The 57,671-nt window shown below is 40.0% G+C and carries 41 protein-coding genes and 1 tRNA gene (1 of these 42 running past the window's edge); 11 read left to right on the forward strand and 31 right to left on the reverse strand.

Annotated features, from left to right (window positions below):
- Nucleotides 1–340 precede the first annotated feature (340 nt).
- The gene (gene rfaH / locus PSH48_RS10105) at nucleotides 341–823 is read right to left on the reverse strand and encodes a transcription/translation regulatory transformer protein RfaH (RefSeq protein ID WP_273611492.1); all 483 of its coding nucleotides are present in this window, start codon (nucleotides 821–823) and stop codon (nucleotides 341–343) included.
- Nucleotides 824–1,348: 525 nt separating this feature from the next.
- Here rfaH and PSH48_RS10110 point away from each other — a divergent pair.
- On the forward strand, nucleotides 1,349–2,725 hold the full coding sequence (locus PSH48_RS10110) for an MBL fold metallo-hydrolase RNA specificity domain-containing protein (RefSeq protein WP_273611493.1): 1,377 nt from the start codon (nucleotides 1,349–1,351) through the stop codon (nucleotides 2,723–2,725).
- Nucleotides 2,726–2,873: 148 nt separating this feature from the next.
- Here the strand turns inward: PSH48_RS10110 and wecA are convergent, their stop codons facing one another.
- The 11 genes from wecA to PSH48_RS10165 form a co-directional block, all read right to left on the reverse strand.
- On the reverse strand, nucleotides 2,874–3,944 hold the full coding sequence (gene wecA / locus PSH48_RS10115; RefSeq protein ID WP_273586688.1) for a UDP-N-acetylglucosamine--undecaprenyl-phosphate N-acetylglucosaminephosphotransferase: 1,071 nt from the start codon (nucleotides 3,942–3,944) through the stop codon (nucleotides 2,874–2,876).
- 423 nt (nucleotides 3,945–4,367) lie between these two features.
- On the reverse strand, nucleotides 4,368–5,120 hold the full coding sequence (locus PSH48_RS10120) for a glycosyltransferase family 2 protein (RefSeq protein WP_273611494.1): 753 nt from the start codon (nucleotides 5,118–5,120) through the stop codon (nucleotides 4,368–4,370).
- A gap of 119 nt (nucleotides 5,121–5,239) precedes the next feature.
- Nucleotides 5,240–6,013 carry a glycosyltransferase gene (locus PSH48_RS10125; RefSeq protein WP_273586686.1) on the reverse strand — a complete coding sequence of 258 codons (774 nt, stop codon included), beginning with the start codon at nucleotides 6,011–6,013 and terminating at the stop codon, nucleotides 5,240–5,242.
- A gap of 14 nt (nucleotides 6,014–6,027) precedes the next feature.
- Entirely contained in the window at nucleotides 6,028–7,101 is a 1,074-nt protein-coding gene (locus tag PSH48_RS10130) for an EpsG family protein (RefSeq protein ID WP_273611495.1), read from the reverse strand.
- Between the two features lie 13 nt (nucleotides 7,102–7,114).
- Nucleotides 7,115–7,918, reverse strand: a complete 804-nt coding sequence (locus tag PSH48_RS10135; RefSeq protein WP_273586685.1) for a hypothetical protein — start codon at nucleotides 7,916–7,918, stop codon at nucleotides 7,115–7,117.
- A 306-nt stretch (nucleotides 7,919–8,224) separates the two neighbouring features.
- Nucleotides 8,225–9,124: a hypothetical protein gene (locus tag PSH48_RS10140; RefSeq protein WP_273586684.1), complete on the reverse strand. Its 900-nt coding sequence runs from the start codon at nucleotides 9,122–9,124 to the stop codon at nucleotides 8,225–8,227.
- On the reverse strand, nucleotides 9,121–10,551 hold the full coding sequence (locus PSH48_RS10145) for a lipopolysaccharide biosynthesis protein (RefSeq protein ID WP_128081070.1): 1,431 nt from the start codon (nucleotides 10,549–10,551) through the stop codon (nucleotides 9,121–9,123). The genes PSH48_RS10140 and PSH48_RS10145 overlap by 4 nt, the downstream gene beginning before the upstream one ends.
- Nucleotides 10,552–10,639: 88 nt before the next feature.
- Nucleotides 10,640–11,605, reverse strand: a complete 966-nt coding sequence (locus PSH48_RS10150) for a Wzz/FepE/Etk N-terminal domain-containing protein (protein ID WP_273586683.1) — start codon at nucleotides 11,603–11,605, stop codon at nucleotides 10,640–10,642.
- A 220-nt stretch (nucleotides 11,606–11,825) separates the two neighbouring features.
- Complete coding sequence (locus PSH48_RS10155; RefSeq protein WP_273611496.1) at nucleotides 11,826–14,504, reverse strand: SLBB domain-containing protein; 2,679 nt, start codon at nucleotides 14,502–14,504, stop codon at nucleotides 11,826–11,828.
- Nucleotides 14,505–14,625: 121 nt separating this feature from the next.
- A complete protein-coding gene (locus tag PSH48_RS10160; protein WP_273611497.1) occupies nucleotides 14,626–15,408 on the reverse strand; it encodes a DUF481 domain-containing protein in 783 nt (260 codons plus the stop codon).
- A 190-nt stretch (nucleotides 15,409–15,598) separates the two neighbouring features.
- The gene (locus PSH48_RS10165; protein ID WP_273611498.1) at nucleotides 15,599–16,417 is read right to left on the reverse strand and encodes a mechanosensitive ion channel family protein; all 819 of its coding nucleotides are present in this window, start codon (nucleotides 16,415–16,417) and stop codon (nucleotides 15,599–15,601) included.
- A gap of 263 nt (nucleotides 16,418–16,680) precedes the next feature.
- On the opposite strand from PSH48_RS10165, the gene PSH48_RS10170 reads away from it, so the two are divergent.
- From PSH48_RS10170 to PSH48_RS10200, 7 genes are all read left to right on the forward strand, one after another.
- Nucleotides 16,681–16,756: transfer RNA gene (locus PSH48_RS10170), tRNA-His, on the forward strand.
- Nucleotides 16,757–16,993: 237 nt separating this feature from the next.
- Nucleotides 16,994–18,322 (forward strand): hypothetical protein, encoded by a 1,329-nt coding sequence (locus PSH48_RS10175; protein ID WP_273611499.1) that lies wholly within the window; start codon nucleotides 16,994–16,996, stop codon nucleotides 18,320–18,322.
- Between the two features lie 11 nt (nucleotides 18,323–18,333).
- Nucleotides 18,334–19,464, forward strand: a complete 1,131-nt coding sequence (locus tag PSH48_RS10180; RefSeq protein WP_273611500.1) for a FecR family protein — start codon at nucleotides 18,334–18,336, stop codon at nucleotides 19,462–19,464.
- 86 nt (nucleotides 19,465–19,550) lie between these two features.
- Nucleotides 19,551–27,620, forward strand: coding sequence for an Ig-like domain-containing protein (locus tag PSH48_RS10185; protein WP_273611501.1), 8,070 nt, complete (start codon nucleotides 19,551–19,553; stop codon nucleotides 27,618–27,620).
- Between the two features lie 3 nt (nucleotides 27,621–27,623).
- Nucleotides 27,624–28,472, forward strand: coding sequence for an MBL fold metallo-hydrolase (locus PSH48_RS10190; protein ID WP_128581582.1), 849 nt, complete (start codon nucleotides 27,624–27,626; stop codon nucleotides 28,470–28,472).
- Nucleotides 28,473–28,477: 5 nt separating this feature from the next.
- On the forward strand, nucleotides 28,478–30,700 hold the full coding sequence (locus PSH48_RS10195) for a CHASE2 domain-containing protein (protein ID WP_443197870.1): 2,223 nt from the start codon (nucleotides 28,478–28,480) through the stop codon (nucleotides 30,698–30,700).
- The gene (locus PSH48_RS10200) at nucleotides 30,672–32,333 is read left to right on the forward strand and encodes an HD domain-containing phosphohydrolase (RefSeq protein ID WP_273611502.1); all 1,662 of its coding nucleotides are present in this window, start codon (nucleotides 30,672–30,674) and stop codon (nucleotides 32,331–32,333) included. The genes PSH48_RS10195 and PSH48_RS10200 overlap by 29 nt, the downstream gene beginning before the upstream one ends.
- 257 nt (nucleotides 32,334–32,590) lie before the next feature.
- Here the strand turns inward: PSH48_RS10200 and PSH48_RS10205 are convergent, their stop codons facing one another.
- The 12 genes from PSH48_RS10205 to prlC form a co-directional block, all read right to left on the reverse strand.
- A complete protein-coding gene (locus PSH48_RS10205) occupies nucleotides 32,591–34,018 on the reverse strand; it encodes an NAD-dependent succinate-semialdehyde dehydrogenase (RefSeq protein WP_273611503.1) in 1,428 nt (475 codons plus the stop codon).
- 396 nt (nucleotides 34,019–34,414) lie between these two features.
- Complete coding sequence (gene fdx, locus PSH48_RS10210) at nucleotides 34,415–34,753, reverse strand: ISC system 2Fe-2S type ferredoxin (protein WP_004585776.1); 339 nt, start codon at nucleotides 34,751–34,753, stop codon at nucleotides 34,415–34,417.
- A 10-nt stretch (nucleotides 34,754–34,763) separates the two neighbouring features.
- Complete coding sequence (hscA, locus tag PSH48_RS10215) at nucleotides 34,764–36,626, reverse strand: Fe-S protein assembly chaperone HscA (RefSeq protein ID WP_273611504.1); 1,863 nt, start codon at nucleotides 36,624–36,626, stop codon at nucleotides 34,764–34,766.
- A 41-nt stretch (nucleotides 36,627–36,667) separates the two neighbouring features.
- On the reverse strand, nucleotides 36,668–37,195 hold the full coding sequence (hscB, locus tag PSH48_RS10220) for a co-chaperone HscB (protein ID WP_004585774.1): 528 nt from the start codon (nucleotides 37,193–37,195) through the stop codon (nucleotides 36,668–36,670).
- A 96-nt stretch (nucleotides 37,196–37,291) separates the two neighbouring features.
- Entirely contained in the window at nucleotides 37,292–37,615 is a 324-nt protein-coding gene (gene iscA, locus PSH48_RS10225; protein WP_004585773.1) for an iron-sulfur cluster assembly protein IscA, read from the reverse strand.
- A 9-nt stretch (nucleotides 37,616–37,624) separates the two neighbouring features.
- Nucleotides 37,625–38,008, reverse strand: coding sequence for a Fe-S cluster assembly scaffold IscU (gene iscU / locus PSH48_RS10230; RefSeq protein WP_004585772.1), 384 nt, complete (start codon nucleotides 38,006–38,008; stop codon nucleotides 37,625–37,627).
- A 42-nt stretch (nucleotides 38,009–38,050) separates the two neighbouring features.
- Nucleotides 38,051–39,268 carry an IscS subfamily cysteine desulfurase gene (locus tag PSH48_RS10235; RefSeq protein WP_004585771.1) on the reverse strand — a complete coding sequence of 406 codons (1,218 nt, stop codon included), beginning with the start codon at nucleotides 39,266–39,268 and terminating at the stop codon, nucleotides 38,051–38,053.
- Nucleotides 39,269–39,293: 25 nt separating this feature from the next.
- On the reverse strand, nucleotides 39,294–39,785 hold the full coding sequence (gene iscR / locus PSH48_RS10240; RefSeq protein ID WP_004585770.1) for a Fe-S cluster assembly transcriptional regulator IscR: 492 nt from the start codon (nucleotides 39,783–39,785) through the stop codon (nucleotides 39,294–39,296).
- 220 nt (nucleotides 39,786–40,005) lie between these two features.
- The gene (gene trmJ, locus PSH48_RS10245) at nucleotides 40,006–40,734 is read right to left on the reverse strand and encodes a tRNA (cytosine(32)/uridine(32)-2'-O)-methyltransferase TrmJ (protein ID WP_054982876.1); all 729 of its coding nucleotides are present in this window, start codon (nucleotides 40,732–40,734) and stop codon (nucleotides 40,006–40,008) included.
- Between the two features lie 137 nt (nucleotides 40,735–40,871).
- Nucleotides 40,872–41,627 (reverse strand): class I SAM-dependent methyltransferase, encoded by a 756-nt coding sequence (locus tag PSH48_RS10250; RefSeq protein WP_004585768.1) that lies wholly within the window; start codon nucleotides 41,625–41,627, stop codon nucleotides 40,872–40,874.
- Nucleotides 41,628–41,677: 50 nt separating this feature from the next.
- On the reverse strand, nucleotides 41,678–42,859 hold the full coding sequence (locus PSH48_RS10255; protein WP_055254574.1) for a response regulator: 1,182 nt from the start codon (nucleotides 42,857–42,859) through the stop codon (nucleotides 41,678–41,680).
- Nucleotides 42,860–42,990: 131 nt separating this feature from the next.
- Nucleotides 42,991–45,042 carry an oligopeptidase A gene (gene prlC / locus PSH48_RS10260; protein WP_273611505.1) on the reverse strand — a complete coding sequence of 684 codons (2,052 nt, stop codon included), beginning with the start codon at nucleotides 45,040–45,042 and terminating at the stop codon, nucleotides 42,991–42,993.
- A 226-nt stretch (nucleotides 45,043–45,268) separates the two neighbouring features.
- On the opposite strand from prlC, the gene gorA reads away from it, so the two are divergent.
- The 3 genes from gorA to PSH48_RS10275 all read left to right on the forward strand — a co-directional run bounded on the left by gorA (nucleotide 45,269) and on the right by PSH48_RS10275 (nucleotide 48,574).
- Entirely contained in the window at nucleotides 45,269–46,630 is a 1,362-nt protein-coding gene (gene gorA, locus PSH48_RS10265; protein WP_055254577.1) for a glutathione-disulfide reductase, read from the forward strand.
- Between the two features lie 313 nt (nucleotides 46,631–46,943).
- On the forward strand, nucleotides 46,944–47,528 hold the full coding sequence (locus PSH48_RS10270; protein WP_273611506.1) for a hypothetical protein: 585 nt from the start codon (nucleotides 46,944–46,946) through the stop codon (nucleotides 47,526–47,528).
- Between the two features lie 209 nt (nucleotides 47,529–47,737).
- Nucleotides 47,738–48,574 carry a mechanosensitive ion channel family protein gene (locus tag PSH48_RS10275; RefSeq protein WP_273611507.1) on the forward strand — a complete coding sequence of 279 codons (837 nt, stop codon included), beginning with the start codon at nucleotides 47,738–47,740 and terminating at the stop codon, nucleotides 48,572–48,574.
- A gap of 50 nt (nucleotides 48,575–48,624) precedes the next feature.
- Here PSH48_RS10275 and tldD read toward each other — a convergent pair whose 3' ends face one another.
- The 7 genes in view from tldD to mreC are tightly spaced (at most 1 nt apart) and all read right to left on the reverse strand, a layout consistent with a single transcriptional unit that may run on beyond the window.
- Nucleotides 48,625–50,064 (reverse strand): metalloprotease TldD, encoded by a 1,440-nt coding sequence (gene tldD / locus PSH48_RS10280; RefSeq protein WP_024032486.1) that lies wholly within the window; start codon nucleotides 50,062–50,064, stop codon nucleotides 48,625–48,627.
- Nucleotides 50,061–50,888, reverse strand: coding sequence for a carbon-nitrogen hydrolase family protein (locus PSH48_RS10285; RefSeq protein ID WP_264390152.1), 828 nt, complete (start codon nucleotides 50,886–50,888; stop codon nucleotides 50,061–50,063). The genes tldD and PSH48_RS10285 overlap by 4 nt, the downstream gene beginning before the upstream one ends.
- Nucleotides 50,885–54,742 (reverse strand): YhdP family protein, encoded by a 3,858-nt coding sequence (locus PSH48_RS10290; protein ID WP_273611508.1) that lies wholly within the window; start codon nucleotides 54,740–54,742, stop codon nucleotides 50,885–50,887. Before PSH48_RS10290 ends, PSH48_RS10285 begins: the two co-directional genes overlap by 4 nt.
- On the reverse strand, nucleotides 54,742–56,214 hold the full coding sequence (rng, locus tag PSH48_RS10295; protein ID WP_273611509.1) for a ribonuclease G: 1,473 nt from the start codon (nucleotides 56,212–56,214) through the stop codon (nucleotides 54,742–54,744). Before rng ends, PSH48_RS10290 begins: the two co-directional genes overlap by 1 nt.
- A gap of 1 nt (nucleotide 56,215) precedes the next feature.
- On the reverse strand, nucleotides 56,216–56,785 hold the full coding sequence (locus PSH48_RS10300; RefSeq protein WP_024032489.1) for a Maf family protein: 570 nt from the start codon (nucleotides 56,783–56,785) through the stop codon (nucleotides 56,216–56,218).
- Nucleotides 56,785–57,264 (reverse strand): rod shape-determining protein MreD, encoded by a 480-nt coding sequence (gene mreD / locus PSH48_RS10305; RefSeq protein ID WP_004585757.1) that lies wholly within the window; start codon nucleotides 57,262–57,264, stop codon nucleotides 56,785–56,787. Before mreD ends, PSH48_RS10300 begins: the two co-directional genes overlap by 1 nt.
- Nucleotides 57,257–57,671, reverse strand: partial view of a rod shape-determining protein MreC gene (mreC, locus tag PSH48_RS10310; protein ID WP_024032490.1) — the end only. It continues 428 nt past the right edge of the window; only the last 415 of its 843 coding nucleotides appear in the window; the start codon falls outside the window, past its right edge; it ends in the stop codon at nucleotides 57,257–57,259. Before mreC ends, mreD begins: the two co-directional genes overlap by 8 nt.

The following is a 57,671-nucleotide window of genomic DNA, read 5'->3' on the forward strand; positions in this document are numbered from 1 at the left end:
GCACAGAGGCGCTGCGCGCTACACTGAGAAGTTATTAGCTTTACTAGCTCTTCTCCTTCACTTCTCCTTGGCTTCTCTGTGGTGATAATAATGTTCTCTTTATTTATCAATTAGGTAAAAATTCAACTTACAAATTTTTTGCTTGTCTAGCCCTTCGGGCACGCTTCACGTTCCAGTTCGTCGCAGAGCTCCTCTCGCTCCAGCTTGACAGCAAAACTTTTTGCTTGTCTAGCCCTTCGGGCACGCTTCCGCCCCTAGGTTGCAGTTCCTACGTACTGATATTTACTTAATTTTTGCGGTATAAAGGCACAACTACGCTTTAACCTTCAGCCTTTAACCTTTACTGCTTAATATCTTTATTATCGACACTTACTTCGATTTTTTGATTAAGTAAGTTAATTAGTAAAATGCTACGCATGTCGCCATCAGGCTCTTTATATATTGCTGTAATATTATTGAATGCGTTGTTGTGAACGCTCACAGTATCGCCTGGTTTTGGTATTGTTGATTCGGCAAATTCTGTGCGCTCACATTTAAGTTGTTCTATAAGGCCTTTTGGCACAACCTGGTAATGAGCCCCATAAGTTACAAACCCGCTAATTCCGCGCGTATTTTTTACAGCAGAAAAGTTACCGTTTTGAGACTCTAAGCAAATAAATAAGTAGCTTGGGAATAGAGCAGACTGTTTAACAGTTCGCCTGCCTTTAATGAGTTTTTCTGTGGTTAATTTTGGATAAAAAACTTCAATGCCTTGATTAAGTAAGTTGGTGGCTGCTCGCTCTTCTTGGCGAGGTTTACATGTAACTAAATACCAACTTTTCATAGCAATCCTTACTACATACACAATTGCAACAAACACAACATTATTTTTAACAGCGCGCAATTATAAACAGTTTAGGTTTATTAAGTAAATAGCCTTTAAGGTAAATGCGCACTTACTTTGTTAACAGCAGCAAATGAATTTATTGTTCCCGTTGGTGTTTATATAGACTAAGTCTAGCTTAATAAATATGAGTAGCAGTGAATTTGGCTCGCGTTTGACATACTGCTTTAACGCGGCATAAAGCCGCTGTTACGGTGCTCCTCTCTAAACGCCGCGCCCTCCTAACCTCTTTGTATATTAATGTTTTTATTTTTTGCACATAGAGGAATAAAAGAGAAATATAAAAGGTAACTTACTAGTAGCAGCGAGTTTACCTCGCGTTTGGACTTATTGTTTTAACTGGGAATAAATCCTAAATGCGCCAGCAAGCAAGGCGACTACAATAGCAACTCAGTCAAATTTTGCTTTAATTGTTGTTTGACTCTACTGTTAACTTTACCCTTTAAAAACTAAATATAGATACCTATGCAAATACTTCACCACGGAGCGGTAAATGGCGTGACTGGCTCGTGCCACGAATTAGTTATTAATAATAAAACCAGCGTGCTAATAGATTGCGGGCTTTTTCAGGGAGAAGACGCAAAAGATGATTTATCAATAGAGTTTGATATTGCGCACATTACCGCGCTTATTGTTACCCATTGCCACATTGACCATGTGGGGCGCATTCCTTATTTATTAGCGGCCGGTTTTAAGGGGCCCATTTATACTACGCCTGCCTCGGCTAGCTTGCTGCCACTAGTGATTGAAGATGCGTTAAAGGTAGGTGTTACTCGCGATATAAAAATTATAAATGCCTGCCTAAGCTTGCTAAATAAGCAGATAGTAGCGGTTAATTTTAATACCTGCTTTGAGCTGCCTTGTGCCAACAAGCAAATAGCTAAAGCGCGGTTTCAGCGTGCTGGGCATATATTAGGTTCAGCCTATGTAGAAATAGATGTTGGCATTAATACAAAGAATAATAAAAGCCATAGAGTTGTGTTTTCGGGCGATTTAGGTGCCCCCTACACGCCGCTATTACCGGCTCCAAAACCTCCTTATAAGGCCGACACATTAGTTATAGAGTCAACCTACGGTAATAAAAATCATCAAGGCCGAAAAGAGCGCACTCAAACACTAAAAAATGTAATTGAACGCGCAGTAGCAGATAACGGCGTAGTGTTAGTGCCGGCATTTAGTATTGGCCGCACACAAGAGCTACTTTACGAGCTAGAGCAGCTAATACATCAATCAGCTAAAGGTTCGCCTTGGCGAAGTATTCATGTAATTTTAGACTCCCCCATGGCTGCCAATTTTACAGATCAATATATTAAGTTTAAACACTTATGGGATGCAGAGGCTAAGCGCAAAGTAGCCAAAGGCCGTCACCCGCTAGACTTTGAAAACCTAACCACGGTTGATACCCATAGCGAGCATATCGCTATTATTAATTATTTAGCGTCGCGCCAAACACCTGCCATTATTTTAGCTGCCAGCGGAATGTGCAGTGGCGGGCGAATAGTTAATTACCTTGAGCGCTTTTTACCTGACAAAACAACCGATGTATTGTTTGTTGGCTACCAAGGCCGCGGCACATTGGGGCGCGATATACAAAAATATGGCCCCCGCAATGGGTATGTTTTTATAAACGATACGCGTATTACAATTAACGCACAGGTGCATACCATTAGCGGTTACAGCGCGCATGCCGATCAAAACGGATTAGTTAAATTTGTAACCGGCATACGTAAAAAGCCAAGCCATATAAAAATTGTACACGGCGATGAAGATGCAAAGCGCGCTTTAGCAAGTAAGTATAAAGAGGTGCTGGGTAGTGATGTAAAAATTGAGGTTGGAAGATAGCTTAATACAAAACACTTTTACCACCGAAAACACAGAGGCGCTACGCGCTTCAGAGAAAAAACATAAATTCTTCTCCTTCAGTTCTCTATGTTCTCTGTGGTAATAAAAGTTACTTATAAGGCTATTACTCTACTGGACAAAAAAGAAGTTATTGTTGAATTGTAAGCTTAGGTAGACCTAACTTGCACCTTATAAAGTTAATTACTTTACAGTAGTTTGCAAGTGCGTATAAATAAAGGCTAAATACAGCAAGAAAGCTATAAAACATATAATACTCTGGAATATTATAGACTTCTCCGATCATCCCAACTCCAGCAAAGATTGAAGCGATCAAACAAATTAATGCCAATGTTTGCATTGGAGAGCAACCGATTCTCTGACAGATATGATGTAAATGTTCTCTATCTGGTTTAAATGGAGACTTTTTTTGCTTTACGCGTCGCACCATTATAGCGACCATATCCATTAATGGCACTGCTATTAACCAAAGAGCTGTTACGGGGCGAATCATTGGACTACCTGGGTTTTGGCTGGCACCAATCAACAGCCAAATTACAGTAAAGCCAATCATCATGCTTCCTGCATCACCCATAAATACTTTTCTAGCACGTCCGAATAGACCTAGATTCATTATAATGTAGGGGATCATAGTTACTACTAACAGCATGCAAAGATAACTTAACTTTTGTTCACCGGTAAAGAATAATAAAATAGCGATACTGCCAAATGTTACGATAGACAAGCCTCCTAAAAGCCCGTCTATACCATCAACCATATTAAACGCATTGATACAGCCAATAACAGCAAATACTGTAATTATTGGCCCAACCCAAGATAAATTAACTTCCCCAAGCCCAAACATATTGCCTAATGTCTGCATTTGCGCTTCAGCAAAGTAAATCATAATAATTGAAATACCCGTTTGAACGGCCATTCTAAACTTTACACTCAGATCGTACTTATCATCGAGCACACCTATTGCTGTTAATGCGGTTATACATAACATAAATAAGTTTTCGTGGTTGATCATTCCGGGGTGTGAATAAATATAATGTACAATAGTAATACATATCGCCACGCCACCCACTAAAGGGATATTACCGGTATGGGCCTTTCTACCAGAGGGTATGTCTACAAGGCCAATATTACGCGCCACTTTACGCATCAGAAATAGCATTGCGAATGCTATAACAAAAGTAAATAGAAGATCTAAAATCATATAAAGTTCCGTGTTAACTAGCTAAGTTAACCTAATCTGGTTATTTCAGTTGATTAAAACACTTTAAAAATGTGCTTTCTGAATTTTTAAATAATTACAGCTAAAGTAAGAATTTCCCTAAATACGCTCGTATGTACACTTTTTAACTTAATATAAAACATTGAATTAAAACAACTTTAAATTAACTACTAACGCATCTAAGTAATTTGGTTTATTTAGAACCTTTCTAAACAATAATGAGTAAAATTAAATAGTTGTGCCTTGATACGAACACATATTAGGTAGATTTTATTATTCATTTATAAGTTTAGCAATACAGTGCTTCACTATTCTAAAGCTGAACTCTGAACACGCATTGAATATAAGTGAGAACCGAAGGTCTATTCCACGAGTTAAAATTTAATCGCTGGGGCTTTACGGGAATCACGCTGTACGAAATACAGCTCTCCATGCATAAAATGTAAAGCAAATTACAGTTTTTATAAAAGGGAGCTTTTCAACTTCACGATAAATTTGCCACTGCCGCTTTGCCTTTTTTATTTTGTTCCTTGAAATTGAGTTAGGCATTATTCTGTAACACGTTAGTACCTCATTTAATAGGTAAGCGTGTTTCCCTGACTTTAATAACTTTAGCCATGTTGCATAATCTTGCCCTGTTCTCAGTGATGGCATACTAATATCAGAAAAAGCATTACGTCTTAACATCACAGTAGAACAACCTAAGGTTGCTTTTTTTCTTAGCATGTCTTCATATGTAAAAAAGCCAGTTTGCGTTGTATCTACTGTTTTACCTATTGAATCACCACAATGATCAATTAAGCTATAAGCAGTAAAAGAAAAATCGATGTTATTTCCCATAAAAGCCACCTGCTTTTCAAGCTTATTAGGAAGCCAACAGTCATCACTATCAATAAACGCTATAAAGTCACCTTTAGCATGGCTCAATGAACTATTACGAGCGACAGCAGCACCTGAATTAACCGCATTTTTAAAGACTTTTACTCTTTGGTCTTTTTCTGATATCTCTTGCAGCAATTGGTATGTTGAGTCAGATGAGCAATCATCAGTTACTAACCATTCCCAATTATCTAGCGTTTGTGAGGATATAGACTTATAGGTTTCGAGCAATTCTGAACTAGAATTATAAGTCGCTGTAATAATTGAGATAAGGTGCATATTTAACTCTTCGTTTGAAAAATACTTTAGTAGTAAATTTTGCTAAGATATATCTATTTAAAAAATCCTGCATAGTATATAGAGATAAACCTTAGATTAAAGCTTTAGAAATAAAATAATCATTTTCTAATGTAGTTTTTTAACATTAGCTTCATTTTTTCATAGAAAGATAACTCTGCAGGAATTTTTATTGCCCACCGTAGCATTAGCGCAAAGCGAATATAAAAGGGATAAAAGCGCAATAAGTACCCTCTAGCACAGAATCGACCAGCATGATCTATAGCTCGACTTTCTATATTAGTTGTGTGGTAGCAAGTGGCTAGATCTAAATAACTTACTTTTGCATTAGCCTTAAATACATCTAATATAAATTTATTTTCTTCACAGCAAGGAAGCTTTGTCCCTAACCCCAGGTTAGTATCGAACTTAATATTATTAGCATTAACGAACTCTCGCCTTATAATGATCTCAATAGATGATATCTTTAAAGAATTTGTTAGCTTATGCGAGCTATGAAAAGCATAATTTTTATAAAAATCATTGTGATTCTCTAATGACTTTACTTTAATAAAGTGAAGGTCATCATTGGAGTTTTGAAGAATATTTACTAGCTGCTGAAGAGCATCAAATTCTAACTCAATATCATCATCCTGTACCCACAGCCATTTGCTCTGGCTATTCGCAAGCAACATATTTCGGCTGCGACTTAACCCTGATTCAGTCGTTTTTATTACTTTAACCCTTTCTGATAGTTGGGCTACAGTATTAGTAGGTTCTCGTTGTGAACATATTAAAAAATTGACTCTCTGATCTATTTTATCAATATTTGTCTGAAGATATTCTGTCAACTTATTTAAAGAAGCAGCAACTGTTGATATGGCAATTGTTAACATGGAGGCCTTAACTATTAGAGATTAATTTGTCCTAAAATATTATAGGGTATGTATTGTTCTGAATTAGTCATTTTAAAAACAAAGAACATAATTATTAGGGATATGCTAAATAGGTAGGCTAACTTGCCCTCACCTTTGAACACCCGCATTAAATAGGTTAAAAGCACAATATTTGATATATTAAAAATAATCACAAACCTATCACTTAAGTCCTCAAACTGCATAAACAATATGCTTAAAATAAGCCCAACAAAACTTAGGTTAAAGAATAGCTCAAAGTACTCAAACCTTTTCGCTAACCTCTCATAATAATAAAGTAAAATAAAAAACATTAACGGCTTTTCTATAAATGAGAAAGAAAAAGGTTTTGGCTCACCGGCAGATACATAAGACTTAAACGCATAAAATATGACATTAGAATTAGGTAAAATATCCGCTATCAATTTTATTACATTAATGCCTTGCAAAAACAGCGCGCTAATTAAAATAGATATGAAAACATGCGGCTTGAATTTTTTATTAATGAAAAAGTACAAAGGAAAAACTAAAATCAAACTCACATGAAAGGTAATAGCTGTTAAATTTAATAAAAAGTAAGCATAAGCATTTCTAGATTTTATAAACTGTATTGAATATAGAAATATTGCAACTGCTAAACCTTGCCTTAGGAACATCATATTAAATTGAAAATAACCATAACGCATATAAATTAGTAAAGCGAAGATAGTCATAGGAGTGTAAATAGATACACTTTTGTAAGTTAGACCTATTGTGATTAGTGCTGTAACAACGAGAAAAAAATTAAAATCATCAAAGATAGAGTGAATGATAAAGTTATAAGTTAAGTAACCTTTTTCTAAGCGGTTATTATCAGAAAAATAGATAAATAAGTTAGAAATATACTCTGGAGCGTCGTAAAACACTTGATGGTACACTTCCCAATCTGGCTTAGCACCCACTTCATGCCTAAGCCCTGCAAACAAAGCAAGTATCAGTACTAAAAAATAACCTAAAAGGCTGTAGTCTTTTTTTGCTATAGACGAGTACGAGAAAAGTGTAAGTACGACAACAAGTATAAGATAAATCATTTATCAGAAAACACTATTCATCAAGTTTCAGATCTGAAATAAGTCTTTCATATAAGGACTCTTTATCAAATACTGTATTTTTATCTAAATTATCTCTTCGGAGTTGCTCGTTCCACAGATGGACTGCTTGTGCCCCTTCCAAATTAATATGCTCATCACTGGCAAAGAAAATTTTCTTCCAGTCCGCAGATGAAATTGGGTAATATTTTTGAACAGGAGCTGCATAGTTCAGTAGCTCACCTTTCTTTACAAAGCCAGTAAGTGCTTTGGGTCCTGTAATACCCCACGGCAAATATGAAAAATCTCCTCGCCCCCAAGTTCTACCAATTAGTTTTCTTATTAAAAATTTAAATGTATCCCAGCGTGTAAATTGAAAAGGGTTATCGCAATATTTGCTTAAGTTAGAGAAAAGCTTGTTACCTGCGCTTTTTGTACCAATTACAGCATTGTTGATATAGGTTTCGTTTTCAAAGCCAAAGTCTAATTCGTCATTAATATAAAAAGGCGCCAAACAGATAACATCCATATCCACCCAAAAAGTATTACTACACTTTAGAAGCATTTCGTACCTAAAGTGGTTAGCAAATCCAGCATAACTTCCTTTACCTTTACCTGTCACAGACCCATAAGTAAAAACTTTATTTTTTGGCAGTATGGCATTAGCATCTAAAACCTCTACACCTTCTGGTATGTTTAGTACTTCATCGTAGGTATATAGGTACACCTTATGCCCTGCACGTAAAAAAGAGGTTAAACAAACTCTTTCTAATCTAGATAAAGCTCCACCAATCCATAACGATCTTATTTCTGCCAACATTTAATACCCATTTGTTTTTTCTGTACTATTAATTTTAAATATAATAATAGTGAGTTTTGTTATATAAAGATTTAGAAGTTTTATTTTAACCATTAGAGCATATTACATATACAATCTAACTTTGCTTACAGTTTGTATAAAGGGCCAAGTTAACTTTTTCTTTATTTATTAATAAACTGATATTCAGTAATATATTGCAATACACTTAAGGTAGCTAATTCCATCATAGTTAAGACATAGAAAAGATAGACTTAACTTCCCTATTGAGAAAATAAATTGAACAATATAAAGTTAATACAGTAGACTTTATCGCCTTAGTGAATTTAAATTGTAAAAATTTAATAGAGCAGACAACTGTGTATCATTTCTAGCCTTTCCCACATTCATAGAGCTTAGTGATTGGTTGTAGCCAGTGCTTAATTGAAGGTATCTAGTGGGCCAATCTCGCTTATCATCAATTTTTTTACAGTCTACTCCACTAATGTGGGCTATTACTTTAAACCATATATCATCAGCGCTATCAGCCAACTCCATAAATACTTTTTCATTAAAAACTTCGTTGCTCAGCAGGCCAGGAGGGAAAAGCATGCCTGCACCGGAAGTCAAAAATACATCCTCCTTCAAAGAAAAGCTATTAGCTTCATACTCCCATTTGTTATATGGAAGTATTGTTCCTTTTTTATCGTACTTAACTCTATGCGCTCTAGTCCCAAGAATTACGTTAGGTAACACTAAATGCTCGCGCAGAAGACCTTCTACCATGTCCTGTGGGTAAATAAAGTCATCATCTATAGTTATAATAATGTCATTCGGGTATTTCTTTGCAGTCGGAATATACTTTTTATAAGATTTAATATTAGAAACAAACCCAATTTCCAGCCCGAATTCATATAAGCTCGATAGCGTTAAAGGTATATCACTCTCTGAAAATTCGGATTCGTCTAACCACAGAACAATTTTATTAGGTCTAATAGTTTGTGCCATAATTGACTTTATTACATAGTGAACTTCATGAATCTGTTCTCCATATGTAGTGAACGATACAATTACACTTTTATCCCTTATGTCTGCAAACCTTTTATACTCGTTAAAGTCAGCTAAATCTAGTTGCACCTTTTTGGCTTCGAGTTTAATAACATTTTCCATGTTACTAACTAAAAATGGCATTTTCAGCAATGCACGAAGGTGCTTAAAAAAAACACTCACACTTTTACCCTCTTATTTAATAATTTAGTTAGCTTAGAATATTGTAAGTATAAATAGCTGCGATAAAAAAAAGTATAAAAAGCTAATACTGTAAACCAAATTAGAGCTTTCGAAAGTGGTGGAAAGTCATGAAAAACCACCTGTAATGTACATAGTAAAATTACAATTAAAAATTCAAAATATTGTCTAAATCTAGGGAATGAAATCCAAATTCTTGAAGATATTTCGCACCTCAATACATAATAAATATAAAACGAGATCAACGTTGCTACAGCAGCCCCGCCCGAACCTAAAGAAGGTATTAAAAGATAGTTTAAAGCAAAATTAACACCTAAAGTAAGTATTGACACAAGCATAGAATAATACGTTTTTTTCTTTACATTAATACCCATAGATGTAGCTTCTGACATCGTATAAAAAAGCGGGTATCCAACACAGCAGATAATTATACTTGAAACCAGTTCGTAATTATCAGGAAGTATAATTGCTACTAATGGCGAGAAAATACCGACAATGCAAAATAGATAAAATATAACAAAACCCATTAAGCTAACAACCGACCTGATGTTTTTCTCTATATCTGGGTGGTCTTCATTTTTGTAAATAGCCGGTGCCCATATAGTACTAAAAACAGATCTTATTATAACTACAGCCGATGCAAAACTAACAGCAACACTATATAATGCCAGCTCATTTAAGGAAGATAAGTCTTTAATCATTAACTTATCAATACTTGTCAACCCCCAAAATGCTAAGCCACTTAAAATAAGGGGCAATCCGAAGCTAAAGCCATCTTTTAAATCTTTGAAACTAAATTTATTTTTTTCAAATAAATTTAGAAAATTATAAATTTTAAGATTTTCTATAAGTAAATAAACCAGTAATACAATATTAGATAAAAGATATACATATAAAAGGCCATCAAACATAACCCCTTTTAAGTAGAATATACTTATAAGAGCTAGTGAAATTACTAACTTTGGTATTATTTGAGAAAAAGAAAACTTTAGTGCCTTACCTTCCATTCTAAGGTTCAATGAAAGATACCGATTAATTAGGGTAACAATAAATGACGAAATAATAATAATTGCTATAGCATCATTATTAGTTTCAAAAAGGTACTGTAAAATACTTACTCTATACGCATAAAAAAGATAACTAAATATACAAAGAGAAATGATCCCCGGCATAATACAGGTTATCATCAAGCTGACCTTCTCAGCTTTGTAATACTCCCTCATGTAATACTGATCTAATCCAAGAGTAAAAACCATTACAACTAAATTACAAATCAAGTGATATATAGATACCCGACCTACATCCTCCATAGCAAAGGTCCATGCTAATAAAGGAGTAATTAGTAAGCCTAAAAATGCACTCATCACTGGACCAGTTGTATAATGTAATAGATCTTTAATTTTAACCAATATTATTTTCTCTAATATATCGTTTTAAATTTATAGAGTAATACTCAAAATAACCTTTAATAAAGAGATTCAGTAACATTTAACCTATTTACTTACTTTTAGGGAAATAAAGCCTAATAAGTACGATTGTTACCCCTATAAAACACCCTAATAAAGTACCGAATATACAAATAAGTGCACGTTTAGGCTTAAACTTTTCCTCTGAAACTAATGCTGGATCTATTGTTTTAAATACATACTCATCCCGAACATTTGCGAACATAATGGTTTTTGTTTGCTCTTCTACTAATTTGTATAGCACGGCACGTATATCAGCAATTTTTGTTTTCTCTAATTGCTGAGTTAAAAATTCAGTGCTTTTATTAGCCTCTAACACATCACGTGCTTTCATGGTTTTATTTATATCTTGTATTAACCACTTTACCCATTGCTCTGCTATATAAGGTGATACATGCTCAACTGCAAGTGTTATCATTCCACTTTCTTTGTCTAAGTTTGCATTAACAATCTTTCTGAATTCTTTATAAGCCTCTTGCATTGATGGCTCAGCTTTAAAAGGTGCTTTAACTTCACGTATCCACTTATTTTGCTCTGAAATATAAAGCTCTTCATCATAAACAATGCTATTCGTTTCACGATTCCAAGCTTTAGCAGCCATTAAATTGGGTAGAATATTATACTTTTGAATAAATTCGCTGCTAAACTTGCGTGACTTAAGTACTTCAAGCGCCAATTGCGTTTTATCAACCCCACCACCGGCACCCAAGTTAACACCTGCTAAACTAGCAAGCCCACCAAATTGGCCAGCTAATGCGCCTAAACCACCTTGCTGCTGAGCTTCTGCTGGTGCCAATAACGCTTCAGATTTATAAACATTCGGAAGACTAATAGCGTAAAAAACTGATGCCACAGCAAATAAAATAGTTAAAGCAATAACTATCAATTTGCCTTGCCAAATAACGGTAAATAGCTCACGAAGGTCTATTTCATCATTGGCAATATTATCAGTTACTGAACCATTTGCTTGCTTTAGGTTATTTGAGTTGTTTTCCATCTAAATCTCATAAGTTTAGCTATCAAAATTGTACAAAATGAATATTACGTCTAGTTAGTGTTTTAGAGCTAGGAGCTTTTCGTGCTACCCGACACCAATAACAACAAATAGACCGCCTACCGTTGCATTTAAGCGGTTTAATACTACGTCTACAGATGCGCTTTAAACACGAGAGTATACCGAAGCGTTAGGAAGAATATTCCAGACGCCTCTATCAATATTAGATACCGCTTATAGCCGCTACTGCCACACCTAATTGATATACAATTTGCGTTGCAGTACTCCAAAGCGTTAGTTTGTCCATATGGCTTGCATCCATTGGTATTACTATTGTATCGCCAGGTTCTAACTGCTCTGAGTTATTAGCAGCAAACCAGCCGCCTGTGTTTGGTATTTTTACTGAGCCATTTGCTTTAATTATGTAAATACTGTCTTCATCAGCGCGATCTTTAAGGCCACCACTTAAATCAATGTATTCATCTACACTTATACCGGCTTTGTATAAATGAGAGGTAGAGTAATTAACTTCACCTATTACGCTAATCGAGTCACGCTTGCTGGGTACATATAAAACATCTCCGTCTTGAAGCACTAAGTTTTGTTTGTTTTCAACAATAAGTGGTAAGTCGATAACTAAACGCCCTACCGCTTCAACACTCGCTAAGTCATTTAATAACTTATTCATTTCATCATAAGAAAGTGAATTACTACTTACTGAGTTTTGAAAGCTCTTTGATGCAATGTCACGGCGTAACTCGGTTGATAAGCGAGCTAGCTGTTGTTGTTCTTGTTCTTTAATTGAGGCACGGGTGAATACAGCTGCTTTTTGTTCAGCAAACTCAGAGAAGCCACCTGCACGCTCTAAAAGCTCTGTTAGTGTTTCGCCGCGGCGAATTGTGTATGTACCAGGGAACCTTAGCTCACCTTTAAGCTCTACTTTTACGTTTTCTTGCCAATTTGGGATAGCGAATACGTTAATGCTGTCTTTACTTTGCAATGTAATGTTGCTTTGTAAATCACCACGCATTGCACTTTCAAGGTCTAAACGTAAGTGTTCTATTTTAGACGCGTCGCTTGCAACAATACGCGTAATTTCGGCTTGTTTTACGTAGGCTGATTCTAGCAAGCCACCTGCAGCGGTTACTAAATCACGAACATCACCACCTACCATTAATGGGTAAACACCTGGGAATGTAACGTTGCCGCTAATTTCTACTAGCTGCATAGCTTGCTCAACAGAAGCTTGTTGCTTAAATTTGGCAATAATTGGTGCTAAAAGGTTATGACGGCTAAATAAAGCGTAATCTTCAGGCTTTAACTCAAGCTCGGCTTCTTCTTTTGCTTTACGTTTTGAAATTTCGGCGATAGTAAGGGCTTTATTTTCTTCAAAAATAAACTCTTCTACTTCTTGGTTTATACCGATGTATTTTTCAAACTCTTTTTGCTGATATGTATGCCATTGCTCAGCTTTAAGCTGTTGTTCTTGCTGCTCTTGGCTTAGTGCCATATTAGCAAGTGCTGATTTTTCAGCTTCTTTTTCTTCAAAGCGGCTAAATACTATGATTTTGTCATTAGCTTTTAATGCTAAATTGTTTTCAGGGTTTTTAATAATGGCTTGTGCTACATCAAATTGATGCGCTTCTATATCACCATTTATGTTAATTTCGCGAATAACTAAGCCATAGCTTAAATCTGCTTGTGGCAGTAAGTCACCACGTACTGATTTTAAAACATCAGAAATACGCTTACCTTGATACCATTGATAATTCCCTGGGCGCGCTACAGCACCAATTAAGCTAATAGAGTTTTGGTATTGTGAGCTTACAGAATTAAAGCGTACACGGTCGCCATCTTGCGGGATGTAGTTAATTTGTGGCTTAGTAAAATCTACTGATAGCACTTCTTTACGATCAAAATTGAAACGCTCTACCACGGCGTTTTTAGCATAAGCACCCGGTTTTAGGCCCCCTGCCATAGTGAGTAACTGCTTAGCTGTTTCGCCTTTTTTAAGTTCAAATATTGCAGGGCGTTTAACTAAGCCATCTACAGTAACTTGGGCACCTACTGGTGGTACAAAAACGACATCGCCAGGCTTTAGTACTATATCGTTGCTGCTATCGCCATTGATTAGTAAATCGTAAAGGTCGAAATTAGCTACTGTTTTACCAGCGCGTTTTACTTGTATGTTACGCAGTGAAGCAATTTCAGACACACCACCACTTACAAACAAAGCATGTGATACGGTTGTTAAAGACGATACGCTGTAGCTGCCTGGTTTGTAGGCCTCACCTAATACAAGTATGCGCATACTTCGCAGTTGACCCAGTGAAACAAAGGCTTTTACACCGATTACTTCTTGCTCAACTTTTACTTTTATTAGCTCTTTAATTTCGGCAAATGTTAAGCCTGCTACTTCTACAGGGCTTAAATCGGGAATGCTAATACGCCCTTCACGGTCAACAGTTACATCAAAACTATCGCTTTCTTTCCCGTAAAAGTTAATTTTTAGTTGATCCCCTGGACCTACTATATAAGTGTCAGGTACGGCTGCATTTTCACTAGGCATAAAAGTGGTGGGTTCACCGGCAAAAAGCTCGTAGCCATAAGGCTTTAATTCTTCTGTTTTTGGCTTAAAACGCTCTTCGTCAGTTAAGTCTTCTTGTTCTTTTTCTGGGCGTTCGCCGATAGTTGACTGCTGCTCATTTGAGTTTTCGTCATTTGATTGATTAGCGCCGGTGATCGTAGAAATATCTACACCGTATTGTTTTGCTAGGGCTTCTTGCTGGGCTTTTGGCAACTTTTTAAATTGCTCAATTTGTGAGGCCGTTGGCGTAAAAGCCATGGTACTAAAACTACAAAGTAGAATAAAAGCACTAAAAAATTGTGTAAAAACTTTCACGAGTAGGTATATCCCTAGGTCTACAACCAAAATTGGTGGCTATAATACATTAAATCTAAACAAATAAAAAAGGGACTTTCGTCCCTTTTGTCACTTAAATGTCATTAAATACGGTTTTTGGTTAAAAACTGTAAACTAACGTTAATGATGTCTCTGTATCTGTGCTTTCTTCGTCATCAGCAACTTCTGAGTTGTTGGTAACATTAAAAGCGACTTTCATTTGCAGCGAGCCATTTATTTTTGCTAGCAATGCAGTTTCCGAACGCGTTTTGGTGTTTGAGTCACCGTACTCAACTGATACAAGTTGAGTAAAACGTGCACTGTCTGAAATCTGCCAGTTGTAATCAAGTTTACCCAAAGCAATTATTTCACTGTCGCTTTCGCCTGCAAGTAGGTTACCGTCGTCATCAACTTGCGTGCTGTCGTCTGAGTATTCAAAAAATTTGTAACCCGGACCAAACTCTGCATTTAACCACATATCTGGTTGGTCAATTAAACGTAAGCCGTAACCAGCAGAAATTACAGATTCAGTTCTATACGCGCCAAAGTAGTCTGAAACGTGTGAACCATAAATGAATAAATGAGAATTCTTTTCATTTAATTTGTAATTACCTTGCGCAGATGCAGAGTACTTTTCGTTCGTACGCTGTTTGTCTTTATCGCCGTTGTCATCTTCTACTTCATCTTCTTTATAGATGCCGTCGATTTTGTACTCGTTATTCCAGTTTTCTAGGTGATGTAATACCTTTAAACCGCCTTTTAACGTTGTAGTTTCAGTGTTACCACTAGTGACAATAGCACCTAGCTCGCTTGTTACTTCCCACGTTTTTTTCTCTGCGTCTTCAGCGAATGCGTTAGTTGCAGCAGATGCTGCAACTAACAGTGTTAAAAGCTTTAATTTCATTAAAAATAACCTATTTAATCCTAAAAATTATACTAATTCGCTTAATTAAGTAATCTATTTTGAGGCTGGAAAAACGTGTTGATAGCCAGGCAAAAAATTCGCTATTTAGTTGTTCTAAATGAGAATTTTTTAACGCAGATAGCGACACGTTTAACCCCGCAAAATGATTAAGTATTATTGCGGATTTGTATTAGTCTTGCTTGTGTAAATGTACATCCATTTGTGGAAATGGGATTGTAATGTCTGCATCATCTAATGCAATTTTAATGTTCTCTAATAGTGCCCAGTACGTTGGCCAGTAATCACCAGAGTTTACCCAAGGACGCACAATAAAGTTTACGCTTGAGTCTGCAAGTTCAGAAACTGCAACAGTGTATGCTGGATCTTTAAGTAAACGAGTCTCTGCGTCAAGTACTGACTGTAATACTTCTTTTGCTTTACGTAAGTCAGCATCGTAGCCTACACCAATTACTAAGTCGATACGGCGAGTAGACTCACGCGAGAAGTTAGTAATTGCACCAGACATAATTTGTGAATTTGGTACGATAATTACTTTGTTATCTGGAGTGCGAAGCTCTGTAGAGAATATTTCAATTTTTTTAACTGTGCCCATTTTACCGCCAGCTTCAACAAACTCACCTGATTTAAATGGACGAAGTAATATAATAAGTACGCCAGATGCAAAGTTAGACAGCGAACCTTGCAGCGCTAAACCAACAGCTAGGCCAGCCGCACCTAAAATAGCAATAAACGAGGTTGTTTCTATACCGATTTGCGAAAGTGCCATTAAAATAGTGGCAGCAAATACGATGGCATAAACTATACTCGATACAAATGAGCCTACAGCTTTATCAACTTTCTTTTTATCGAATGTTTTTTCTGTTAAACCTGCACAAAACTTGGCAATACGGCTACCAAGTAAAAAGATAACAAGCGCAATGACTGCTTGAATACCGTAGTGTAAAATTAGGCCTGAATTTTCGTTTAGCCAAGTAAGTATTGAATCCATAGTAACTCCAAATAGTTTTTATTAAGCAATTTCCCGCAAGTGAGTATACATTAATTTACATTTTATTCTCATTAAATAGTAAATTATCACTACAAAATAGTTTTTATTGTCAGCGCTATTACGCTACACACTCTTTATGAACCTTTACTGATAGTAGGCAATTTTATGAAATATTTATTTTTTTTGATTTTTTTTAATTTTAGGCTTCACAACATTTATAATATTATGTATTATGCGCGCCACACCAAACGAGGTGTGTAGTGGCGGTTGTAGCTCAGTTGGTAGAGCCCCGGATTGTGATTCCGGTTGTCGCGGGTTCAAGCCCCGTCAATCGCCCCATTCTTTTCCTTTTGTTCCTGTTTTATCCCTCATTCGTTTTTTAAATTTAAATTTGCTCATCTATCCTACTTTACCTAATACCTTACTTGTTCAGATACTAACATTAGTTTGCTGTTTACAATCGCACAATAATGCACCAATATACTTTACATATAAACAGAAAGTGCTACCTTATTAACGTTTAATAGCATTTAGTATTAGCAAACCACCACTTCTTCTTGGGATATTCTAACGAGCATGATCAAACACGCTATTTTTATTTTATTACTTGGTTACCTTTCTTTTGCTAGCTTGAATGCAAAAGCCCAAAATAATATTTCCTATGTAAAGCTACTTGGTGAACTGCAATATTTAATTTCGCAAAAGCAATTTGATGAAGCATACAAAAGCAGTCAAAAACACTATAAATATTTGGGCGAACCTGATTTTGACTACTTACTTGGGGTTTCAGCACTAAATTCTGGTCTTTCTGCTCCGGCGGTATTTGCTTTTGAGCGAGTAATAGAAGCAAAACCACAGTGGTATGAAGCACGTTTATATTTGGTAAAATCTTATATTGCTGCCAATAATTTACCTGCAGCTAACGCTCAAGCGACTTTATTAATTAATACTGATACTTCACCAGAGGGTGTAAAAAAATCGGCTCGTTCTTTATTAGCAACATCACAGCACAAGCAGCGCTTAACAGAGCGTACATATGATCAGAGCATTGAACTTGCATATGGTGTAGATGGTAACGTTAATGCAGGCACCTCTGAGGATACAATTTTAATCCCTAATTTGGGTGAGTTTTTACTATCACCAGAAAGTAAAAGCACTGACGATAATTATATAAAGCTAAATTATAAAGGGCGGTACTTTCACCCCATTGATCAGCGAAGCTCTTTTGTTTTAGGTGTAAATACCGATTGGTACAAATTTAATGAGCTATCTGAATATGACCGCATTAATACTAATATATCAGGTCGATACCAACAAAAGTTAAATGATAATACCCTGTGGTATTTGCAAGCTGGTATTACGCCTTTACTGTTAGATGGCGAGCTATACAGAACCGAGACATCATTAACAAGTGGAGCTAGTTACCAGTTTGATAAACAGTTAAGTGTATTTGGAGCGCTATCAATTGGCCTTATGAATAATACATTTGACGAGAAACTAGATAACTCCTTTTACACTCTTAATATAGGTGCAAGTTATTTATCTCAAAAATGGTACCAAAGCGTTAGCGCAAACTTTAAAAATGAAAGCGCTAACATTGACGAAGGTGAGTTTAATGCAAGAAGCATTAGCGGAATTTATTACCAAATAAATGCATTACTTAGCCAACAATGGCAAGTCTCTGCACAAACAGGGTATCAATGGATTGAATATCAGGATGAGCACCCGCTATTTCTTCAAGAGCGAAGCGATAACCTATTGATACTTTCTAGCTCGTTACGCTACTTAGTTAATAAAAGTTTAGCGTTGCAATTAGCATTGAACTACCAAGACAAAACCAGTGATATTTCTTTGTTCGAATACGATCGCTTTGATACCAATATAAGCGCAAGTTACTCATTCTAATTAAGGTACTTATGAAACATTTAATTCCGGTATTAACCACCTTACTTTGTGTGAGTTTTTATTCTCAAGCGAGCACAACTGTTGCAGGAAAAACTATTTTAGCCCGAGGCGCTGTACTTGCTACAGATGCCGAATCCGCCCAACAACGAACACTTAAGCGACGCGACACGGTATATGGCGTTGATAAAATAACGACTGGCGAAAAAAGCAAAGCGCAATTTTCAATGTCTGATGGCGGCTTAATAGCATTAAAAGAAAACTCTGAGCTAAATATTGCTAACTATGAATTTAATACAACGACACAGCAAGGCTCTGCCTCTATTGAGCTAATAAAAGGCGGGCTGCGCTCTATTTCGGGTGTTATTAAAAAAAATGGGGGCGCGTACAGTGTTAAAACACCGGTTGGATCAATTGGTATTCGCGGTACCCATTTTGAACTACAGCTTATAGATGGTGATATGTATGTAGCTGTTTGGGATGGCGCAATAGATTTAACACTAGAAGATCAAAGCGTTGTATCCCTTGGTAGTAATGAGCCTTTTTCTTTTGCGCAGGTTACTTCATTAGGGCGCGTGATTAAAACAACTCAGGCACCTGCTGTTTTTACCCAAACCATAGCGACTATTAGTGATGGCACAAGTGTTGAGCAACCAACAGAGCAGCAATCAATAGTACAAAACAATACTTCAGAAAAAACGACAGATGCCGATATATCAATAACTGATGTTTATGCTCAACAGCAATTTCAGGCGGTAAATGATGCAACCTTAATTGACCAAATCGCGCAGCGCCAAGGTGTTTTTAATTACCAAGCAACCAGCTTTGATGTGTCGTCGAGCCTAGGAGAAGTCAGTGATTTTTCTATGTCTATGTCGGTAGATTTTGATAACGGCACAGTTCCCGATGGTGAAATTAGCTTTAATGATGCTGGCGGCAACTGGTACGCAGCTTACAGCGGCTTAATTGATTTAACCAAACTAGATTTAGCCGTTACATTTGCTTCTCATAACAACAATAAAGCAACTGGCCAAATTGATGCTGTGTTTTTAAATGACATAGATACCATCACGGGTGATTTTAGCCTTAGTGAAATTAATAACCCTGCTGTAAATGCCGGTGGCGACTTTAGATTAGAACCTTAAGTAAACTGCACTGTGGGCAATAATTTTATTAACTAGTATTCAGGTTAAGTAACTTGAATATAAAGCTTTTTATTGGAGTATGTAGAATGACAGCAAAAAACCTTTTTTTGCTCGGTTCAATGGTTTTTTTGCTTAGTGCATGTGGAGGCTCCGATGAGACAGCTCAACAAGACTCAGAACAGCTACCTATAGAACAAGTTACACCCACCCCTTCTGCTACACCGATAAACCTTACAGGTATAACGGGTGACTCTGTTGTTACTAAAACACAGGTGTCGGGTGCTGTCGCCTCTAGCAGAGGGATTGTAGGCACAACGGTTGCAAACTCTCAAGCTACAATAACTCTTTCGCAAACTAATGAAGTTATACAAGGCAATATCACTTTTTTACTTAGCCTATCTGATCCCGATGGCATTAGCGCAGTAAATTTAGTACTACCAAGTGTAAATAAAAGCCTAGCACTTTGCACACAAGCATGTGGAACAGATTTTGAGCAGTCGGTTATAGGGTTGAGCCCTTACTTTTATGGCGTTGTTCCTGGTGATCTACGTTTAGAGATATGGATCACCGATAGCCTTAACAATCAGGTGCTTGCAGACGCAGTGACGGCTAATTGGCAACCCTACCAAATAGAAGGCACAACAGCACAGCGAGACGGACAAACGATTAATTTAGAGTGGCAAGAAAACGAAAACTTAAACCGCTACAATATTTACTTAGCAACCGAAGCAGGCATTACCACCAGCAATATAAATACGCTAGAAAATGGCCAGCAGTTTTTAAGTGTATCTGGCTCTAGCTTTAGTGTAGACAACCTATTAGCTGATAAAAGCTATCAAGTTTTAATAACTGGTGTAGATGGCAGTGGTGAAAGTGGCTTTGCTGAGTTAATTAACGTAGCACCGCAAGGAGGAGAGCTAAACTTTGCGCCAAAAGCGGTAAACGATCAATTTTTAGTTAACGAAGATCAACCCTTACAAGGCAACGTTTTAACTAACGACACTGATGAGTACCAAGGGGAGCTATATATAAACACAACCCCTTTGGTTACCCCTCAGCATGGCAGTATTTCACTCAGCGAAAGCGGTGATTTTACTTATACGCCACGAGCTAACTTTAACGGCATTTATGCATTTAGTTATCAAGTAATTAATGAACTTGGGATGACAGATACCGGTATTGTAGAAATAACGATTAACGCTGTAAACGATGCCCCCATAGCCCTTAATAACACATACAATATAAGTGCTGACGGAATGTTATTAGTTGGCGCCCCCGGCTTATTAAATAACGACAGCGATATAGACCAAGATCTACTCACTCTAGATACAACGCCTGTTAGCCTACCGAGTAAGGGTACTCTCACACTTGTTGCTGATGGCAGCTTTGAATATGTAGGTAGTGTAAATATGCAAGGCACTGATAGTTTTCAGTACCGTATTTTTGATGCTCAAGGTGCTGAGGCTATTGCAAGTGTTACAATTAATGCTCTGGATCAAAATAGCCCGCCTACTGCTGCAAACGATAGCTATAGTGTAGATGAAGATACCACACTTGTAGTTGATGCAAGCCAGGGTTTACTTGCTAACGACACAGACCCTAATAATGATACTTTCATCATTGATGATACTTATATTGTTTCACCTGCCCATGGGCAATTGCAATTAGCTACCGATGGTAGTTTTTCATATATTCCTGATGCTAACTACTACGGTATCGATGAATTTCAATACCAAGTAATCGACACTTTCGGTGCCACGGCCACTGCAACGGCAACACTCACAATAAATAGTACGCCTGATACCCCTAATGCTCAAAATGATGAATACCAATTTCAGTATAATCAAACACTGGTTATTTCAGCTGAAAATGGCTTACTTAAAAACGATGTAAACATAGAGCCAGGTAATCTCACCGTTAACACCACTCCCGTAGTTAACGTACAAAGCGGTACTTTGGCACTTAACGTTGATGGGTCATTTTCCTATCAACCCGATTCAGATGCATTAGATGTTGATAGTTTTACTTATTCAGTTTCAAATGAACAAGGACTAACATCCACAGCACAAGTTGTATTAAGTAAAACAGGGTCTAACTCCCCTGCTGAAGCTAATGACGATGAATATACGATATTAGAAGACAGCCCAGCTACTTCGCTAAACGTATTAGAAAACGATACCGATGCCAACGGTGATACACTTACCCTTACTAATGTTACAAATACAATCGGCAGTGCACGCATTGTAAACAATAGAATTGAGTATACACCTGAGCCCAATTACTTTGGTGAAGTAACACTAAACTATACGATTTCTGATGGCATTGCAGATGGCACGCCGGCTCAAAGTAGCGCAATAGCCACCCTAATTATTATACCGGTTAACGATGCCCCCATTGCGGTGGCTGATAGCGCCTCAATGCAAGAAGATGCATCGCCAATTTTAGTTGATGTGCTTGCCAACGACACTGATATAGACAGTGATAATTTAACTATAACAAGTGTTGGCACCGAATTTGGCTCAGCCAGCATTGTTGATAATAAAATTCAGTATAGCTCTGCACCTAATACCCATGGCGTGGCAATTGTATCGTACAGTGTATCCGATAATAACGGCGCAGAAGCAACTGCTAATTTACAAGTAACCATTTCGCCAGTTAATGATGCACCAATAGCAAATGCCGATAGCATTACCATTACAGAAGACGCTACTGCTGCCTTAATAAATGTATTAAGTAACGACACAGACATAGATGGTGATACCTTAACTCTTAGCTCTGCTAGCAGTGATATTGGCAGTGTCTCAATTGTAAATTCTCAAATTCAATATACCCCTGCAGAAAACGATAATGGCACTGCAACAGTCAGCTATACAATAACCGATGGTACGCAAAGTGCTTCGGGGATACTTACAGTAACAATCATCTCTGTTAATGATACGCCGGTAGCAAACCCTGATACCGCAACCATTTTAGAAGATGCTGCGCCAACGAGTATTAACGTAATAGCTAACGACACAGATGTAGACAACGACCCCCTTGCTATTAGCACTGCAAGTGCAAGCATCGGCTCAGTATCGGTGTCTGGCAGTAACCTAGTTTACACACCTGAGGCAAACTTTAACGGCCAAGCCGTTGTAAATTACACACTTACTGACGGCACGACTACCGCCGCAGGTGTGCTTACGGTAGCGGTAACAGCAGTTAACGATGCACCTGTTGCTAATCCCGACTCAGCGACTATTTTAGAAGATGCTGCAGCAACAAATATTAACGTACTTGGCAACGATACCGATGAAGAAAACGACGCTCTTTCTATTAGTGCGCTAACGACCACATCAGGTGCAGTTACAAGTACAGGTAATGATGTAATCTTCACGTCTGAGGCCAACTTTAATGGCCAAGTAACGGTAAATTATACCCTAAGTGATGGTACTGATACGGCTATGGGCGTACTAACAATAACAGTAACGCCCGTTAACGATGCCCCAATTGCAAACCCTGATTCTGCCACCATTTTAGAAGATGCCGTAACAACAAACATTAATGTATTAAGTAACGACACAGACCCTGAGAATGACTCGCTCACGATAAGCGAGGCAAGTACCAATACTGGTAGCGTATCGGTAGCCGGTAGCAACCTTGCTTATACTCCAGAGGCCGATTTTAACGGCCAAGCAGTTATAAATTACACCCTAAGTGATGGCACCGATACAGCCTCTGGGGTACTTAATATTACGGTTACACCTGTGAACGATTCACCAGTTGCCAACCCTGATACAGCCACAATAAATGAAGACAGCTCGACTACTGTAAATGTAGTGGCTAATGATACTGACACTGAGGGCGACTCACTCACTATTACCACGGTTTCGGCTGACTCAGGAAGCGCAACCATTGTGGCTAATCAAATACAATATACACCGCAAACTGATTATAACGGCACTGCAGTTGTTACCTATACAATTAGTGATGGCGAGGCGGCTACATCAGCTACACTTAATATCACAATTAATTCAGTAAACGATGCACCGGTAGCAAACCCTGATACAACCACTATTTTAGAAGATGCCGCAGCAACAAATATTAATGTGTTGGGCAACGACTCTGATGTAGAAAACGATGCTCTCTCTATTAGTGCTGTAACCGCCACATCGGGCACGGTAACAAGCTCTGCAAGTGATGTAATTTATACCCCAGATGCAAACTTTAATGGTCAAGCCACTATAAATTACACCCTAACTGATGGCACTGATACAGCCAATGGCGTGTTAACTATTACGGTTACCCCAGTGAACGATGCGCCAGTTGCCAACTCAGATACTGCCACTATTTTAGAAGATGCCGCAGCAACAAATATTAATGTGTTGGGCAACGACACCGATGTAGAAAACGATACACTTTCTATTAGTACTGTAACTGCCACATCGGGCACAGTAACAAGCTCCGCAGGTGATGTAATTTATACCCCTGACGCAAACTTTAGCGGTCAGGCTAGTGTAACTTACACCCTAAGTGATGGCACAGATACAGCCAATGGCGTGTTAACTATTACGGTTACCCCAGTGAATGATGCGCCAGTTGCCAACCCAGATACTGCAACTATTTTAGAAGATGCCTCAGCAACTAGTATAAATGTATTGAGCAACGATACGGATGTAGAAAACGATACACTTTCTATTAGTGCTGTAACTGCCTCATCGGGCACAGTGACAAGCTCTGCAGGTGATGTAATTTATACCCCAGATGCAAACTTTAGCGGTCAGGCTAGTGTAACTTACACCCTAAGTGATGGCACCGATACAACCAATGGCGTGTTAACTATTACGGTTACCCCAGTGAACGATGCACCTGTTGCAAACCCTGATACTGCCACTATTTTAGAAGATGCCGCAGCAACAAATATAAATGTGCTGAGCAACGATACAGATATAGAAAACGATACTCTTTCTATTACTTCTGTAAATGCTGATGTTGGCGCCATTTCTAGCTCTGGTGCTAACGTTGTTTACACGCCAGAAGCTAACTTTAATGGCCAAGTAATCGTAAATTATATCCTAAGCGATGGTACAGACACTGCTGCGGGAACATTAACCATTAATGTAACCCCGGTAAATGATGCGCCTGTAGCGCAACCTGATACAGCAACAATCAATGAAGATGCTCCCGAAACAACAATTGACGTTATAAGCAACGACACCGATGCAGATGTAACCGATACCCTAGCTATAACAGCCGTTACAGCAGATATTGGTACAGCGAGCGTTGAAAATAATGAAATTAAATATACCCCCGCCTTAAACAACGAAAGCACAGCAACACTCACCTACACGTTAAGTGATGGTACTGATGAGGTGCAAGGTAATTTAACCATTACAATTGTAGCAATTAACGATGCTCCAACGGCAGTAAACCAAACTTTTGCTATTGGTGAAAATGCCACTGATGGAGAAACAATTGGTACTATAACAGCGTCTGATATTGAAAATGATACCCTCACATTTAGCCTAAGCGGTGGCGAAACCTCATTATTTAATATTGATAGCAATAGCGGGTTGTTAACCGTAAATGGCAACAGTGCCTTTAATTTTGAAACAGCTACACAGCACACAGTTAGTATAGATATTACCGATAATGGCTCTCCAAATGAAACCACTACAATAACCATTAATGTGAATATTACGGATGAAGAAGACCCATTAATTCCTGTAGAAGATGATACATTTGGACGAGCGATTAGCGAACAGTTAGATCTTTCGAGCGTTTTTTCAAACGGTGAATTTAACGATAGCATTGAGCTTAACACTAACCTTTATTTTGTAGGTTACAATAACAACACAGATACAGATATCGTTGTTGTTTCTTATACCAATACGGGCGATTTAAACACTGCATTTAATAGCAGCGGCTTTAAAACGATAGATTTTGGTGAAGATGAAACAGGCACGGCTATTATCTCTGGTAATGGCGAGTTATTTATAGGTTATTCAAGCTTTAATGGCTCAGAAACTGAAGCATGTTTATTAAAAATGAGTGCTGCAGGCGTTATAAGCACTAACTCTGGCGACGCTAACAGCGGTACTAAATGTACAACACTGGCTAGTGAATCTGTAATAAACGACCTTGAGTTCACCGACAATAAAATACAAGGTGTTGGCTACACGGTAAATGGTTCAGACAAAGACAGTTTATTTCTTAAATTTGATGTATCGACCCTCGCTTATGAATCAGGCAGCCCAGGTATAGTAGATGTAAGTGGCCAGAACCTGGATGATGAATCGCACGCTATTAAAAACTTTGGTAACTCTAATTTACTTGTAGTGGGCAGCGCCATAGGTGAAGAAGGTGATTTAGATGCAACCATCAGATACCTTATTCCGGATGGCAACAATAACGGAAGTTTTAACTCTGGCGATGCGCTTATATTAGATTTATCGGACGAAGAAGGTGACGATGAGCTACTTGCAGTTGGTGGAGTAGACGCAGCTAACTTTAACGCCTTTTTAGGGGGGTATATTACTCGCTCTTCAGGTGAGAAAGAGGCTGTAATGATCTCAATTGATAACAATGGCAATATTGATGAGAATATAGGGGATGAAGGAATCGCCGTATATAATATTGATGAAAACTCGGGTTCTGCTAATGGCGGCGCACAAATAACGGGTGTGCAATACGCCCCTATGAGTAATCAACTAATCCTCTCAGGTACTACTGGTGTGGAAGCCTCTGATGATACTCAAAACGAGCAACTATTTTCGGCGCGAGTATCTATATCTGATGGCGCGCTTGACACTAGCTACGGCAATGCAGGCATAAACATCGTCTCTAACGTTATCAGTCATCAATCTGCTAATGCATCAACTATTGATGAAAATGACACTCTGTGGCTATCAGGCAGATTTAACGATTCATCTAATGAGCCTTTTGTAACGTCAATAACGAGTGATGCAAATTTAAACACCGACTTTGCAATAAATGGCTATACAAGTATAAATAACTTAAGTGTTAGCTCAGACGACTTATCGATGAATGTATTGCAGCTACAAAACGGCGTGCAAGCCAATAAGTTTTTAAGTGCCTCTATTGCACAACTTAATACTAATAATAAGCTAGTGCTCACTCGCTATACCAGTGCAGGCATCATTGATACCAGCTTTAGCCTTGATGGTAGTAAAGCCTTAAATATTAATGTTGCGTTTAAAACCATTACTTTAAAAGAGCTTAGCGATGGCAGTATCATTATTGCGGGTACACTCATAAACGGTTTAAACGAAGAAGGCTTTATAGCAAAAGTAGACCAGGACGGTTACCTAGATGAAAGCTTTGCCAGCGAAGGTATTTATACCACTGTAGATATATTAAATATCAATATTAACTTTGCAGATGTTGCTGTAGATAGCAGCGGCTATATAGTTGCTGTAGGTTCTTCGACTAATGCTTTAAGCGTAACAAGATCGTTTGCAACGATGTTAAAAAGCGATGGTAATTTAGAAAATAGCTTTGCTACAAGCGGTGCTTACTACGGCAGCGTAAATGAGTTTTTTGAAACACTTTATATAGATGCAAATAAAGATATATATATTGCAGGCAAGCAAGTATCTGGCAGTGACTCGCAATTAATAATGTTGAAAATAGACGATGATGCTAACGCGCTATTTAGCTATACAGATAGCCGCTCTTCGACAGATATTAGTAATAGAGCAGCAAAAATACTCGCCGATAGCGCGGCAAATCTCTATTTAGTTGCTAATGAAGGCACTACGCCAAACCAAGCGGTGATCATCAAGTTACAACCAGATGGTAGCGAAGATACAAGCTTTGCCACTAGTGGTGTGGGGCAATATCAATTAGCATCAAGTTCTGATACTAAAGTTACCGATGCGGCGATTGATACTACAGGTAATATAATTTTATCAGGCAAGAGTGATTCTAAAGGGATGATTGCCCGTATATCAGCTAATGGCACTATCGACACCTTATTTGGAGAAAATACGCTAGGTTATTATCAGGCTAACCAATGCGATGGCACACATCAGTTTACATCAATGCTTTTACAAACAGATACCCAAGTGGTACTTAGCAGTACATGCTTTGATAATGCCTCTAATAATGTCAGTTTATCTAAGTTTAACTTTTACCCTGATGGAGTTAAGCCCTAAATTATGAAAGTTAAATTTTATGGCGTAAGAGGCTCAATGCCATCTCCGGGTGAGCATACGCACCAATTTGGTGGTAACACCTCATGTGTGTATGTTGAGCAAACAAATGGCAAAAGCCTGATACTCGACTCAGGAACGGGCATTGCACAGTTAGGTGAAAAGCTCATAGAGCACACGACCCCCATTGCAATTTTATTAACGCATAATCATTGGGATCATATTCAAGGCTTTCCTTTTTTTAAGCCTATTTACCAAGCCGATCGCGATATAACCATAGTTGTAGGTGATGTTGAAGACGAGCAAACTAAAAATGCGATTTTAATGCAAATGTCTGGCTCTTTTTTTCCGGTTAGCTACCAACACTTACCTGCAAACATTACATTAAACACTCAGCTTGCTTCTCAAAAAAACTTTACTCTAAATAGTTTTAACGTATTTACCGCGCCGTTAAATCACCCAGGCGGCGGCACAGCGTATTGTGTGCATGCTGAAGGCAAAAAAATTGCTTATATAACAGATAACGAATTGGCCCCACCCGGTGTTGTTAAAACCACAGTTACCCAGTGGGCTGAGTTTATTAAAGGTGCAGACTTATTAATTCATGATGCACAGTTTACTACCGAAGAGCTCACGCTTAAGCACGGTTGGGGGCATAGTACATTTAAGCAAGTAGCTGAATTAGCAATGCAATCGTGTATTAAAAATTTAGCGATTATAAGCCACGACCCAGCAAGAACCGATGACGAGCTACTCGCAATAGAAACACATTTACAGGCAAATTATGGCGAGCATATTAATATTGAATGTGCCAGAGAAGGCCGAACTTTTGAGTTTACGCCAAGTAAGGATTAATAGTTATTTCTCGCGTTTATATTCCTAAAATTTATCGCCACCTATTTGTAGGCTTAGCCATTACGCTGCTTATAGCTGCTGTAGAATTATTCTCTAGTGGCGCATTAGCCAAGCTGCTCAATAGGGTCGAAGGTATTATTTACGACTCTAGGCTATTGCTAACTTTACCCGATACTCCCCGTCAGCTCGACGAAACCGTTGTTATTATCGACATAGATGAAAAAACGATGCAAGAGCAAGGGCGTTTCCCGTGGAGCCGGGCAAAAATGGCAGACCTGGTAAATAAACTCACAGAGGCCGGTGTTGTAGTTATTGCATTTGATATATTTTTTTCTGAACCAGAAACAAACCCTGTTAACCAAATTCAATCTAGAGCCCCTGATTTATTAAGTGCATACAAAGTAGCGTTAAATGATATTAAACATCAGGTAGATGCTGATACCACCTTTGCTAAAGCACTCAATAGTAACGATACCGTATTGGGTTTTTTATTAAACAACGATACCTACAAACAGCGTAACCCGTTGCCAGAAACAAGCGTACTATGGCCAAAGAGCGAGCAAAGTAACTCCCAAGTAACCCAGTTTTTAGGCGCTACTGTTAATATACCTATGCTGCAAAATAGTGCTACGGGCAACGGATTTATCAATGCTCACAGCGAAAACGACGGATTTATCCGTAAAGCGGCACTGGTTAATAGAGTCGGTGATAAGCTCTACCCTTCTTTGGCACTTGAGGCAGCACGTTTATATACCTTAGCGAACAGTATTGAAACACGCGCGAGTGCCCAAGGCGACCTGACCTTTTTTGAAGGGGTTAAATTTCATGAGCATTGGATTCAAACAGATGAGTACGGCCAAATTTTTATCCCGTATAAAGGCCGTGCTAAAAGTTTTCAATATTACTCTGCTACAGATGTATTAACCAAAAAAGTTACCGAGCAGCAATTAGAAGGCAGCGTAGCATTTATTGGTACATCCGCAATTGGTTTAGCTGATTTAAGAGCAACACCAGTGGGTTTACAATACCCAGGGGTAGAAGTGCATGCCAATATTTTTGAAGGGCTACTCCATCCAGAAATTTTACCTTCTCAACCCACATGGGCTTTAGGGGCAACATTATTAATAATTACCTTTGTGGGCTGTTGCTTATCGTTTTTAAGTTTTCGTAAAAGCGCCCGCTTTATTGTCACACTTTCAGTGAGTATGGCTGGGCTGGTTATATTGCTTAATTTTTATTTATGGTCAGTACAAAAAATTAGTCTGCCGCTATTTATGCCGCTGTTACTTATTTCCCTATTAGCAGCCTACTTTGTTTTTATTGGCTCTATAGCAGAAATGAAGCACAGCCGAAAAATTAAATCGATGTTTAATCAGTATGTACCGCCTGACCATATTGAGCAGTTAATTCGCCAACGTAAACAGCTTACTCAGCAAAGTATAAAACGAAATATGACCGTATTATTTGCTGATATAAGAAGTTTTACTGCGCTGTCGGAAGGAATGAGCGCAAATCAATTAAGTGATTATTTAAATCAGTACTTATCGGCGACTACAAAAGTTATTTTTGATCACAGCGGCACTATAGACAAATACGTAGGCGATATGATTATGGCCTTTTGGAATGCCCCACTTGAAGATAGCGACCACGCAAAACACGGTGTTGAAGCAGCAATGGCAATGGTAGCAGGCCTTACAAGCCTTAATAAAGCATTTGCTGAGCAGCAGCTTCCTCCCATTAGCATTGGTGTGGGTATAAGCACTGGCGAAATGAATGTTGGCGATATGGGCTCGGTGTACAGAAAAGCCTATACAGTACTTGGAGATGCAGTTAATTTAGGCTCAAGAGTAGAAAGCTTGACCAAATTTTACGGGGTAGCTATTCTGGTTACAGAAGAGACAATGCTTGCTTGTCCACATATTGCATTTCGCTTAATTGATAAAGTACAGGTAGTGGGTAAAGTAAATGCAACTGAGCTATATGAGCCTGTCAACTTTATAGCTGATATAAGCGAAAGCCAGCTATTTGAAATTAAAAAGTCGTTCACTGCTATGCAGCATTACAATAATAAAAATTGGCAACTCGCTCTATCGTTATTTGAAGAGCTAAGTGAAACTAGCTTATTGACTGACCACGTTTACCACATTTTTATTAACCGAATTAAAAATACCGATTTGCAAACTTTAGCACAGGATTGGAATGGCGCCTTTATTCACAAAACAAAGTAGTAATAATATGTCTGAGTACATTAAAGATAGAACAAACCTTCATCACTTTATTGATATTAGTATTAGGCTAACAACAGAAAAGGATGCGAGTAAACTTCTTGAAGAAATTCTACAAGTTGTTATGTCTATTTCTAACTCTGACGCAGGGACTATTTACTCTATTACAGATGACAAGCAGCTAAAGTTTGAAACAGTTATTAATAAATCTTTAGACCTCTATTTAGGGGGAGCTTCAGGGAAGCCCGTTGACTTTCCTAATATAGATTTGTTTATAGATGGCAAAGAAAACGAAACAGCTATTGTCGCTCATGCGGTTAACTCTGGTGAGATTATTAACATACCGGATGTATATGCGGCCCTGCCCTTTGATATGAGCGCTGCGCGTAATATGGATGCGCGTACGGGGTATCGTACTCAGTCTATGTTAACGATTCCGCTAAAAGATCATACCGATGATATTATTGGTGTGATCCAACTGATCAACGTAAAAAATCAACACGACAATATAATCACTTATAGTGACGAACTTGTCACATTGATACGATCATTTGCATCGTTAGGCGCTATATCACTTACAAACTCTACCCTTATTAAGGGAATGGGAGAGCTATTTTCTAAATTTGTAGAAACCATTGCTATGGCCATCGACGAAAAGTCGCCTCATACCGGCGGACACTGTAAGCGAGTTCCTGCACTTACTTTAATGCTTGCTGATGCTGTGCATAAAATTGACCGTGGTCCCTTGGCTAACTTTTTAATGAGTGATGCAGACCGTCATGAGCTAGATATAGCAGGCTGGCTTCATGATTGCGGCAAAATAGCGACTCCCGATCACATCATGGAAAAGTCGACCAAGTTAGAAACTATTTTTGATCGTATTGAACACATTGAAGCTAAATTTGAAGTTATTAAACGTGATTTAGAAATAAGCTATCAAAAACAAATTATCTCTGCAATGAAGCTCAATAGGCCAATTGAGGTTTTACAATTTGAGCGCTTACTCGATACCGAATTAAAACAACTTTCTTTAGACCGCGCGTTTTTGCAAAAAGTTAATGTGGGTGGCGAGTTTTTATCAGATGAAGATGTTGCGAATATTGACCGCATAGCATCTCATTATCACTTAACTATAAACGGCAAAGATACCCCGTTACTAAACGCAGATGAAATAGAGAATTTACAAATACGCAGGGGCACATTAACGCTCGGCGAGCGCGATGTTATGAAGCGCCATATGGATGTGACTAAAAATATTTTAGACACACTGCCATTCCCTAAACATTTAAGTAATGTGTCTGAATATGCATTGGGCCACCACGAAAAACTAGATGGTACAGGCTACCCGCAAGGATTAACTAAAGAGCAAATGTCGATTCCGGCAAGGCTAATGGCCATTGCAGACATTTTTGAAGCCTTATCAGCAGTAGATAGGCCTTATAAAAAAGCAAAGCCTGTGAGTGAGTGTTTAGCTATTTTAGGAAAAATGGTAGAGAACAACCATTTAGACGCCGATATATTCGCGGTATTTGTAGAGAGTGAAGTGTATAAGCACTACATAAATGAGTACGCAATTGCAGAGCAATTAGACTTTGTTGATTTAACCACCCTACCGGGCTATTCACCTATAAAATAAGCCGGCTTCACTTACTCAAGCTATAAAAAATGCCACCTTGCGGTGGCATTTACACACGGGTTATTTCTACAAGTAGAAATTCTTTTTATTTTTGATTATTTTTAAACAAAAATTATGCCGTAAATGTAGCACTTAGGCCTATATCTAGCAATAAAAAGGTAACCTGTAGTTATAGATCACTTAATTAAGCAAATTGGTATTAGTAACCTAAACCTTACTGGGTAATCAATTTTTCATGGCTTATGGTGTCATCGTTTTTAAACTTTGATACACACGTATTTTTCTTCAAGGTATTCATCAAGCCCTTGATGGCCCCCTTCTCGGCCTAAGCCTGATTGCTTAACTCCACCAAACGGTGCCACAGGGTTAGATATAACCCCTTCGTTAACACCAACCATGCCAAACTCAAGCCCTTCGCTAATACGATAGATCTGCTTGATATTTTGACAATAAAAATAAGCCGCTAAGCCATATGGAACATCGTTAGCAAGGGCTAGTACCTCGCTTTCTTCATCAAAAGGAATAACAGTTAATACCGGGCCAAATACTTCTTCGTGGTATATATCCATTTCGGTCGTTACGTTAGTAACAATAAGCGGGTTTTGAAAGCTGCCGCCTAAGTCGCTGTTATCCCCTATTAGGTCTGCGCCTTTATCAAGTGCATCTTGCACAAGCTGCTGCACTTTTTCTTTCGCTTTTGGGTAAATAAGGGGGCCAATGTCTACGCCCTCTTCAAACCCATTGGCTACTTTTAATGCGGCTACTTTAGGCGTAATTTTACTCAGCACTTCATCTAAAATACTGCGCTGAATAAAAATGCGGTTTGCGGCTACACATGCTTGGCCACTGTTTCTAAACTTAGCCGCCATGAGGCCGTCGATTGCTTCGTCTATATCGGCGTTATCAAAAATAATAAAGGGGGCGTTTCCGCCAAGTTCCATGGAGGTACGTTTAATCGTACCCGCACACTGAGAAAGTAACTGCTTGCCTACGCCTGTTGAACCTGTAAAAGTAAATTTGCGCACCACTTCTGAGTCTGTAAGTATTTGTCCGACTGTTTTTGCGTCTTGCGAAATCAGTACGTTAAAAGCTCCTTTTACAAACCCGGCTTGATCGGCAAGGTATGCCAACGCCAAAGCACATAAAGGTGTATATTCAGAAGGTTTTAGCACAAAGCTACAGCCTGCAGCGTATGCTGGCGCCACTTTACGTGTCACCATAGCAACCGGAAAGTTCCAAGGAGTAATGCCAGCCACAACGCCTACAGGTTGTTTAAAGCTCGTTAATCTATGTGTATCGTCGGTTGGGGGGATCACATCGCCGTAACTGCGTTTAGCTTCTTCTGCAAACCATTTTATAAACCCAGCGCCATAGTCTATTTCACCTAACGACTCTTTAAGCGGTTTACCTTGCTCTTTTGTCATTAGCTCAGCAAGCGTTTGCTTGTGTTTTATTATCAGCTCATACCAACGCATAAGCGTATTACTTCGCTCAGTGGCATTGGTTGATTTTAACTTAACAAACGCACCTTGCGCTGCCTTTATTGCGCTATTAACGCCTTGCTCGTCTATATCACTTACTTCAACAATACTTTTTTCGGTCGCGGGGTCGTCAACGCTAAAACGTTTATTGGTTTTATAAAATTCACCATTAATAAACGAGTCACAAAAAATTAGATTACTCAAAATAGACCTCCGAAGTAGTTTTATGGGTTAGGTAAAACGCGTAGCAGCGGGTTTAGCCAAAAGCGATAATTCCTTGACTGTAATTCGACCTGTAAAACGTGATCACTTTAGATCTAGGCCTATTTTAAAAACGCGACATAAAGTCGCTGCTACGGTGTAAGATGTAGCAGCGGGTTTACCCCGCTATTATGATTACGTGGTCATTCATTTAAAAACGCGACGTAAAGTCGCTGCTACGGTGTAAATGTAGCAGCGGGTTTACCCGGCGATTATGATTACGTGATCATTCATTTAAAAACGCGACATAAAGTCGCTGCTACGTGCTTATACAATCTCTTAAACAAAAAAGCCGCTGTAAAAAACAGCGGCTTTTAAAAAATTCTCGTTAATTAAAAACTAGTGCTCTTCATTAACGATATTGAGATTGTACTTAGGTATTTCAACTACTAAGTCTTCATCTCTAATAACTGCTTGGCATCCTAAGCGAGATTCTGACTCTAAGCCCCATGCTTTATCTAGCATGTCGTCTTCTAGCTCATCGCTTTCATCTAGTGAGTCAAAGCCTTCGCGGATCACTAAATGGCATGTAGTACATGCACACGATTTTTCACATGCGTGTGGAATGCTAATGCCGTTTTTAAGGGCCACATCAAGGACTGTTTCGCCCGCAGGCGCTTCAAGTGCTGCACCGTCAGGACATAATTCCGGATGGGGAAGAAAAATAATTTGTGGCATTCTAACCTCTTTAAACGTTGTCTACTGACTGCCCTGTAAGGGCCTTTTTAATTGATGCATCCATTCTGCGCGAGGCAAAATCGCTGCTAGCGTTATCTACTTTTTCAATTGCGGCTTTAATTTCACTTGGTTGCTGCGCGGTTTCGCGCACTTTAGCAAGCTCGCTTATTTCAGCTTTTAAATTAGCAAGTTGAATATCGTCGAGCAAGTCACCGTCGCTAGCAAGTGACGCCTCTAGTGCTTCTATAACACGTAGCGCCTCTACTTGTTGCTCTTTAAGCATACGTGCCTGCATGTCGTCTTTAGCGTTGCTCATTGACTCTTTAAGCATGTTAGCTACTTGGTCATCAGATAAGCCAAACGATGGTTTAACTTGGATTTCAGCTTGCACACCCGTTGATTTTTCCATTGCTGATACACTTAACAAGCCATCGGCATCCACTTTAAAGGTAACTCGAATATGTGCAGCGCCTGCTGCCATAGCGGGTATGCCTTTTAAGCTAAATTTAGCCAGCGAGCGGCAATCGTCAACCAGTTCGCGCTCACCTTGTAGCACATGTAAAGACATTGCCGTTTGGCCGTCTTTAAAGGTAGTAAATTCTTGCGCACGAGCAACAGGAATAGTGGTATTACGCGGAATTATTTTTTCAACTAACCCACCCATCGTTTCAAGGCCAAGTGACAGTGGCAATACATCAAGTAATAACATGTCAGAATCGGGCTTGTTACCTACTAATACATCAGCTTGTAATGCTGCACCTAGTGCAACAACACGATCCGGGTCGATTGATGTTAGCGGCTCTTTTTCAAAAAAGCCTTCAACTTGGCTGCGAACCAGTGGCATGCGAGTTGAACCGCCTACCATTACAACTTGCAGCACTTCTTCGTTTTCGATGCCGGCATCTTTTACTGCACGACGACACGAACGAAGTGTTTTTTTAACAAGTGGCATAGCCAGCTCGTCAAAGGTTTCGCGTGTCACTTCTACGGTGTGTTTTTGCTCGTCAAATTCAAGCACTACATTTACTTTTGCGTACTGGCTTAGCGCTTCTTTACACGCTTTTGCTTTATTGATGAATAAACGTAAAACTGAGGGTGATAATGATGACACACCTGTTTGCTGCTTAAAGTAATCGACTAATAGCGAATCGAAATCATCGCCACCTAAGCTTGAATCACCGCCAGTTGCCATTACTTCAAACACACCTTGGTGTAAGCGAAGTATAGAAATATCAAAAGTGCCGCCGCCTAAATCGTAAACAGCAATAATACCTTCTTGACCCGAGTCTAACCCGTAAGCGACTGCCGCAGCGGTTGGCTCGTTTAATAAACGTAATACGTTAATGCCAGCAAGTTCGGCTGCATCTTTAGTGCTTTGGCGCTGTGCGTCATCAAAGTACGCAGGCACAGTAATTACTGCTCCTAAAATGTCTTGATTACCAAAGCTTTGCTCTGCACGCGCTTTTAGAGCCGCTAAAATATGGCTAGAGGCTTTAACAGGGCTGATTTTTCCGGCATCGGTTTGAATGGCAAGTGAGCCGTTATCTTCACAAAACTGGTACGGTAATTGGCCGTAGCTTTGCTCTATTTCGGCTTGGGTTTTACCTAAAAAACGCTTAACTGAAATAAGGGTATTGGCTGGGTCTTGTGTTGCAGCTTGTGCAGCATCGGTCCCTACCGTGATGCCGCCAGCTTGGTAACGCACAACCGATGGCAACATGGCTGCACCAAGGTCATCTGTTAATGTGCGGGCTTCGCCACTTTGTACCGTTGCAACCAATGAATTAGTGGTACCTAGGTCAATACCTATTGCTAATTTGTGTTCATGTGGTGCCGCGCTCTGCCCCGGCTCAGCAATTTGCAATAATGCCATAATGCTCTTTAAACTCGTGTTGCTCGCTTTACAGCAAGTAATTAATCGTCAAATAAACTGTCTTCAATACGCTCAAGTTCGTCTTCTAATTTATATACAAACTTTAATTTGCGAATGTTGTCAGCAGCTTGTTGATATTGCGCCTCGTCGTTACTTGCAAGTTGCTCGGCAAGTTCATTACTGTATTGGATTTTTAATTGCTTTATTTGTGATTCAAAATTGGCGATAGCGGCCTCAGGATTACTTGCTGAAGCGAGCTCTTCAAGCTCCTCACGCAGTTCCATTTGCTGCATTAAGAACATTGGATCTTGCAGTGTTTGTTGCTCAGCTCGAATATCAACACCTAGTTCGCTGAGCATATATTCAGCTCGTTTTACTGGGTGTTTTAGCGTTTGTAGCGCATCGTTAATTTCAGCGGTACTTTGTACGGCCATTAACTTATCACGGCTGCTCGCATTAGCGTGGCGATCGGGATGCACTGCGCGCTGCAGCTCTAGGTAATGCTTATTTATTGTTGCCAAGTCAATGTTGTAATCAACTGGTATTGCAAATAACTCAAAGTAACGCATAGCTTCAACCAATAAAATTTAGAAATACAAATTTCACAAATAACAAAGCCCTACAATTACTGGCAGGGCTTAAAAATACTACAAAGGTAGCTGAGCTTAAACAGTAAAGCTTTCGCCACAACCACACTCGTCAGCTTGGTTAGGGTTATTAAATTTAAACCCTTCATTTAAGCCTTCTTTGGTGTAGTCAAGCTCAGTGCCGTCGATGTAAACCAAGCTTTTAGCGTCAACAATTAAGGTAACGCCTTTAGCTTTAAAGGTTTCATCGTCTTCGTTAAGCTCATCAACAAACTCGAGTACATAAGCAAGACCTGAACAGCCCGTCGTTTTAATGCCAACGCGCAGGCCTAAACCTTTACCGCGGTTTGCTAAAAATGATTGTACGCGGTTTGCTGCCGCATCTGTCAATGTCACTGCCATGAATTTCTCTTACTTCGCTTGTTTGCTTTTGTAATCAGCAATTGCTGCTTGAATTGCATCTTCAGCTAAAATTGAACAGTGAATTTTCACTGGTGGTAATTCAAGCTCTGCACTGATATCTGTGTTTTTAATAGTTGATGCTTCGTCTAGTGTTTTGCCTTTCACCCACTCTGTTACAAGTGATGATGAAGCAATTGCACTGCCGCAACCGTATGTTTTAAATTTTGCATCTTCAATAACGCCTTCAGACGATACTTTAATTTGCAATTTCATTACGTCACCACATGCTGGTGCGCCAACCATACCCGTTGCCACTGACGGATCATTTTTGTCTAAAACACCAACGTTACGTGGGTTTTCTACGTGGTCGATTACTTTATCACTATAAGCCATAATTCTATCCTCATTACCTGCTACGGTAGGTGCTCACTCGTATTAGTGGTGAGCCCATTCAACTGAATCTAAATCAACACCTTCTTGATGCATTTCCCATAAAGGAGACATCTCGCGTAGGCGACCGATAGAGTTTTTCATTAATTCAACGGTGTAATCAATTTCTTCTTCGGTAGTAAAACGGCCAATACTAAAACGAATTGAGCTGTGTGCTAGTTCGTCATTACGGCCGAGTGCGCGTAGTACATATGAAGGCTCTAAGCTTGCTGATGTACACGCAGACCCTGATGATACCGCTATGTCTTTTACTGCCATAAGTAACGACTCACCTTCAACAAAGTTAAAGCTGATGTTTACAATACCTGGTACTGATTGGTCTTGTGCGCCGTTAAAGTATACTTCGTCCATATCAGCCATAATGCCGTCAATTAGGCGTTTACGTAATGCGCTGATGTGTGCGTGATCTTTTTCAAAATCTTGCTTAGCAATTCTAAATGCTGCACCCATACCTACTAGCTGATGAGTTGCAAGTGTACCTGAACGCATACCACGTTCATGGCCGCCACCGTGCATTTGCGCTTCTAGGCGAGCACGTGGTTTACGACGAACGTAAAGTGCGCCAACACCTTTAGGGCCATATACTTTGTGGCCTGAGAACGACATAAAATCAACTTTAAGCTGTTGTACGTCGATTAATACTTTACCTGCGCTTTGTGCTGCATCTACGTGGAACATAATTTTACGTTCGCGACACATTTCACCAATAGTATTGATATCTTGAATTACACCTAGCTCGTTATTAACGTGCATAATGCTGACAAGAATAGTGTCGTCACGCATAGTTTCTTCAAGCTTTTTAAGATCTAACAGGCCGTTTTCTTCAACGTCCATGTAGGTTACTTCAAAGCCTTGGCGCTCAAGTTCACGACACGTATCGATTACTGCTTTGTGCTCAGTTTTAGCGGTAATAACGTGCTTACCTTTCTTTTTGTAAAACTGCGCTGCACCTTTAATTGCAAGGTTATTTGATTCTGTTGCGCCCGATGTGAAAACAATTTCACGCGGGTCGGCATTAATTAAATCGGCAATGTCTGTACGCGCTTGGTCAACTACTTCTTCAGCTTGCCAACCAAAACGGTGCGAACGTGACGCAGGATTACCAAAATTACCGTCCATTGTCAGGCATTGCATCATTTCTTTTGCAACACGCTCGTCAACAGGCGTGGTCGCTGCGTAATCTAAATAAATCGGTAACTTCATTTCTCTCTCCGCTGCAGGTCAACTTTTATAGTTGACAGCTTACTTGAATGTTTTCCAACTGCTTAATTGCATTATTGATGCTGTTATCTTGGCGAGATGCGATTTCTTTCACATCTGATTTTTCCACCAATTCAGCTAAGGTAATATTATTTAAAAACTCTTCGATACGTGCGCTTAAATCAGACCATAGGTTGTGAGTTAAACAACGCATACCGCTTTGACACCCGGTATCGGCACCTTGGCAACGTGTTGCATCTACCGATTCGTCTACGGCGCTAATTACATCGCCAACAGAGATAACCGCGGCTTCTCGTCCTAGCAAATAACCGCCACCAGGACCACGAACCGAGCTCACTAAGCCATTTTTACGTAAACGGGCAAATAATTGCTCAAGGTAAGACAAAGAAATTTCTTGTCTTTGTGAAATATCAGCAAGGGCAACAGGACCTACACTCGCATGTAGTGCAACATCCAGCATAGCTGTTACGGCATATCTGCCTTTTGATGTTAACTTCATAACGCCCCCCGCACAAAAGAGTGCAAATTTTAATTACCAGAGTAAAATAGTCAAGTATTATCACTTGATAAAAATTTGATTAAAGAACACTGTTCTATTAACAAATTTTTAATACCTGACCTTTTTGGTCAAGTATTAGGTGTATTGTAATTACTTGAGTGTTTTAGTCAAGTATTAGCTCGTTATTTACCCGCAGGTTTTTATAACCAATCGCTATACCTTACTTAGGAATAGATTTATTAATTGAGGTAAGAATACCGCGCAATATGTTTAGCTCTGCCTCTTCTGGGCGTGCACGGTTAAACAAACGGCGTAGCTTGGTCATTACTAAACCTGGATGCTGCTTAATAATAAAACCAGTGTTATCGAGCGTCTCTTCTAAATGCTCGTAAAATAACTCTGTTTGTTTTGAGCTTGGGTAAGCAGTCTCATCGTCTGCTTGCTCAGCCTTTGGCTGCTGATTTAAAAACGCCATACGCGTTTCGTAGCTTAGCGTTTGTACCGCCATAGCTAAATTAAGCGAGCTGTACTGTGGATTTGCAGGAATACATACATGGTAATTACACAGCTGTAGTTCTTCGTTAGTTAATCCGCTGTTTTCACGGCCAAATACAAGCGCTACAGGGCCGTTTACAGCCTCAGCAACTAGCTTTTCACCGCACTCACGTGGCTCAACCATAGGCCAAGACAGCGTGCGTGAACGAGCACTCGTACCAATAGTTAATGCACAATCGGCAATGGCATCAGCCACAGTGTCAACAATAACCGCATTGCCTAAAACATCGGTTGCACCGGCTGCTAAGGCGCTTGCATGGCTGTCTACTTCACAAGCAGGGTCCACTAAATACAGTTTTGATAAACCCATGGTTTTCATGGCGCGAGCCGCCGAACCAATGTTGCCAGAGTGTGAGGTATTAACTAAAACGATGCGAATATCATCTAAGATCATTGCTGTGCTACTTTACTATGCCAAAAAATTGTGCGAATTCTAACATAAAAGCGCGCTAAGATCCTAGATGTCGCTGCAAGCAGACTATGGTTGCAGCGACACTAGATCCTTAAAGCCGATCAACACGCTAAATGCCGTTAAACCATGGCCGCTTTTACATACACATCAAAACGGTTCTTTTTTGTTTTAATTTGCATGCTGGGGGTTTGGTTGTTTAAAAATGGGGCGTAATCGGGGCGTTTAACTACCACACGCTTACTGGCAAGTGGGTAGGCGAATTCAAGTAAGTCATCGGCGTCGGTATCTGCGCCTACTAATGCCTGAAATACGCGCATTTCTTTTTTAACTAACGCTGATTTCTCTCGGTGTGGAAACATAGGATCTAAATACACTACATCGGGCATGCTCTCGCACTGCTCTAATAACGTGTGGCTTGAGCCAAACACTAAGCTCATATTTTGCTGCATCCATGAACCAATCTCTGCATCTTCGTAAGCGCGTTTTAAGCCATCAAACAATAAAGCCGCTACCACAGGGTGGCGCTCATGCAGTATAACCTTACAGCCAAGTGACGCTAGCACAAAGCCATCTCGGCCAAGCCCGGCAGTAGCATCAAGTACAACAGGGGTTGCGCCTTTATTTAACCCTACCGCTTTTGCGATTGATTGGCCTTTGCCACCGCCAAACTTACGCCTGTGAGCAACTGCACCTGTTACAAAGTCTACGTTTATTGCGCCAAGTTTAGGCTCATCGCTTTTTAAAAGGCTAAGGCCTTTATCGTCGTAATGCAGAGTAAAACCGCTACAACTTTGCGCCCATTGGGCTAAGTTAAAACGCGTTTCTAGCTCATTTAAATATGGGCGACACTCTTTAAAAGCACACTGAATAACCACTACACACTCCGACGAAAAATTTCAGCTGCAGTATAACAAGCGTTAAAGCACTAAAATAGCTCTATATCGCTTTGATGCGCAAGACTATGTGAGCTGGCCTCCTCTACTTTAGAGCGTAAGTTGCACAATAATTCGTTGCGGCTCTCGGTCACTTGTTTAAGCTGGTACTTTATAAACGCTAAATCACTGTTTGCGGTTACTAGCAGTTGCATAGTTTCGTCTAATTGCGACATATATAAAGTTAAATCAGCTGGATTGGCGTGTGCTTGTGTTTGCTTAATTGCACAGTTAAGTTCATGAAGCTGCTCTATAAACTGCCTTGTGTAGTCGTTTTGTACAACATTTTGGCTGGTAAGCTGCTTTACTATATCTTGCAAAGCAGTGCTAATTTGGGTGGCTTGTTCAAAGCTATTTTCGTTTCTTTCCATAGCAACGACCTTTTCGTTTGTCACTTCGAGTATGTGCGGGAATAAGTCTTTATAACGGCCGTATAAAGCACGATTATCAGCCGGCATATTTTTAATTAATAAAGATATTTTGGGGTAGTTAATAATGGTGCTGCTACCAATATCCACAAACCGATTGGCATTACGGTGCTGCTCTAAAAGCTCCTGCTCGAGCGGACATACACCACTTTCTAAACTATAAAAATAGCTCCCCCCTTGATACCAAAACACAATAACCACGTCTAAATTAAACGGGCTAAAAAAGGCAAGCAAGTGCTCGCTTAACGACTGAAAGTTATGAGAGTGATAGCTTTGCCCCACAAACCTAACAATACGCCCCATATCCCCAGACTCTGCCAAGGCCATTGCGGCGGTATCTTGCGCTTTAGCTACATCAAATTTTAGCTTTTCACATTGCTGCCGGTACTCGTAAAGCACTTTAATGCGTGCCATTAGCTCTTCGGTGTTGAAGGGTTTTATGATGTAGTCAGATGCGCCTACGCTGTAGCCTTTTACTCTATCGTTAAGCTCCACCTTAGAGGACAAAAACATAACGGGTATATCGTGTGTTGACTCATCTTCTTTTAGTGCTTGGCATACTTGGTAGCCGGATTTACCGGGCATTTCTATATCAAGTAAAATTATGTCGGGCGTGTGCTTTTTGGCTAGCTTAAGTCCTTGTTCGCCATCTTTAGCGTGAATAAGCTTACAAAAGCCTGCTAAAGCCTCTTCAATAATTCGATGAACATACAAATCGTCATCAATCGTTAGTACCAACTTTGCCATGCCCTAGTCCATTTTGCTGCGTATACACAAAGCATAGTACGGGAGGTTAAAATTACTAAAAACAATTGACCAATATATTAAAAAACATAAAAAAAGCGCCATATAGGCGCTTTATAAGGTTAAGTAGTTGTTTATGCAGCTATACCACTGTGACGCAGTAGCGCATCAACATTTGGCTCGCGACCACGGAACTTTTTAAATAACTCCATAGGTTCTTCACTGCCGCCTTTTTCTAAAATATTTTCTAAGAAGGCTTTACCTGTTTCGGCGTTAAAAATACCGTCTTCTTCAAATTTAGAAAATGCATCGGCAGAGAGTACCTCAGCCCATTTGTACGAGTAGTAACCGGCGCTGTAGCCACCTGCAAAAATATGACTAAAGCCATGTTGAAAACGATTAAACTCAGGCGGGTTAACCACCGACGTGCGGCTACGTACGTCGTTTAAAATCGCTTGAATTTGGCACTCTTGGTTTGCCTGGTAGTCGTGGTGGATTCTAAAATCGAACAATGAAAATTCAATCTGACGCAGCATTTGCATGCCAGAATTATAGTTTTTAGCGGCCAGTAGCTTATCAAGTAGCTCTTTTGGTAATGGCTCACCACTTTCAAAGTGGCCTGAAATAAAGCTCAGCGCTTCTTCATCGTAACACCAGTTTTCTAAAAATTGGCTTGGTAGCTCTACGGCATCCCATGCAACGCCGTTAATACCAGCAACAGGAGCAGCATCAACTTGGGTAAGCATGTGGTGTATACCATGGCCAAATTCGTGGAAAAGCGTGGTTACTTCGTCATGTGTAAATAGCGCCGGTTTGTCGCCTACCGCTTTATTAAAGTTACACACTAAGTATGCCACGGGTGTTTGTAATTCGCCGCTGGCGCGCACTTTACGCCCCATACAGTCATCCATCCACGCGCCGCCACGTTTGCGCTCGCGTGCATATAAATCAAGATAAAAACGACCACGCAATGTGTTACTGCTATCAAAAATTTCAAAAAAGCGAACATCGCTGTGGTAGCTATCAAAGTCGCTTACTTCTTTTACCTTAATACCAAAAAGGCGGCTAACGGTTTCAAATAAACCGCTAAGTACTTTATCTGCAGGGAAATAAGGGCGCAGTACTTCATCTGAAATTGCGTATTTTTCTTGCTTGAGCTTTTCGCTGTAGTAACCAAAATCCCATGCTTGAAGCTCAGTAATACCATGGTGTTGCTCAGCATAGGCTTTTAGCTCTGCCACTTCTTGCTCTGCTTGAGGCTTAGACTTAGCGGCTAAGTCTTCTAAAAATGAGAAAACTTGCGCTGGCGACTCAGCCATTTTAGTTGCTAATGATTTTTCAGCGTAGTTATTAAACCCTAACAGCTGCGATAGCTCATGGCGTAGTGCAAGCTCTTCTTTCATAATGGCTGAGTTATCAAACTCACCCGCATTGGGGCCTTGATCTGAAGCGCGCGTACAAAATGCTGTGTAGGTTTCTTTTCGCAGTTCGCGGTCATCTGCATAGGTCATTACCGGTAAGTAAGACGGAAAATCAAGCGTAAATACCCAGCCGTCTAAACCTTTGCTTTTAGCTGTTTCGCTAGCAAGCGCTAATGCCGACTCTGGCAAGCCTGCCAATTGGCTTTCATCGGTAATGTGTTTATGCCATGCAAGCGTTGCATCCATTACGTTGTTGCCAAATTTAGAGGTTAGTTCAGATAAACGCGTGCTAATTTCGCCGTAGCGCTTTTGATCTTCTGCTGATAATGCAATGCCTGAAAGTTTAAAATCACGTAGGGCGTTGGTGATGGTTTTTTGCTGCGCAGTGCTGAGTGTTTTAAATTCATCGCTGTTATAAAGCGCATTATACGCTTCGTACAAGCCTTGATGCTGCCCGACAAATGTTGAGTACTCAGATATAAGTGGTAAACATTGCTCGTAGGCTTCACGCAGCTCGTCGTTATTCATGACTGAATTAAGGTGCGATACCGGTGAAAACATACGCGAGAGTTTATCGTCGGCTTCTTCAAGGGGTAATACTAAATCGTTCCATGTAAACGAGCCTTTCGCTAACACGTCATCTATGGCTTTACGACATTGCTCTATACCGTGCTTTAGTGCCGGTACTACGTACTCTGGCTTTATTTTTGAAAACGGGGGTAAGCCTTCTAGGCCAATGAGTGGATTTGTTTGTGCTTCGCTCATGAATTTTCTCAATTTAATTGACTATGAATTTGAAGTTGGGGCAAAACGGTGAAATACAAGCCTCCATTAATGGGTCTAATATAGCTTAGGATGAAACTGATCGGCATAATAAACAATTTCGTTTGTTGTATTTATCAGCTTTTTAGCGCGCCGCGCTGGGTGACTTGCACTTAGCATATGCTATCATCGGCACATTATAGTTAAATATATTTTTTGAGGATAAAACATGGCTCAGCATTTTGATTACATTGCGATTGGTGGTGGTAGTGGCGGTATTGCCTCTGCTAACCGTGCGGCAATGCGTGGCGCTAAAGTAGCGCTTATCGAAGCAAAACACATGGGCGGCACCTGTGTTAATGTAGGCTGTGTGCCTAAAAAAGTAATGTGGCATGGCGCACAAGTTGCTGAAGCAATTAACTTATATGCACCTGATTACGGCTTTAACGTAGAAGTAAAAGACTTTAACTGGAGCAAACTCGTTGAGAGCCGCGAAGCGTACATTGGTCGCATTCACAAAGGATACGACAACGGTTTAGCGAACAATGGCGTAACCGTAATTAATGGTTTTGCTAAATTTGTTGATAGCAAAACCGTAGAAGTAAACGGTGAGCATTACACGGCCGATCATATTTTAATTGCAGTAGGTGGACGTCCGCATACTCCTAATATTCCAGGTGCTGAGTACGGTATAGACTCAAATGGCTTTTTTGAATTAACAGAGCAGCCAAAGCGAGTAGCGGTAATTGGCGCAGGTTACATTGCTGTAGAACTTGCCGGTGTACTACATGGTTTAGGCACAGAAACTCATTTATTTGTACGCAGACACGCGCCGCTTCGTAATTTTGATACGCTACTGGTTGAAACCTTGGTAGAGATCATGAAAAAAGAAGGCCCAACACTGCATACCGAATGCTCGCCTAAAGAAATTGTTAAAGAAAGCGATGGTAGCTTAACCATTCATTTTGAAAATGGTTACAGCCAAAATGTTGACCAAGTAATTTGGGCTATTGGCCGCGAGCCAAGCACCGATGTAATTAACATTGCAGCAGCAGGGGTTGAACTAAATAGCTCTGGTTATGTAAAAGTAGATGAATATCAAAATACAAACGTACCTGGTATTTATGCTGTGGGCGATATTATTGAGCACGGTATAGAACTTACGCCTGTCGCTGTTAAAGCCGGTCGCACCCTATCAGAGCGTTTATTTAATAAAGACCTACCTGATGATTTAAAAATGGATTACAGCCTTGTACCTACTGTGGTATTTAGCCACCCACCTATTGGTACTATTGGTGAAACCGAGCAAGAAGCTATTGCTCGCCACGGCGAAGAAAACGTAAAAGTGTACAAGTCGGGCTTTGCCGCTATGTACACAGCCGTTACACAACACCGCCAACCGTGTGCAATGAAGCTTGTATGCGTAGGCCCTGAAGAAAAAGTAGTTGGCTTACACGGCATTGGTTTTGCCGTTGATGAAATGATTCAAGGCTTTGCGGTTGCTATGAAAATGGGCGCAACTAAAGCTGATTTTGATGCTGTTGTTGCACTGCACCCTACAGGCTCAGAAGAGTTTGTGACGATGCGCTAAGCAAATTCTGCTTATAACGTTAAAAGCCCTTACTATGTTTTAGTAAGGGCTTTTTTATGCTTAACGCATTTAACCCTATACAGCACAACTAATTAACTCAACTTATTACAAAAAACACATCATAAATACATAATACAAAAACATAACCCATTAATTTAACAGCAAAAAACTTAGACAGATAAATTTATAAAAAGTTTCTATAATGTTTTGGCTTTTAGCTATTTTTATAATTAAACTGCCGCGCATTGTTTTCTATTTGAGCTTTTATATGTTTTTACTGCGATCTTTTATTTACTTATTATGCTTAGCAGGTGTGGCTTTTTTAATTCAGCTTGAAGGTTTTGATTTACAGCAAAATGCACTTTACAGTGAAGAAACACTAACCGAACACATGCAAGATATTTTAACCTTTTTAAGTTGTATGCTGTTTTTCTACGCCTCACGTATTCACTCTGATCTTAAAATAGCCGCACTGTTACTGGCTGCATTGACAGCTGCTATGTTTGTTAGAGAATTTGACACCTATCTAGATATGTATGTATTTGATGGCGCATGGCAAGCAATTGTATATACGCTATTAGCGAGCGTACTACTTTACTTAAAAGCCCAACGAGGCTTTATTTACAGCTCGTTAAAAGCCTATGCGCAAACACCGAGCTATGGTATTTGCCTATCTGGCTTAGTGACCTTACTCGCTTTTTCAAGAATGATGGGCAAAGGCGAGTTTTGGCACTCAGTTATGGGAGAACAATACGTTCGGGTCGTTAAAAATATTATTGAGGAAGGCATAGAAACCTTGGGTTACACGCTTATTTTTATCGCTGCCATTGAGCTTGTATTGTTTTGCCAAAAACACGTTAAACACACGCAGGTCTCTATTACAGAGCAAACAGCCTAGCTGCTAAGTAATACCGGTTTAATTAAGTAGTAGCCATTCTAGCGTGCAAAATAAAGCGCTAATAGGGTTTTAACGCTATTCACCTATTGCTATAAATGGCTCATGTCTTAACACAATTGGTATAAGTGATTTTATGTAGCTTAAATTTGCTAATTGGTTTGATTACTCAATATACTTAGCGTGCCTATTGCTACTCGTATTTGGAAGTTATGATTAAAGACATACTCATGCACCCTTTTTTAGTTTCTGTGCTCGTGCTTGCCATTGCATTTGTGCTTAAAGTACTGGTTGATAAACTAGCAAGAAACCGCGCTGAAAAAAAAGAAAAAGACATTCGTTACATCACTCATAACATTAAGCACTTTATTAATTTTGTTATGGTGTTGTCGCTGCTATTTGTGTGGTCGACCGAAATACAAAATTTTGCGCTGTCTATTGCTGCGTTTGCAGTGGCTATAGTGCTTGCAACTCGCGAGTTTATACAATGCGTTATAGGCTTTTTTTACCTAGTTACCACCCGCCCATTTAGAGTAGGTGATTGGATACAAGTAGGTGACTATTTTGGCGAAGTAGCCGAAACAGACTGGGTAAAAACCACCATGCATGAAATAGACATGCACACTTATCAGTTTTCGCGCAAAACAATTTATATACCAAATAATAAGCTGATCACCAGCTCAATTAAAAACCTTAATTATGTAAAGCGCTTTGTTACTCATCATTTTACTATTGTACGCAGAGAGAGCTTTAACCCTTATGTTATTCATGACAAATTAGTCAATCAGGCAAAACTATACTGCGAAGAGTTTCACGATGTAGCAACACGTTATAATTCGATGATAGAGCGTAAACTCGATGCCAAAATTTCAGGTCCGGCACCGGTTATTCACTTTGGCACTACAGAGCTTGGAGAGTTTAAAGCAAGCTTTACGCTATTTTGCCCAACCAACAAAGCGCTTGAAATAGAGCATAAATTAACTGAGTGTTTTATGGCTTTGTGGTACGAACAGGCGAAGAAGAACAAAGAAGAGCAAAGCGAGGCGTAAACCTCGCATTGGTAACCTATAAAGCGCGAATTGCTTCGTGCTTTATTGTTTTATGCGGTGCCACCTACTGTAAGTTGGTCTATTTTAAGGCTTGGTTGACCTACCCCTACAGGAACGCTTTGGCCATCTTTACCGCAGACACCTACGCCTTTATCAAGGGCTAAATCGTTGCCTACCATAGAGATATGCTGCATCACCTCTGGGCCATTGCCAATCAGTGTTGCACCTTTAATTGGCTGGGTAATTTTACCGTTTTCAATTAAATACGCCTCTGATGCGCTAAATACAAACTTACCTGAAGTAATATCTACTTGGCCGCCACCAAAGTTTGGTGCAAATACCCCTTTTTTAACTGAGCTTATAATATCAGCTTGGCTATGCTCGCCCCCTAACATGTAGGTGTTGGTCATACGCGGCATAGGTAAATGCGCATACGACTCACGACGTGCATTACCCGTTGGGTTTACACCCATTAAACGCGCATTGAGCTTATCTTGCATGTAACCTTTTAAAATACCGTTTTCGATAAGTACATTATAAGCTGCAGGTGTGCCTTCATCGTCAACGTTAAGTGAACCACGGCGATCGGCCATGGTGCCATCATCAACTACTGTACACAGCTCAGACGCTACTTTCTGTCCCACTTTACCGCTAAATGCCGAAGCCCCTTTACGGTTAAAGTCGCCTTCAAGGCCATGGCCTACCGCTTCGTGTAGCAACACGCCAGGCCAGCCATTGCCTAACACAACTTCCATTGTGCCAGCCGGGGCATCAATTGCCTCTAGGTTTACTTTAGCTTGGCGTACTGCTTCTTCGGCAAAGCCCATCCAGCGCGGCTTGCCTTCAACTAGTTCTTTAAAGTAACCATAATCTAAGCGTGCGCCGCCCCCTGCACCACCGCGCTCACGGCGGCCATTTTTTTCAAGTAAAACGGAGCAGTTTAAACGAATAAGCGGGCGTATATCGGTAGCAAACGTGCCATCGCTGGCAGCAATTAATACCTCTTCGTATACAGCCGACATTGAACTAATTACTTGCTCAGCATCAGGGGCGAGTTCGCGTATGTAGTTTTCAAGCTCACGCAATAAACTCACTTTATCGCTGTCACTCATGCTTGATATTGGTTGATGCGGGGCAAATTGCTCTTTTGCTTTCACATCGCTAAATACTTTAATGGTTTTATCTTCGCCTGCATCGGCAATGCTACGAGCTGCCGTTGCGGCTTTATTTAACGCTTCAAGGTTAATGGCATCAGAGTAAGAAAACCCTGTTTTTTCACCACTAACGGCACGCACACCTACTCCGCGCTCAACATTGTACGAGCCTTCTTTTACTAAGCCGTCTTCAAGCACCCAAGACTCATGATGGCTTGATTGAAAGTATAAATCGGCGTAATCCACTTTATGCTGATGAATATACCCAAGCGTTTTTTCGAGTTCTTCTCGATTTAGCTGGCTGTCGTGTAATAAATGCTGTTCAACCGAATTCATAATAAATGCTCTCTAAATCGTTGATGAGATTGCACGGGCATATCTCTTCTAATTTTATTTAACTGGTTTAGGTCGGCGTAACCGCTTATAAACCCTACCCCACTTTCAAGCGTTGCTATTTGCTCGCCCCATGGTGAAATAATAATACTGTGGCCGTATGTTTGGCGGCCATTTTGATGCGTTCCATACTGCGCCGCTGCAATAACGTAACATTGCGTTTCTATTGCGCGTGCTTTTAATAAGGGTTGCCAATGTGCTTGCCCTGTAGGGAGTGTAAAAGCACTGGGCACTAAAATTATTTCAGCCCCTTGGCGCGTAAGTGCGCTAAATAATCCGCTAAAGCGCAAATCATAACATACTGTTAAGCCAATTTTACCAAACGGTGTAGCAACAACCACCACATCATCGCCTGCCTGAGTAAAGTCTGACTCTCGATAGCTGGCGGTTTTATCGGCCACATCAACATCAAATAAATGCATTTTATTATACGTGGCTACGCATTCACCTTGGCTATTAAATAAGTGCGAGGCCGCAAAGTATTTATTATTTTTGTGTGGCTCAGGGATGGTGCCCGCATTTAACCAAATATTATGCTTTTTACACAATGCACTTAATTGCTGCTTGTAGTGAGTAATACGTTTAGCAACCGCTAGCGTATCATGGCCACTTTTACTAAATACTAAAAACGCCTCGGGTAAACATACAAGCATTGGCCTGGCTGCGGGGAGTTTATTTAACGCCTCGCCAAGGGTTGCCATGTTTTCGTCGGGGTTGGTGCCTGAGCACATTTGCAAAGCAATTATATTGGCGTTTAGCGTACTCATTGTGTTGCTGTTACCGCGGCATCTTTAAGTGTGAGTGTACTGGCCGCTTGCGGCTGATTTTGCGCAGCTTGCGGTAAGGTAACTTCTTTACTTTTACGCTCAAGCTCTTGTACCACAGGGTCATTCATTTTGCCGGTTACTTTAAAGTTAATTTCGGAGATCACCCTTGCTGAGTGAATAACCTTATCAAGCGCTAAAGCGGCAAGCCCTGTGACGGGATTAACCATCCAAGCCACAATAACCGGAATACTAGATGTTACTTGTGGTGCCACAGCTAAATCGTAATCTATTTCAAGGGTGTTTAAATTAGCATAGCCGTTAATCGTTAAATCGGCTGGCACGCCATCCATTTTGGTATCTTTTGTGTAGGCTATACCTTTATCTAGCTGCATAGAGCCTTTTAAGCTGTTATAAAAAAAGCCTTTTGAAAATACATCTCTAAAATCGAGTTTTAATTTACGCACTAGCGAGTCAAGGCTAAGTAGCGAAAATACACGTGCCCCACCATCACTTATTTCAGCAATGTGGCCTTCGCCTAAATCCCACTTAACTTCACCGCCCAAACTAGGTATATCAAAGTCATACGGGGCGCCTCGCCAAGCAAGGTTGTAGTTAATATCGGCTTTTGAGTCTTTTATAGCGGTGGTGATATCAAATTCATCAAATAGCGCGCCTATATCGTCACTTTTAAGTTCACCATTAAATTGCGTAAAGCCACCTTGCCATTGCCCTTTGGTACGTAAAATATGGTCGCCCTTATCAACCACAAGCTCAGAAATAGTAAGCTTGTCGCCTTCACCGACCAGCGAAGCGCTCACTTTATCAAGCTGATAACTTGCCACTTTACAATCTGCACATTCAAATTCAATGGCTGGTACTGTGTTAAGCCACGCTAGGTTTTGCTCTGGCAGTACATCGGTGATCTCAAGATCTTCTTCTACTTTAGGTGCAAAGTTAAGTCTTAAGTAATCGCTATTTATACGTATCGGCTGGCTTGGCTGAGAGCTGGGAATAAACACGTCAGCACGCAGCTCTTTGGCATTAAGCTTTAAATATAAGTCGTTTTGCTGGGGCGCTAAGCGCATTTCAAAATCGTTAAAAATAATGTCGCTAGCATTAACCTTATCAATATGCGCAACCACTTCATTTAATGGCGGCATAATACCCTCAGACTGCTGGTCTGGCTTAGCTTGAGCGGCTTTAATTATTTGGTCTATTAATTCAAACCATGCTTCTAGTTGCGTTTTTTCAAGGTTAATATTAACGCTTAAATCTTTTTGATTTAGCCCTAAATCTTGCTCACCAAGTACAATATGCATATTACTAAATTGCGGCTGACCGTTTTCTAAAATCGCATTAAAATATAGCTGCTGATTAGCATTAGCCGTAATAAGATTTGAAATATCATCGCCTTGCACTATGCCCGTTAACGGCCAAACCTGTTCACTTGTTTTGCCATAGGGCGCTGGTAGCGTGCTCGTCAAGCCACGTAGCTCAGAGCTAACCTGAGCGCGGTAATTAAAGCCTTGCTCAGTAAAATTAAGTGCAAGGCCTATATCAACTTCACTTTGCCCACTCAGGTACCCTTTCAGTACACCTTGCGCCTGGGTTGTTAGTGTATCTGCATTTAGTAACGCCGTTATATCAATATTAGCGGTGTACTGCTGTGCTTCGCTTGCACTATTATAGTTAATGCTAAGCGGCATACCCAACCATGTAGCGCTGGCGTTTTGCATGCTAATTGTATCGTTTTCAAAGCTGAGCTCGCCGCTTAGTTTTTCAAGCGCAATGCCTGGGGCTGCAATATAAACAGGCAAATCGTTTAGTTTTACTTTGCCGTTTACACTGGCTCCACCTTTAAATTTAGAGCCAATCAAAAGAGTTACGCTTGCATCGGCTTGACCTTTACCTTGCACCACTTCAAAAATATTGGCCAGTGGGTTTGCAATCGGGGTGGCTGCAAAAAAGTCATGCAGTTTTTCCATTTGCGCGCGTTTATCTATTTGTACAATGAGTTCATCAGCGTGCATTAAATCGGCAATACTCACTTGCACGCTATCGCCTACTTCTAAATTAACTAACTGGCCTTGCTGGCTATAAATATCCATTCGCTCGTTGGCAAAGTGCAACTGCACATTGGCGTTAGTTACTGCCGGCCAATTGGGGTCAAACGCGTATGTTGCATTATCTATTTGCGCGAGTACATCAAATTGGCCGCTGCCATCGGTGAAAGGAAAACCTGAAAGCGGGCCTGCAAATAATACTTGCGCCTTAGCTACTTCGCCCCCTTTTATTGCGCCATTTAAGTAGCTTACAAGTTGAGGGCTCATCGCCTTTAACGGAAAGTAGTGCCCAGCTACTGTGGCATCCTCTGCATAGGCTTCTGCGTATAGATCTAAGCGAGGATCGTCGCTAAGGCTTACATTTAACTCAGCCGCTAAGGTAACTTCGTTATTATCAAACCAAATATTATTACTGCTTACATTCCAGTAATTATCTGTTTTTGCTAAATCCAGATCGATATTAATTTGGTTGTAATCAATATTTTTACTGAAGCTGTCGCCGGTTATTAAAGTCCCGTTTTCGCCAAATAGCTGCACTCGCCCGCGCTGCTGATTTATAAGCCCCGAGACTCTAAGCGCCTGCGCTGCAGGAATACCAGACACTTCTTGCCAGCCAATATTATTAGCTGAAAACCATAACTGCCATTGCTCATCTGGATTAAGTTCTAGGTAGGCTTGATCGATAAAACCACTTGGTTTGCGGTTTAAAAGTGGCTGTAATGCTTCAAAGTTAGTTAACGACGCCAAGTTACTCAGTAAAGAAAGATCAACCTGCTGCAGCCACACTTTATTTTGCTTACCTAAGTTTGCCTCAAATTCTAGACTTGGCCAGGTTGTGTCATTATTACTAAATGTTAGGCCCGTGCTTTTTAAGTGCCAAGCGTTTGCCTCAGGAAATAAATGAAATCCCCCTTCGCTTAAGCTTACTTGTTTAGCTTGTTGGTTGTTTTGCCAGTGCACAAAGCTAGGTAACCACTGCATTTTTACATCGCTGATAAAACCATTTTCGAGCTTAAGCCAAGACTTTAAGTTTATGTCTGTGTAAAGCTGTTGTTTTTCAGTATTAATATATTGCGCCAACCAATTAGACACATCTACGCTATTTGCTTGAACGTAAATATCACCCGCAATTTGCTCTATAGTTTTGCCACTAAGTGCGATACGAGCGTCAAAGCTACCCACACTAATGCCGGGCAAGGCGAGGCTGCCGCTTCCTAATTGCTGTTCTTCTTGGTTTTGCCATACTATGTTTTCGAGTAATAGCTTGCGCTCTCTACCATCTTCTAAAATGAAATTAATACTCGAATTTTCGATAGCAAAATGCCCAGTATCTCCCAAAAACAGCTCTTCAATTAACTCTTTTTGTTCAAACGAGACATCATCGTTATTGGTGTTATTAAATAAATTTTGAATATTTACACTGGTATGAAAGCCATTAATAACAAAGTAATTAGACTTTAACTGAAAGGATTTAATGCTCTCCCATAGGTTAAGCTCTAGGCTTGTTTTGGCAATAGTGAGCGATATAGGCGCAGTTTCGTTATCCTTAAAAGAGAGATCTTCTAATACCAAGGCTGGGCCGGCGCCATGCCAACTGGCAGAGATTGCGCCTATAGAAAGACTAATGGCAAATTTATCATGCAGGTAGGTTTCTATATCGCCTTTGTAGTCGTTTGCATAAGGTAGGGTGTACTTTAAAATAGAAACAATCACGGCCAGTAATACTAAAATTATGGCGCAGGTTTGCCATAACTTTCTAAAACAAAAAAAACAGACCGCTTTCGTTTTCATTACATCATTACCACATCAAACTGCTCTTGGCTGTATAGGCTCTCTGTTTGAATATTGACCTGCTTACCAATAAATAGTTCAAGTTCGGCAAGGTTATGATACTCATCATTGAGTAAGGCTTCACTTACTGCAGGTGCCGCATACACCATGAATTTATCGGCATCGTAGGCACGATTAACGCGCACTATTTCGCGCAGTATTTCATAGCATACGGTTTCGACTGTTTTTTGTGAACCACGTCCAGAGCAAGCCGGACATACATCACACAAAATATGCTCAAGGCTTTCGCGGGTGCGCTTACGGGTCATTTCTACTAAGCCTAATGCGCTTAAGCCGTTTATGTTGGCTTTTGCACGGTCTTTAGATAGTGCTGACTCTAGAGAATGTAATACTCTGCGTTTATGATCTTCGCTGATCATATCGATAAAATCGATAATAATAATACCGCCTAGGTTACGCAGGCGTAGCTGCCTAGCAATGGCTGATGTGGCTTCCACATTGGTATTAAAAATGGTTTCTTCTAAATTACGATGCCCTACAAAGGCGCCAGTATTCACATCAACGGTGGTCATCGCTTCGGTTTGGTCGATAATTAAATAACCGCCCGACTTAAGTGTGACTTTACGATGCAATGCTTTTTGAATTTCGGTTTCAACGTCAAATAAGTCAAAAATTGGGCGCTCACCTGGGTAGTACTCAAGTGCTTGCGAAAGCAAAGGCACAAACTCTTCAGTAAACAGCTTTAGCTCTTGATAGGTTAGCTTAGAGTCAACCCTAATACGCTCCATATCTTCACCTACGTAGTCGCGCAGGGTTCTAAATGCAAGCGTTAAGTCTTCGTGTAATATACTGGCTTTATTGGTTTTTTTACGACGTGATACAATTTTTTGCCACAGTTTTCGTAAAAATTCAGCATCGTGTCTTAGCTCCGCTTCACTGGCGCCCTCTGCCGCTGTACGAACAATAAAACTGCCATTATCGTCGCCGTATTCTGCCACTATTTTTTTAAGTCGCGCACGTTCTTCTTCGGTTTCAATACGCTGACTAACGCCTACATGCGTAGCGTCTGGCATAAACACTAAATAGCGCGAAGGAATAGTGATATCGGTAGTAAGCCTAGCTCCTTTAGTGCCTAGTGGGTCTTTAACCACTTGCACCATAATGTATTGGCCTTGGCGTACTAGCTCACGTATGTCTTGTACTTTTTTGATCGGCTCGTCGTCTACACCCTCAACTATTGAGGCGCTATTGACTATGTCTGATGCATGTAAAAAAGCGGCTTTTTCTAGGCCTATATCAACAAAAGCAGCTTGCATGCCTGGCAGTACACGGCTTATTTTTCCTAAGTAAATATTGCCTACAATACCTAGGTTGCCTATTCGCTCTAGTTGAATTTCTTGTAATACACCGTTTTCGATTAGGGCAACACGGCTTTCACTTGGCGTGACATTTATTAGTAATTCTATACTCATGTTACCTTCTTAAGAATGCTTGTAATAATTGTTCGGTCTCGTATAAAGGTAAGCCTACAACAGCAAAATAGCTACCCGCAATGTGTGTAACAAAGCGACCACCTAAGCCTTGAATGCCATAACCACCGGCTTTATCTTGTGGCTCGTTTGACTCCCAATAGCTATTTATTTCTTCATCGCTGAGGGTTTTAAAGGTCACATCGGTACTCACCACACAACTTAGTACATCTGTTTGTGTAGCAAAAGCAACGGCAGTAAGTACTTGATGTGTATTACCAGATAAACGTTTAAGTGTTGTTATGAAATCGTTTTTATCGCGTGGTTTACCCAACGATTCGTTATCAATAACAACCACAGTATCGCTACCAAGCACTGGGCGGTCTGTGTAACCAAGCGCTACGCCTGTTTGCGCTTTTAAGCGGGCTAAGCGCTCAACCAATGCATGAGGCTGCTCGTTTGCAAGTGGGGTTTCATCTGCATCTACACTGAACTGTTCAAACTCAATGCCTAACTGACTCAACAACTCTTTACGTCGCGGGGAGGCTGATGCCAAATATACTGCGGTTGTCATTACCTGATCCTAAAATGTCTACGGTATTTGCGAAGAAGTAAAAAGACCCAAAACCAGCTGACCATACCGGTCGCCACTGGCCACAGGTATTGTGGATTAAAATAAACACCTAATAAAAAGTGATTTAACCAAAATTGCATTAAGTGATACAAGGTTAAAAATAAGCCCACTAATAAGCTTTGCTGCCAAAGCGAAAAGTTACGTATTTTTTGAAAGTTACTTGCGGTCACAAATATACAAATAGAATACGTGAGTGAGTTAACCCCTAATGGCGAGCCTAAGGCTAAGTCCATGAGTAGGCCAACAACCCACGCGGTACCAATATTTAATCTATGCGGCACTGCCAGTGACCAGTACATTAATACCAGTAATACCCAATCAGGCCTGAAGGGCTCAAACGAAAAAGGCAGTGGCATTAATGCCATAATTAAAGCAAAAAAGATGCTTAGGGCAATTAACAATGAATAACGATTAATCATCGCTGATTTGCTCCTGTTGATTGCGCCATAAAATAACTAACAAACGAATACGGTCTAGCTGTGCAATAGGCTCTGCAAATACTTGGGCAAACGGGCGTCCTTCATCGCGGTTTATTTCGGTGACAACGGCCACCGGATAACCTTCAGGAAACGTACCGCCAAGCCCCGAGGTCACGAGTACATCACCAATGCGAACATCAAGGCTATGAGGTACATGCGAAAGCTTAACAACGTTAATTTTACCTATGCCTTCAACTACCGTGCGTACGTCGTTTCGTAGTATACGTACCGGCGTAGCATGAGTTGTGTCGGTCATTAGTAGCACGCGCGACGTGGTAGAGCCTACTTTTGTTAATTGGCCAACAACCCCCATTTCATCAATTACGGCTTGGCCTTCGCTTAGGCCG

It is taken from the genome of Pseudoalteromonas sp. Angola-4 (assembly GCF_028599265.1).
GTDB lineage: Bacteria > Pseudomonadota > Gammaproteobacteria > Enterobacterales > Alteromonadaceae > Pseudoalteromonas > Pseudoalteromonas atlantica.

What these genes read in the sequence shown, in the direction of transcription:
- rfaH (WP_273611492.1), bottom strand. Translation starts at nt 823, where the DNA reads ATGAAAAGTTGGTATTTAGTTACATGTAAACCTCGCCAAGAAGAGCGA.
- PSH48_RS10110 (WP_273611493.1), top strand. Translation starts at nt 1,349, where the DNA reads ATGCAAATACTTCACCACGGAGCGGTAAATGGCGTGACTGGCTCGTGC.
- wecA (WP_273586688.1), bottom strand. Translation starts at nt 3,944, where the DNA reads ATGATTTTAGATCTTCTATTTACTTTTGTTATAGCATTCGCAATGCTA.
- PSH48_RS10120 (WP_273611494.1), bottom strand. Translation starts at nt 5,120, where the DNA reads ATGCACCTTATCTCAATTATTACAGCGACTTATAATTCTAGTTCAGAA.
- PSH48_RS10125 (WP_273586686.1), bottom strand. Translation starts at nt 6,013, where the DNA reads ATGTTAACAATTGCCATATCAACAGTTGCTGCTTCTTTAAATAAGTTG.
- PSH48_RS10130 (WP_273611495.1), bottom strand. Translation starts at nt 7,101, where the DNA reads ATGATTTATCTTATACTTGTTGTCGTACTTACACTTTTCTCGTACTCG.
- PSH48_RS10135 (WP_273586685.1), bottom strand. Translation starts at nt 7,918, where the DNA reads ATGTTGGCAGAAATAAGATCGTTATGGATTGGTGGAGCTTTATCTAGA.
- PSH48_RS10150 (WP_273586683.1), bottom strand. Translation starts at nt 11,605, where the DNA reads ATGGAAAACAACTCAAATAACCTAAAGCAAGCAAATGGTTCAGTAACT.
- PSH48_RS10160 (WP_273611497.1), bottom strand. Translation starts at nt 15,408, where the DNA reads ATGAAATTAAAGCTTTTAACACTGTTAGTTGCAGCATCTGCTGCAACT.
- PSH48_RS10165 (WP_273611498.1), bottom strand. Translation starts at nt 16,417, where the DNA reads ATGGATTCAATACTTACTTGGCTAAACGAAAATTCAGGCCTAATTTTA.
- PSH48_RS10175 (WP_273611499.1), top strand. Translation starts at nt 16,994, where the DNA reads ATGATCAAACACGCTATTTTTATTTTATTACTTGGTTACCTTTCTTTT.
- PSH48_RS10180 (WP_273611500.1), top strand. Translation starts at nt 18,334, where the DNA reads ATGAAACATTTAATTCCGGTATTAACCACCTTACTTTGTGTGAGTTTT.
- PSH48_RS10185 (WP_273611501.1), top strand. Translation starts at nt 19,551, where the DNA reads ATGACAGCAAAAAACCTTTTTTTGCTCGGTTCAATGGTTTTTTTGCTT.
- PSH48_RS10190 (WP_128581582.1), top strand. Translation starts at nt 27,624, where the DNA reads ATGAAAGTTAAATTTTATGGCGTAAGAGGCTCAATGCCATCTCCGGGT.
- PSH48_RS10200 (WP_273611502.1), top strand. Translation starts at nt 30,672, where the DNA reads ATGGCGCCTTTATTCACAAAACAAAGTAGTAATAATATGTCTGAGTAC.
- fdx (WP_004585776.1), bottom strand. Translation starts at nt 34,753, where the DNA reads ATGCCACAAATTATTTTTCTTCCCCATCCGGAATTATGTCCTGACGGT.
- hscA (WP_273611504.1), bottom strand. Translation starts at nt 36,626, where the DNA reads ATGGCATTATTGCAAATTGCTGAGCCGGGGCAGAGCGCGGCACCACAT.
- hscB (WP_004585774.1), bottom strand. Translation starts at nt 37,195, where the DNA reads ATGCGTTACTTTGAGTTATTTGCAATACCAGTTGATTACAACATTGAC.
- iscA (WP_004585773.1), bottom strand. Translation starts at nt 37,615, where the DNA reads ATGGCAGTGACATTGACAGATGCGGCAGCAAACCGCGTACAATCATTT.
- iscU (WP_004585772.1), bottom strand. Translation starts at nt 38,008, where the DNA reads ATGGCTTATAGTGATAAAGTAATCGACCACGTAGAAAACCCACGTAAC.
- PSH48_RS10235 (WP_004585771.1), bottom strand. Translation starts at nt 39,268, where the DNA reads ATGAAGTTACCGATTTATTTAGATTACGCAGCGACCACGCCTGTTGAC.
- iscR (WP_004585770.1), bottom strand. Translation starts at nt 39,785, where the DNA reads ATGAAGTTAACATCAAAAGGCAGATATGCCGTAACAGCTATGCTGGAT.
- trmJ (WP_054982876.1), bottom strand. Translation starts at nt 40,734, where the DNA reads ATGATCTTAGATGATATTCGCATCGTTTTAGTTAATACCTCACACTCT.
- PSH48_RS10255 (WP_055254574.1), bottom strand. Translation starts at nt 42,859, where the DNA reads ATGGCAAAGTTGGTACTAACGATTGATGACGATTTGTATGTTCATCGA.
- prlC (WP_273611505.1), bottom strand. Translation starts at nt 45,042, where the DNA reads ATGAGCGAAGCACAAACAAATCCACTCATTGGCCTAGAAGGCTTACCC.
- gorA (WP_055254577.1), top strand. Translation starts at nt 45,269, where the DNA reads ATGGCTCAGCATTTTGATTACATTGCGATTGGTGGTGGTAGTGGCGGT.
- PSH48_RS10275 (WP_273611507.1), top strand. Translation starts at nt 47,738, where the DNA reads ATGATTAAAGACATACTCATGCACCCTTTTTTAGTTTCTGTGCTCGTG.
- tldD (WP_024032486.1), bottom strand. Translation starts at nt 50,064, where the DNA reads ATGAATTCGGTTGAACAGCATTTATTACACGACAGCCAGCTAAATCGA.
- PSH48_RS10285 (WP_264390152.1), bottom strand. Translation starts at nt 50,888, where the DNA reads ATGAGTACGCTAAACGCCAATATAATTGCTTTGCAAATGTGCTCAGGC.
- PSH48_RS10290 (WP_273611508.1), bottom strand. Translation starts at nt 54,742, where the DNA reads ATGAAAACGAAAGCGGTCTGTTTTTTTTGTTTTAGAAAGTTATGGCAA.
- rng (WP_273611509.1), bottom strand. Translation starts at nt 56,214, where the DNA reads ATGAGTATAGAATTACTAATAAATGTCACGCCAAGTGAAAGCCGTGTT.
- PSH48_RS10300 (WP_024032489.1), bottom strand. Translation starts at nt 56,785, where the DNA reads ATGACAACCGCAGTATATTTGGCATCAGCCTCCCCGCGACGTAAAGAG.
- mreD (WP_004585757.1), bottom strand. Translation starts at nt 57,264, where the DNA reads ATGATTAATCGTTATTCATTGTTAATTGCCCTAAGCATCTTTTTTGCT.